This is a genomic window from Sphingomonas donggukensis (assembly GCF_023674425.1).
GTDB classification, from domain to species: domain Bacteria; phylum Pseudomonadota; class Alphaproteobacteria; order Sphingomonadales; family Sphingomonadaceae; genus Sphingomonas; species Sphingomonas donggukensis.
Genome location: NZ_CP098401.1, coordinates 57672 through 113425, shown reverse-complemented (window position 1 = coordinate 113425; position 55754 = coordinate 57672). Strand labels below are relative to the sequence as shown.

Below are 55754 nucleotides of genomic sequence, written 5' to 3'. Positions count from 1 at the left end.
GACGGGGGTATCGATCTGGTCGTCGGTGAAGCCGTGATATTCGGTCTTCAGATCCTCGGGCAGCTCGCGCTTCATCAGGCCGAGCGGATCGAGATTGGCGGCGAGGTGCCCGCGCACACGATAGGTGCGGATGAGAGTCATCGCGCGGATCGAGGCGTCGGCGGCCTTGCGGATGGCGTCGGTGGAGGCCGCCGCGGATGGCGCGGCGGCGGGCGTTGCACCCGGCTTGGCGGGCTTGGGCGCCGGCTCCATTTGTGTAGGGTCGAGGCCTGCGGTCAGCGCGTCGGTGTCCTTTGGCGGCCAGGTCGGGTTCGCCCAAGACGGGCCGGACGTCGACCCCTCGAGCCCCTCGAAGAACGCGCGCCAGCCCGCCTCGACGCTGTCGGGCGCCGCCTTGAACTTCGCGTAGAGCGTGTCCACGAACGCCGGCGAAACGCCGCCGGCGATGTCCGAGAAATCCTGGCCTTCGTAGCCCATCTACCAACTCCTCCCCTCTCCCGTCGGGAGAGGGTTGCGCAGACTTAGGCCTGAAAGGCCTTAGTCGGAGCTGGGTGAGGGGATCACCCTGTCGAGAGCGGCTCCCCTCATCCAACTTCCGCTAGGCAGCATGCTGCCAAGCCTAGTATCCTTCTCCCTCCGGAGAAGGCTTTAACCCTTCAACACTTCCAGCAGCGTCTCGCCGAGCAGCGACGGGCTCTGGGACACCTTGATTCCCGCCGCTTCCATCGCCGCGATCTTCGATTCCGCATCGCCCTTGCCGCCCGACACGATCGCGCCGGCGTGGCCCATGCGACGACCCGGAGGCGCCGTGCGACCAGCGATGAAACCCGCCATCGGCTTCGAGCGCCCGCGCTTCGCCTCGTCGATCAGGAACTGCGCCGCCTGCTCCTCGGCATCGCCGCCGATTTCGCCAATCATGATGATCGACTGGGTCGCCTCGTCCGCCAGAAACAGCTCGAGCACGTCGATGAAGTTGGTGCCGTTGACCGGATCGCCACCAATCCCGACCGCGGTGGTCTGGCCAAGGCCGGCGTTGGTCGTCTGGAACACCGCCTCATAGGTCAGCGTACCCGAGCGCGAGACGACGCCGACCGAGCCTTTGGAGAAGATGCTGCCGGGCATGATGCCGATCTTGCATTCGCCGGGCGTCAGCACGCCGGGGCAGTTCGGGCCGATCAGCCGCGACTTCGAGCCGCTCAGCGCCCGCTTGACCTTGACCATGTCGAGCACCGGGATGCCCTCGGTGATGCACACGATCAGCGGCACTTCGGCGTCGATCGCCTCGAGGATCGAGTCCGCAGCGAAGGGCGGCGGGACGTAAATGACGGACGCATCGGCGCCGGTCTTGGTCACGGCCTCGGCAACGGTATTGTACACCGGCAGGTCGAGGTGGGTCGTCCCACCCTTCCCCGGCGTGACACCGCCGACCATCTGCGTGCCGTAGGCCAGCGCCGCCTGCGTATGGAAGCTGCCGGTTTCGCCGGTCATCCCCTGGGTGATGACCTTGGTGTTCTTGTCGACGAGGATGCTCATTCGATCTCAATCCTTACCACCCCGGCGAAGGCCGGGGTCCAGTCGGGAACACGGTCATGGCTGCACGATACGATCGTAAAGGTCATCCCAATCGGGTTTGAGCCCTTCGATCTCTCGCAGCTTCCACGCGCGCTTCCACTCCTTCATCTGCAGCTCGCGCTGCCGTGCGGCTTCCCAGCTACCGACAACCTCGTACCAGACGAGGAGCTTGCAGCCGTGTGTCTTCGTGAACCCATCAACGACCCCGTTGCGGTGCTCCCACACCCGTCGGGCCAGGTTCACTGTCGAGCCGAGATACAGCGTTCCGTTTCTCGCGCTCGCCATGACGTAGACGCAGGCCTGATCTTCCATCGCTCGGCCCCGCTACTGGACCCCGGCCTTCGCCGGGGAGGGAAATTATTTAAGGCTCTCGTCAATCCCCTTGCAGGCAACCAGCAGTTCCTTGACCGCGTCGACCGACACGGCGAGGTTGCCCTTGGCTTCGTCGTCCAGCGCGATCTCAACGACCTGCTCGACGCCGCCGGCACCGATCACCACCGGCACGCCGACATACAGGTCGTCGATGCCGTACTGGCCGGTCAGGTGCGCCGCCGCAGGCAGGACGCGCTTCTGGTCGTAGAGGTACGCTTCGGCCATCGCGATGCCGCTGGTCGCGGGGGCGTAGTAGGCGGAGCCCGTCTTCAGCAGCGCGACGATTTCGCCGCCGCCGCCGCGAGTGCGCTTGACGATCGCGTCGATCTTCTCCTGGCTCGACCGGCCCATCTTGATGAGGTCGGGAACCGGGATGCCGCTGACGGTCGAATACTGGATGACCGGTACCATCGTGTCGCCGTGGCCGCCGAGCACGAAGCTGGTCACGTCCTTCACCGAAACCTTGAATTCCTCGGCGAGAAAGTGGCTGAAGCGCGCCGAGTCCAGCACGCCGGCCATGCCGACGACCTTGTGATGCGGGAGGCCCGAGAATTCGCGCAGCGCCCACACCATCGCGTCCAATGGGTTGGTGATGCAGATGACGAACGCGTCGGGGGCATGCTCGGCAATGCCCTCGCCGACCGCCTTCATCACCTTCAGGTTGATGCCGAGCAGGTCGTCCCGGCTCATGCCCGGCTTGCGGGCGACGCCGGCGGTGACGATGATGACGTCGGCACCGGCGATGTCGTTGTAATCATTGGTGCCGGTGATCGTGGCGTCGAAGCCCTCGACCGGTCCGCACTGGCTGAGGTCGAGCGCCTTGCCCTGCGGCACGCCCTCCACCACGTCGAACAGGACGATGTCGCCCAGCCCCTTCAGGGCGGCGAGGTGCGCCAGCGTGCCGCCGATGTTGCCGGCGCCGATCAGCGCGATCTTCTTGCGAGCCAAAATCGTCTCTCCGTTCAGTTGATCGTCGGGCGCGCCCCGAAAACCGTTCAACAGACGCGCGAAGTCGGGAGGGGCCATAGGCGCAACCCGGCGTGAGGGCAACCACGTAACGCGAGGGCATTAAGGATTTTACTGCAACTTGTTCGCAGTAGCGATAAGCTCAATCGACCCCGTGCCCCAGCGCCAGATAGTCGACCGACCGCATCTCCATCAGACGGCTGGCGGTGCGTTCGAATTCGAAGGCGCCGTCGCCGGCGACGTAGAGGTCTTGCGGGGAGGCATCGGCGCTGGCGATCAGCTTGACCTTGTGTTCGTACAGCGCGTCGATCAGCGTCACGAACCGCGCCGCCTCGTTGCGGTTCTCCGGTCCCATGCGCGGGATGCCGACGATGATGACGGTGTGGAAATGCCGCGCGATGGCGAGGTAGTCGGGTACGCCGCGCGGTTCGCCGCACAGGCGCTTGAACGAAAAAACCCCGACGCCCTTCAGGCTCTTGGGCACGTGCAGCGTCCGCCCGCCGCCGACGTCCAGGTCTTCGCTCGGCACATGCGCGCGGTCGGCGGGGTCGAAGTCGGTCAGGCGAAAGAAGGTGGCGGACACCGCCGCGGTCGCCTCCTCCCCGTTCGGGACGTGCCACGTCTCCCCGTCACCCAGCCGGTCGAGCCGGTAATCGGTCGGCCCGTTCAGCGGCATCACGTCGAGCTTTTCGCCGAGCAGGTCGATGAAGGGCAGGAACAGGTGGCGGTTGAGCCCGTCCTTGTAGAGATCGGCAGGCGCACGGTTCGACGTCGCGACCACGGTCACGCCGGCGGCGAAGAATTCGGCGAACAGCCGCGACAGGATCGCCGCGTCGGCCATGTTGGTCACGACCAGTTCGTCGAACGCCAGCAGCCGCGCGTCCGCCGCCATCACCGCCGCGACCGGCGGGATCGGGTCGCCGGCTTCCTTGCGCCGCTCGACGTGCAGGCGCGCGTGCACCTCGGCCATGAATTCGTGGAAGTGGACACGGCGTTTGCGGCGGATATCGAGGCAGCCGAAGAACAGGTCCATCAGCATCGACTTGCCGCGCCCCACCCCGCCCCAGAGGTACAGCCCGCGCGGTGCCTCGGGCGCACGACCAAGCGCCCGCCACAGGATGCTGCCGCGCTTGGGCGTTGCCTCGAGTTGGTCGGCGAGTTGCTGCAGCCGCGCGGCGGCGGCGGCCTGCGCGGGGTCGGGGCGGAGTTCGCCCGACGCGACGAGGGCTTCGTAGCGGGCGAGGACGCGGTTCATATCATCAAAACTCCCCTCCCTGGAAGGGAGGGGTCGGGGGTGGGTAGGTATGGAGCGATCGATCCGCGTCCACGCGGGCCGACCCACCCCCAGCCCCTCCCTTCCGGGGAGGGGAGCATCAGACGATTCCCTTGGGCGGCGTGCTCTTGCGCAGCGTGCCGGAAAACGCGGCGACCTTGGTATCGTCCTGCACCACCAGCCCGCGGACGAACAGCATCCGCCCGGTCTCGCGCAGCAGCTCGACCTGCGCCTCGATCGGGCGCCCGATCTCCGCCCCGCCGATGAACTGGGTGGAGAGGTCCAGCGTCACCGCCGCGCCCGCGGTCAGCACGCCGAACCCGCGGCAGGCGGCGAACATCGCGACGTCGATGAAGCCCAGCAGAGCGCCGCCGTGGACATGGTCGCGCAGGTTCGAATGGCGATGCTCGGGCGTCATCCGCACCCGTGCGATGCCGCCATCGACGCGCACCGACAGCGCGCCCAGCATCGTGTTGAACCGCGTCGGATCGGTCGCCTGCCACAGCTTCCACCCCGGATTGTCGGGGTCGTCGACGTAGGTGAACAGGGGGGCGGTGGTGGTCAAGACATCCATTCCGTTCGTTTCGAGCGAAGTCGAGAAACGCTGGTCAGGCGCGCGAACCCGTTTCTCGACTTCGCTCGAAACGAACGGTCAGGTTGGGATCAAACGATCCGCTCGACTTCCATCTTCTTGATTTCCGCGATCGCCTTCGCCGGATTGAGGCCCTTCGGGCACGCATTGGCGCAGTTCATGATCGTATGGCAGCGATACAGGCGGAACGGATCCTCGAGCTCGTCGAGGCGCTCGCCGGTCATCTCGTCGCGGCTGTCGGCGAGCCAGCGATAGGCCTGGAGCAGGATCGCCGGCCCCAGGAACTTGTCGCTGTTCCACCAGTAGCTGGGGCACGATGTCGAGCAGCAGGCGCACAGGATGCATTCGTACAGCCCGTCGAGTTTCGCGCGGTCCTCGGGCGACTGGAGCCGTTCCTTGCCCGAGGGCGGCGGCGTCACCGTCTGCAGCCACGGCTTGATCGAGGCATATTGCGCGTAGAAATGGGTGAAGTCGGGGACGAGATCCTTGATGACGTCCATCGCCGGCAGCGGTGTGATCTTCACCTCGCCCTTGATATCCTCGATCGCGGTGGTGCAGGCGAGGCCGTTCTTGCCGTCCATGTTCATCGAACACGATCCGCAGATGCCCTCGCGGCACGAGCGGCGGAAGGTCAGCGACGGATCGACGTCGCCCTTGATCTTGATGAGCGCGTCGAGGACCATCGGCCCGCAATCGTCCAGGTCGATCGCGAATTCGTCGTAGCGCGGGTTTTCGCCGGTGTCGGGATCGTAGCGGTAGATCTTGAAATTCTTGACCCGCTTGGCGCCCACCGGCGCGGCGTGCTTGCGGGCCTTGCCGGTGATCTTGCTGTTCTTCGGCAGGGTGAACTCGGCCATCACAACGTCCTTCGCGCTCATTCGCAGGTGTTGGCCATCCGAAAGCAGGGCAGCGCGCCCGCGTCAACCGCGCGTGAGGGTAGCGCGCCCGCGTCAACCGCGCGTGAGGGTAAAGCACGGGGCTTTCAGCAAACCTCGGCGGTGTTCACCGGTGGCGGTCCTGGCGGCACGCGGGCGGGCGATCGGTGGAAGGGGTCGCCCGCCAGCCGGTGGCTGGAGCCGTACGCGCGCTGCAACGTCGCGTAGAGCGCGGGATCATACGCCTTCAGGTCGTCTTGGCTCAGGATGCGGCGCCCGTCGAACGCCGCCAGCCGGTTCGACTCGAACCAAAATTGCGTCCCCTCCGCCCAATATTCGCCGACGTTGGTGGCGGCATATTCGTCCTTCCACCGTCCACTCGCGCGCGCCGCTTCGAAGGCGGCGGCGACCGCGGCGTATAGCGGGCGGTCGACCGCATAGGCCGCGAACAAGATATCGTGGGCGAATTCGTGGACCAGGATCGTCTCCCCCCAATAGCGCGAGGAGCGCAGGCCCAGCACATCCTCGACCGCGCCGCTGGTGAGCCGGCCCGACATGCCGCGCGCGCGGGCATTCCAGTAGGCGCGATCGGTCATCGCGCCGATGCGGGCGTCGTAATGCTTGCGCTCGCAGCGGGTGAGACGCGGGTCGTCGCGGGTGGGGCGCGTCCAGTGGCGCTGTTCGGGCAGGTCGGTCGTCGCCTCATCGGACGCCATGATCGCAACGCGGTAGCCGCTCTTCGCCAGATAGCGCGCGAAGTCCCGGCGGTGCGCGGTCATGCCCCGCACGATCGATCGCGCCGCCAGCAGTGCGGCATCGGGTACCCGCGCCGACGACAGGATCGGGATGCCGCCGGCGTCGACATGCCGGGTGTAGAACGGGTCGGCCTTCAGCGCCGGGGGGGGCGCGGTGACCGGTCCGGCGGCGGCCAGCAGCAGGGCGAGGATCGACATGATCCGGGCATAGTCACGGGGCGACGCGCACGCTACACTCTCCGGCGTCATGGACTTCTTCGACGCGCTGAACGATGACCACCGCGCCTTCATCGCGCGCCAGCCGGTGTTCTTCGTCGCGACCGCAGCGGAGGGCGCGCGGATCAACCTCAGCCCCAAGGGCTATGACGCCTTTCGCATCATCGACGATCGCACTGTCGCGTGGCTCGATCTCGGCGGGTCGGGCAATGAGACTCACGCGCACCTCGCCGCCGACGGGCGCATCACGATGATGTTCTGCGCGTTCGACAACCCGGCGCTGATCCTGCGGATTTACGGACGGGGCGTCGCGGTGCTGCCGCAGGACGACGGCTTCGACACGCTCGCCGCGCGGTTCCCGCGGCTGCCGGGGGTACGGCAGGTGTTCGTGATCGCGGTGGATGCGGTGCAGACGAGTTGCGGCTGGGGCGTGCCGCGGATGACGCTGGAGAAGGAGCGCCAGACGCTCGTCAAATACCACGCCCAGCAGGATCCGGCGGAGCGGCTCGCGAAGATCGCGACGCGGGACCGCAGCATCGACGGCCTGCCGACCCGCGTCCAGACGATCATGCCGGCGCACGATTGATGGCGCTGGTGGAAGTCGCGCGGGTCGATCGAAACCTCGCCAATATCCTGGTCGGGCGGCTCGAGAGCGAGGGCATCCCGGCGGTCGCGTTCGATGGCGGGGCGAGCATTGCCGACGGCAGCTGGCTGTTCATTCCGGTTCGCGTGATGGTCGACGACGGGGACGTGGCGGCGGCCAGCGCGATCATCGCATCTGCCTGATTTTCGGGCATCCGTTCGCAGCTGCACAAAAAATGACAAGGCGTAACGATCGACGGCTCGCGCCAAGCCGTTGAAATTGCGCTGTCCACACGACTGGCACGCCGCTTGCGAAGCTGGTTCCGGACATCCGGGGGGCGCGCATGAAACTTGTCATCGCCATCATCAAACCGTTCAAACTGGACGAGGTCCGCGAGGCGCTGACCGATATCGGAGTCGCGGGCATGACCGTGACCGAGGTCAAGGGCTTCGGTCGCCAGAAGGGCCAGACCGAAATCTACCGCGGCGCCGAATACAGCACGAACATGGTGCCCAAGATCAAGATCGAGGTCGTCTGCGCCAGCGACGTCGCCCCCCGCGTGGTCGAGGCGGTGCAGGCGTCGGCCAACACCGGCGCGATCGGCGACGGCAAGATCTTCGTGCTCGACGTGGGGCAAGCGGTGCGCATCCGCACCGGCGAAACCGACCAGACCGCCCTGTGATGCGGACCGTGAGGGGGAAACAGATGAAGCAGCTTATCACAATCGGCGCAGGGGTGGCGGGCGCGGCGCTGCTGTCGCACCCGGCGCTGGCGGCCCCCGCGGCGCCGGTAGTCGCGACCGTCGACAAGGGCGACACCGCCTGGATGATGACATCTACCATCCTGGTGCTGATGATGATCCTGCCCGGCCTCGCGCTGTTCTACGGCGGATTGGCGCGGACCAAGAACATGCTGTCGGTGATGACGCAGATCGGCGCGGTCGCGGCGCTCGCGATGCTGATCTGGGTGATGTACGGCTACACCCTCGCCTTCGGCCCCGATGCGTCGGACGGGCTGAAGCCGTTCATTTCGGGCTTCGGCAAGGCGTTCCTGGCCGGCATCACCCCCGCCTCGCAGGCCGCCACCTTCACCAAGGGGGTCGAGATCCCCGAATATGTCTTCGTCAGTTTCCAGATGACCTTTGCCGCGATCACGGTCGCGCTGGTGCTCGGGTCGGTGATCGAGCGGATCAAGTTCAGCGCGGTGATGCTGTTCGCCGCCGTGTGGCTGACCATCGTCTATTTCCCCGTAGCGCACATGGTGTGGGCGGCGGGCGGGCTGTTCTTCGAAATGGGCGCGCTCGATTTCGCGGGCGGCACCGTCGTCCACATCAATGCCGGCGTCTCGGCGCTGGTCGCCGCGGTGCTCCTCGGCAAGCGGCTGGGCTTCCCCGCCGAGCGAATGGCCCCGCATTCGCTGACGCTGACGATGGTCGGCACCGGGCTGCTGTGGGTCGGCTGGTTCGGGTTCAACGCCGGCTCCGCGCTGGAGGCGAACGGATCGGCGGCGCTGGCGATGATCAACACCTTCGTCGCGACGGCCAGCGCCGGGCTGTTCTGGATGCTGGCGGAGAAGGTGTCGGGCCACAAGGGATCGGCGCTCGGCTTCTGCTCGGGCATCATTGCCGGGCTGGTCGCGGTGACGCCGGCGGCGGGCAATTCGGGGCCGTTCGGCGCGATCGTGCTGGGCGCGGTCGCCGCGATCATCTGCTTCGTCGCGGTCACGATCATCAAGCCGCGGCTCGGCTATGACGACAGCCTGGACGCGTTCGGCATCCACGGTGTCGGCGGCATCGTCGGCGCGCTCGGCACCGCGATCGTCTATGCCCCCGCGCTCGGCGGGCCAGGACCGGAGGACTACGCGATCGGCGCGAAGCTGATCGTCCAGCTCGCCGCGGTCGGCACCACCATCGTCTGGGCCGCGATCGGCACCACCATCGCCTTCTACATCGCCCGCGCCGTCACCGGTGGCCGCGTATCGAAGGACGTCGAGATGGAAGGCCTCGACCTCGGCGAACACGGCGAGCGCGCCTATAATTATTAAAGAGGTTCCTCCTGCGGACGACTGGGCCGGTAGCGATAAGCTGCCGGCCCTTTTTTGGTGAGGTGCAGCTAATGCGCGCATGCGCCCGCACGAAAGCTCAATTGGACGCTGGGATTCAGCTCCGCCTAGCGAGAATACCCATGCCGGACCATTTTGTGAGAAGTCGTCTTGCCCGTCATTGATTTTCCAGTAACTTTGGCATCGAGAGGGGTTACCGACATGGATTTCGCGACACGCTTGGCCGAGCTCCAAAAGCGCACCATCGAGCACCGAGAGGTGTTGCTGACCGAGGAAGCCGCCAAGACCGCACTTGTCATGCCATTTTTACAGGCGCTCGGATATGACGTCTTCAATCCGAAAGAGGTGGTGCCGGAATTTACCGCCGACGTCGGCATAAAAAAAGGCGAGAAGGTGGATTACGCAATCTGCCAAGACGGTAGAGTCAACATTTTAATCGAATGTAAGCCGTCAACTTCAGAGTTGAATGTAAAACACGCCTCACAGTTATTTCGCTATTTCAGTGTGACTGACGGCAGACTCGCAATTTTGACAAATGGGGTAAACTATCAATTTTACTCAGATGTCGAGAATGCGAACAAAATGGACGAGAGGCCATTTTTTACGTTCAGCATGGACGCAATCAAACCTTCCGATGTCCGAACACTAGAAAAATTTGCCAAGGCGGGTTTTGACATAAATCAGATTATTTTAGAAGCAGGGAATTTGAAGCTGCAGTCTTTGCTTAGAAAAACAATCGAACATGAATTTTCTGAACCCAGCGACGATTTGATTCGAATTTTTGCGGCAAAGGTCGTCGAGGGGCGCCTGACCCCAGCTGTTAAAGATACCATATCGCGAATGGTCCCAAATACCATAGCGGCTATCATTCGTGACGGTGTAAACGATCGACTTGCATCTGCGCTTAATGCAACCACACCTGCGATGGCAGAACCTGATGAATCGAATCCAACGCTTCCCGAAGAAGCAATCATCACCACTCAAGAGGAATTGAGTGGCTTTCATATCGTCCAGGCCATCGCTTCGCGGCTCGTCGAACCTAAGCGAATAGTCATTCGTGACAGCAAATCATATTGCGCCATCCTGTTGGATGACAATAATCGCAAAACTGTCGCAAGGATGTGGTTTAATTCACCTACGACCCGCTATTTTGGCACTTTCGCGGGCAAAGAAGAAACGCGCCATCTCATGCCGGAGTTGACGGGCATCTATCAACTTACGCCGCAGATCGAGGCTCGCTTGCGGGAACTGGACGATACTATCGCTTCGTAATGTCGGCGGAGGTGCATTTATTGAACAGCAGCAAATCAGACCAGTAGTTCTCGCCACTCCGGGTGCTTCGCCACATACGCAGCCACGAACGCGCACCGCGGCACCACCTTCAGCCCGCGTTGCCGCACATTCGCCAGCGCCGCTGCCACCAGCCGGCTGCCGACGCCGCGGCCGCCGATCGCCTCCGGTACGATGGTGTGAGTAAAGGTGATCGTGTCGCCCGCCAGTTCGTACGCCGCGAAGGCCATCTCGCTGTCCTCGACCAGTTCGTAGCGGTGCTCCGCGCGGTTGTCGTTTACCTCAGACATCGAGGTTGGCGACGGTCAGTGCGTTCTCCTGGATGAATTCGCGGCGTGGCTCGACCACGTCGCCCATCAGCTGGGTGAAGATCGCGTCGGCGACGTCGGCCTGGTCGACCGCGACGACCAGCATCGAACGGGCGGCGGGGTCGAGCGTGGTTTCCCACAATTGCTCGGCATTCATCTCGCCCAGTCCCTTGTAGCGCTGGATCGACAGGCCCTTGCGCCCGACCGCCAGGATCGCGTCGAGCAGCTGGCTCGGGCGCGCGATCAGAGTCTCGCCCTTGGCGACCGGCGCGGGCTTCTCCTCGCCCTCGCCGTCCGTCTCGACCGGCTCCTCGGCGGCGGCGGCCGCAGCCTTCGACGACACCAGCTTGCCGATGCCCGAATAGCTGGCGATATTCTCCTGCGTCAGCGTGTGGAGGCGGCGCGCCTCCGCCGAGCCGAGGAACGTCGCCTCGATGATGTGGTGGTCGGTGACGCCGCGCCACAGCCGCTCGAAATGATAGCCACCGCTCTCGGTCACGCGCGCGGTCCAGCGCGCGTCGCTGTCGGTCTGGTCCATCCGTGCCGCGACGACGCTGAGGCGCTCTGCCCGCACGTCGCGCGTTGCCTCGGGATCGAGCGCACCGCCCATCGCCAGCGCCTCGATGATCGAGGCGTCGTAGCGGCGCGGCACGTAGCGCATCAGCGTGCGCATCCGCCGCGCATGGTCGACCAGGTCGCGCAGGTCCTCGCCCGATCGCGTGCCCGACGGCGATTCGAGGATCGTGCCCGCCACTCCCGCCTCGACCAGATAGGTGTCGAGCGCGGCATCGTCCTTCAGATACACTTCCGACCGCCCCTTGGTCGCTTTGTAGAGCGGCGGCTGGGCGATGTAGAGGTGCCCGGCCTCGATGATCTCGGGCATCTGGCGGTAGAAGAACGTCAGCAGCAGCGTGCGGATGTGCGCGCCGTCGACGTCAGCGTCGGTCATGATGACGATCTTGTGGTAGCGCAGCTTTTCCAGGTTGAAGTCGTCGCGGCCGATGCCGGTGCCCATCGCCTGGATCAGCGTGCCGATCTCGCGGCTCGAGAGCATCCGGTCGAAGCGCGCACGCTCGACGTTCAGGATCTTGCCGCGCAGGGGCAGGATCGCCTGGTAATGGCGGTCGCGGCCCTGCTTGGCCGATCCGCCGGCCGAGTCACCCTCGACCAGGAACAGTTCGGATTTGGCGGGATCGCGCTCCTGACAGTCGGCGAGCTTGCCGGGGAGCGAGGCGATGTCCATCGCGCCTTTCCGCCGCGTCAGCTCGCGCGCCTTCTTCGCGGCCTCGCGAGCCGCAGCGGCGTCGATCACCTTCTGGATGATCGCCTTGGCGGTCGCGGGGTTTTCCTCCAGCCACTCGGCCATCTTGTCGGCCATCAGGCTTTCGAGCGGCTGGCGGACCTCGGACGAGACCAGCTTGTCCTTCGTCTGCGACGAGAATTTGGGGTCGGGCAGCTTCACGCTCACGATCGCGGTCAGCCCCTCGCGCATGTCGTCGCCGGTCAGCGTCACCTTCTCCTTCTTCAACATGCCCGACTTGTCGGCATAGTTGTTGATGGTCCGGGTCAGCGCCGCGCGGAACGCCGCGATATGCGTGCCGCCGTCACGCTGGGGGATGTTGTTGGTGAAGGCGAGGACGTTCTCGTAATAGCTGTCGTTCCACTCGAGCGCGACGTCGATGGTCACGTCGTCGCGGGTGCCCGCGATCGCGACCGGATCGGGCATCAGCGGGGTCTTGTTGCGGTCGAGATACTTCACGAACGCGGCGATGCCGCCCTCGTAATAGAGCTCGACTTCCTTCACCTCCTCATGCCGCGCGTCGCGCAGGAACAGGCGGACACCCGAGTTCAGGAACGCGAGCTCGCGGTAGCGGTGCTCGAGCTTCTCGAAGTCGTATTCGGTGATCTTGAACGTAGAGGGAGAGGCGAGGAAGGTGACGCGCGTCCCCTTCTTGCCCTCCGCCGGGCCCACGACCTTCAGCGGGGCGACCGCATCGCCATAGGCGAAGCGCATGTAATGCTCCTCGCCATCGCGCCAGATCGTCAGGTCGAGCCATTCGCTGAGCGCGTTGACTACCGACACGCCGACGCCGTGCAGGCCGCCCGACACCTTATAGGCATTGTCGTCAGACGTATTCTCGAACTTACCGCCGGCGTGGAGCTGGGTCATGATGACCTCCGCCGCCGACACGCCTTCCTCCGGGTGGATGCCGGTCGGGATGCCGCGGCCATTGTCCTCGACACTGACGGAGCCGTCGGCGTTCAGCTGGATGACGATGCGGTCGCAGTGGCCGGCCAGCGCCTCGTCGATGGCGTTGTCGCTCACCTCGAATACCATATGGTGGAGGCCCGACCCGTCGTCGGTGTCGCCGATGTACATGCCGGGGCGTTTGCGCACCGCGTCCAGGCCCTTCAGGACCTTGATCGAGGATGCGCCGTAATCGTTGCTGTTGGGGGTGGTTGCGGGTGTCTCGTCCATGCCCAGCATATAGGCAGCGACGGGCGCGAACGGAAGCGAAATGGCCCGTCGCCCGAAACGCTCGCCCCGTCCCGCCACCTGTCGCACAGGTTGATGACGTTTACTTTTCGTTAACCATTTTCCGTGACGGTTAGTTCACACCCCGAGTGCTGGACCAAACACCCCATGCGACACGTCATCTGCGCATCCCTGCTGCTGTGCCCGCTCACCGCGTGCATGATGCAGCCGGCCGCGCCAAAGCGCGCCATCGTCGCGGTCGAGCCGGGCGAGCCGTGGCGCGAGACCGCCTCTGCCGAGGACGCGCTGCGCATCGACGGCCTGCCCGCTACCTGGACGCGCGTCCTCGCACGGTTGCCGGCGCGGTCGCGCAAGGAGGCGACCGCAGAGGGGCCGCTGCTTACCGCCGACGCCGCGCTCGACCATCCCGAACTGCCGCCGGGGTCTTATTCGTGCCGCGTCCTGCGGCTGGGCGACGGGGCGGGGCCGCTGCGCCTGCGCGCGTTCAAGCCCAATTTCTGCTACGTCGGTGCCGCCGGCGATCGCACGCTGACGCTGAGCAAACAGACCGGCAGCGACCTGCCCGCCGGACGCCTGCACCCTTACGGCGACAAACGCTACGTGTTCCTGGGCGCTAACCAAAGGAAAGCCGGCGACACCTCGCTGGCCTATGCCACCGACCGCACCCGCGACGTCGGCGGCGTGATCGAGCGCGTCGCCCCGTTCCGCTGGCGGCTGGTGGTCCCCAGCCGCGACGAGCGCACACTCGACGTCTATGAGCTGACCCCGGTGCCGGTCGAGCGGCAGCCTGGGTAGCTTTCCGCCAACCCCAAAACCGTTCGCTCCGAGTAGGGATCGAGCCTGTCGAGAGTCCGTATCGAGAAGTCCCCTCCTGGGGCACGCCCTCTCGATAAATCGTCTCGACAAGCTCGACGCCTACTCGAGGCGAACGGATTGGATCAGGCGGTTACCGCGCGAAGCTATCCGCGCGCTGGCCCAGCAACGTCACCTCGACCCGCCGGTTCTGGCGCATTCCCTGCGGCGTCGCGTTGGTCGCGACCGGGCGGCTTTCACCGTAACCCTGCACCGAGAAGCGCGCGCGGACGACGCCCATCTGGTCGAACGCGGCACGCACGCTGTCGGCGCGGCGCAGCGACAGCGCCTGATTGTGCGCGTCGGTGCCGCGCGAATCGGTATGGCCGTCGATGGCGACGCGCACCCCCGGGTTGGCGCGCAGGTAGCCGGCAAGCGGACGCAGCTTCTCGATCGCGCCGGGGCGCAGCACCGCGCTGTCGGTGGCGAACAGCACGTCTTCCTGCATCGTCATCGTCGCGCCGCGCTGGGTCTGGCGGAAGCCATAGCCGCGCATCGCGCCGCGGTCCCAGCCGCCGCCGCGCTGCTCGACGATCACCACGTCGCGCGCGTCCCAGTCGAACCGGTCGCGACGCGGACCGGCGACGTTGGCAAAGGCGCGGTTGGCCATCTCGGCCTCGCGCGGGCCGATGTAGCCGTCGCGATTGCGGTCGAAGTTCAGCATTACCCAGGCGCGGCCACGGCGCGTCTGGCGCAATTCGGGGAACAGCAGGCGCACGCCGGGCCCGGCCAGGCGATAGTCACGCCCGTCGGCGCGCCCGCCGGTCCAGTTCCAGTTCGACTGGGCGGTCGCGGGGGCCGCCGACAACAGGGTAGCGACGCCGAGCGACGCGATGGCGAGAAAACGGGTCATAGTCCTTACTCCGATACACGCCCCCCGGCGCTGCGCCGGTCCCTGCATGGGCCGGGTTGAACGCGGCGTGGACGCGGGGGACAGCTGGGGTTCACGCACGGGAATGCGGCGGCACCGCTCCCCACAAATGCGGGAAGCGGCGCACGCGCGCGATCAGTTGGGGCGGGTGGTGACCGTGGTCGTCGTCCGCTCGGTCACGCTCGGCGCGCGGCGGGTGACGGTGGTGGTGCGAACCGGCTTCTTCGCCGTGCGGCGCACGACCTTGCGCGTGGCGGTGCGCACCGGCGCCTTGGCGACCGGCGCGGTCGCCTTCACCGTCTCGGTGGTGACGGTGGTCACTGCGGCGGGCGCCGGTGCGGCACGCGCGGCGGCGGCATCCGCCTGTGCGGAGGCGGCAGCGGCCTGCGCGTCGGCGGCGGCGCGCTCGGCGGCTTCGGCACGGGCGTTGGCCTGCGCGGCATCGGCCTGCGCATTGACCGCGACGTCGGCCTGAACCTGCGTGCTCACCGCACGGTTGCGCTGCGACAGGGCGATGGCAGTGTCGGCCAGGCGCGAGGCCTCGTTCGCGCTGGCGATGGCCTTGTCCTTGCTCATGCCCGCCAGATCTTCCTCGGCGGTCCGCAGCATCGCCTGGGCGTTGGCCTGGATACGCGGCATCTCGCCGTCGCCGGTCAGCTTGGCCGCAGCCTCGACCTTCGCGCGCGCCTCGGCGACGGCGATGCGGGCACGGTCGGCCTTCCCCTGGGCGAAAGCGGGGCCGCTGGTGGCGAGCAGGATCGCCGACAGGGCGATGAATCCGGTGGTACGCATGACATTACACTCCTGAAATGACACTGGGCGGCATAACGTGTGCGCGGCGCGCGAAGTTCCTGACGGCTTGCATCCCACGCCGGTGCGCGCCAATGACGCAGCGCACACGCACGAAGGAATTCCCTTGGCCACCGCGCACACGTCTTCCCGCCCGAGATCGCCGCATCTCCAGGTCTATAAATGGGGCCCGCACATGCTGGTCTCGATCCTCCACCGGGCGACCGGATCGGGGATGGCCACGGTCGGCACGATCCTGCTGGTCTGGTGGCTCGCCGCCGCCGCCGCGGGGCCGGAGAGCTATGCGTATTTCCTGTCGTGGTTCACCGGGCCGCTTGCTCCGGTCGGCTATCTGCTCGGCGTTGGCCTCACCTGGGCATTCTTCCAGCATCTGGCCAACGGCGTGCGCCACCTGTTCATGGACCTCGGCGCGAATTTCGAGCTGAAGGGCAATCGCGCCTCGTCGATCGCGACCATCGCCTTCTCGGTCGTCGCCACCATCGCCTTCTGGGCCTATATCGTGGGAGCGCGCTGAGATGGGGTCGGGCACATCGATCGGCCGCGTCCGCGGTCTGGGCAGCGCCAAGGAAGGCGCGCATCACTGGTGGCACCAGCGGCTGACTGCGGGCGCCAACATCCTCCTCATGCTGTGGTTCATCATCAGCATCGCGCGGATGCCCGCCTATGACTACGCCGGCGTCACCCACTGGCTGGCGAGCCCGTGGGCGGCGGTGCCGATGCTGCTCCTGATCCTCTCGGTCTTCTACCATTTCCGCCTGGGGCTGCAGGTGGTGATCGAGGATTACCAGCACGACGCCAGCCGCGTCGCGATGCTGATCGCGCTCAACCTCTTCACGATCGGCGCGGGGGCGGTGGCCGTCTTCGCGATCCTCAAGATCGCCTTCACCGGGATGCCCAAGTAATGGCTGCTGACAACACGACTGGCGCCTACAAGATCATCGACCACACCTATGACGCGGTGGTGGTCGGCGCCGGCGGATCGGGCCTGCGCGCGGCGATGGGCATCGCCGAAAGCGGGCTGAAGACCGCGTGCATCACCAAGGTGTTCCCGACCCGCAGCCACACGGTCGCGGCGCAGGGCGGCATCGCCGCGTCGCTCGGCAACATGGGGCCGGACCATTGGACCTGGCACATGTACGACACCGTCAAGGGGTCGGACTGGCTGGGCGACCAGGACGCGATCGAATATCTGTGCCGCGAGGCGCCGCAGGCGGTGTACGAGCTGGAGCACGCCGGTGTCCCGTTCAGCCGCACCGAAGAGGGCAAGATCTATCAGCGCCCGTTCGGCGGCATGATGCAGAACATGGGTGAAGGCCCGCCCGCGCAGCGCACCTGCGCCGCCGCCGACCGCACCGGCCATGCGATGCTCCACGCGCTGTACCAGCAGAGCCTGAAGTACGACACCGACTTCTACATCGAATATTTCGCGCTCGACCTGATCATGGAGGATACGCCCGACGGCCCGGTGTGCCGCGGTGTCATCGCCTTGTGCATGGACGACGGCAGCATCCACCGCTTCCGCAGCCACCACGTCGTGCTGGCGACCGGCGGCTACGGGCGCTGCTATTTCTCGGCGACGTCCGCCCACACCTGCACCGGCGACGGCGGCGGGATGGTGCTGCGCGCCGGCCTGCCGATGCAGGACATGGAATTCGTCCAGTTTCACCCGACCGGCATCTACGGCGCCGGTGTGCTCATCACCGAGGGCGCGCGCGGCGAAGGCGGCTACCTGACCAACTCGGAGGGCGAGCGGTTCATGGAACGCTATGCCCCCTCGGCCAAGGACCTGGCCTCGCGCGACGTCGTCTCACGCTCGATGGCAGCGGAAATCCGCGAGGGGCGCGGCGTCGGCCCGAACAAGGACCACATCTACCTCCACCTCGACCACATCGATCCCGCGGTGCTCGCCGAGCGGCTGCCCGGCATCACCGAGACGGGCAAGATCTTCGCCGGCGTCGACCTGACGCGCCAGCCGCTGCCGGTGACGCCGACCGTCCACTACAACATGGGCGGCATCCCGTGTAACTATCACGGCGAGGTCGTGACGCTGAAGGACGGCAACCCCGACCACGTCGTCCCCGGCCTGTTCGCGGTCGGCGAAGCGGCCTGCGTCAGCGTCCACGGTGCCAATCGCCTCGGCTCCAATTCGCTGATCGACCTGGTGGTGTTCGGCCGCGCGACCGGCAAGCGCATCGCCGAGATCACGCCCCGCGATGGCGCGCAGAAACCGCTGGCGGAGGACTCGGCGGACAAGGCGCTCGCTCGCCTCGACCGCTTCCGCAACGCCGACGGCGCCGCGCCGACCGCGGAGATCCGCGCCGACATGCAACACACCATGCAGAAGCACGCCGCGGTGTTCCGCGACACCGCGCTGCTGCGCGAGGGCATGGAAAAGATCGACAAGGTCGCCGCGCGCCTGGCCGACGTGAAGGTCACCGACCGCTCGCTGATCTGGAACACCGACCTGATCGAGACACTCGAACTCGACAACATGCTGCCCCAGGCCCAGGTGACGATGCATGCGGCCGCCAACCGCCACGAAAGCCGCGGCGCACATATGCACGAAGATTACCCCGAGCGGCACGACGAAGAATGGATGAAGCACACGCTGCTGTGGAACCATAATGGCGGCGTGAAGATCGATTACCGCCCGGTGCACGACTACACGCTCACCGACGACATCGACTACATCAAGCCGAAGAAGCGGGTGTACTGAGCGCCTAGCAAGGTCGAGCAAAGCTGTAACCGCGCAAAAAGCGGCGCTACGGCCGGCGCGGCCAAAGCCGCGACCGACGAGTTTCAGGTGCGCAATGCCCCGCATTGCGCAGGTCATGCCGGGGGCATGACCGACCTGAAACTGGCTTTGCCCACGCCACCCGCGGCAATTTGACCTCTGATTACAATGCGCATAACTTGTGCGCATGGAACATCGTCCGATCGCGTCCGGCAAGCGCAAGCCGGTGAATCTGTCGCTCGACACCGGCATCGTCGAGGCGGCGCGCGAAGCCGGTCTCAACCTGTCTCAGATCAGTGAGGCCGGCATCGCCGCCGCGATCAAGCAGGAGCGCGAACGACGCTGGCGTGAGGAAACCCGCGCTCAGGCGGCAGGTTGGGCCAAATGGGTCGAGGAGAACGGGTTACCGCTCGATCGGTATCGCCTGTTCTGATGGCGCAGTTCGATGTGCACCGCCTGCGAGACGGAGCGATGGTCGTGGACGTGCAGTCCGACCTGCTGTCCACGCTCACCTCACGGCTCGTGATCCCCTTGGTGCCGCCCGGTGAGGATGCTCAAGCGATGGATCGGCTGCATCCCGTCGTCGAGGTGCTGGGCAAACCCTATCTGGTAGCGACCCACCTTGCCGGGGCGGTTGCCCGTCGCGACCTCGGCCCGCTTCAGGCGTCGCTCTCGGACGAGGATTTTGCGATCAAGTCCGCCCTCGATTTCCTGATTTCCGGCTTCTAACCCCTCACGCCGTCCCGCCGACCGTCAGCCCCGCGACCAGCAGCGTCGGCTGGCCGACGCCTGCGGGCACGCTCTGTCCACCCTTGCCGCACATGCCGATGCCCTCGTCCAGCGCGAAGTCGTTGCCGATGCCGGTCACCTTGGTCAGCACGCTGGGGCCGTCGCCGATCAGCGTCGCGCCCTTGATCGGCGCGCCGATGCGGCCGTTCTCGATGCGATAGGCCTCGGTGCACGAGAACACGAACTTGCCCGACACGATATCGACCTGCCCGCCGCCGAAGGACTTGGCGAAGATGCCATTCTTCACGCGCAACAGCAGCTCGGCGGGATCGTCCCTGCCGCCGCGCATGAAGGTGTTGGTCATCCGCGGCATCGGCGCGTGGGCGAAACTTTCGCGCCGGCCATTGCCGGTCGGCTCCACCCCCATCAGCCGCGCATTCAGCCGGTCGTGGATATAGCCTTTCAGGATGCCGTCCTCGATCAGGATGTTCTCCTGCGTCGGCGTGCCTTCGTCGTCGATGCTGAGCGACCCGCGGCGGTCGTGGATCGAGCCGTCGTCGACCACGGTCACCCCAGGCGCCGCGACCCGCTCGCCGATCCGCCCGGAGAAGGCCGACGTGCCCTTGCGGTTGAAATCGCCCTCCAGCCCGTGGCCGATCGCCTCGTGCAGGATGATCCCCGGCCACCCTGCGCCCAGCAGCACCTCGAACTCTCCCGCCGGCGCGTCGACCGATTCGAGGTTGACGAGCGCCTGCGCCAGCGCCTCGTCGATCGCGCGGTTCCACGTCGCGGGTTGGAGCAGCCGGTCATAGGTCGTGCGCCCGCCGGTGCCGTAGCTGCCGGTCTCGCGCCGCCCGTTCGCTTCGACCACGATCGACACGTTCAGGCGGACGAGCGGGCGCACGTCGGTCGCGACGAAGCCGTCGGGGCGCACGATCTCGACCACGCTCCACGACCCCATCAGCGCGACCGACACTTGGCGGACGCGCGGATCGCGGGCGCGGGCGGCGGCGTCGATCGTCTGGCACAGGTTCACCTTGTCGGCGAACGGCACCAGGTCGAGCGGATCGGCGTCGGTGTAGAGGTGGCGGTTGGTGGCGCGCGGCGGTGCCGCCTTCGGACCCGTCGCCGGATCGATCAGCGCCATCGTCTCCCCCGCGCGCCGGATCGCCGCCTGCGACAGCTCGTTGGCGTGGGCGAAGGCGGTCATCTCGCCCGACACCGCGCGCAGCCCGAAGCCGGCGTGGGTGTCATAGCTCGCGGTCTTCAACCGCCCGTCGTCGAAGCCGAACGCCTCCGACTTGCGATACTGAAGGTAGAGTTCGCCATCGTCGGCGCGTGCCAGTGCGTCGGCGGTCAGCCGTTGCGCGGCATCGGGGTCGAGCCCGTCGCGGTAGAGGAACGAGCGAGGATCGGGGAGCGTGGCCATCGCGCCTAGATAGGGGGCCGCCGCGTCATGGCAAAGCGCCCGATTGCGTCAGCGCCCGGCGCCGTCCCCGTGATCGGACAATGTGCTCTGGTCCGCGCCATCAGCCGGCCCGCCGATCAAGATGAAGCGCCGATCGCAATAGCCGCAGTCGACGTAGCCGGTCTCGTCGATCTCCAGCCACACCCGCGGATGCCCGAGCGCCGCGGGCAGGCCGTCGTGCGCGCCATCGCAGGCGACACGGGTATGTGAGACGCGGGTGGTTTCGGGCGGAGCGATCATGGGGTGCGATTAGCGTGCGCCGTCGAGCGAAACAATCCTCCCCGCTCGGCGGGGAGGGGGACCGTGCGCAGCATGGTGGAGGGGGCCGCCACGGGCCCTGCGTCCAGAGGCCCGCCCCCTCCGTCACGCAGGCGCATGCCACCTCCCCGCGTGCGGGGAGGATTGGAATCGCCATCGCGCCGGCCTACACGCGCCCCATGACCGACGCCGCCATCGCCATCTCCGGCCTCTCCAAGACCTACGCCGGGGGCAAGCGCGCGCTCGACGATGTGTCGTTCGACGTGCCACGTGGGCAGATCTTCGGGCTGCTCGGCCCCAATGGCGCGGGGAAATCGACGCTCATCAACATCCTCGCCGGGTTGGTGAACAAGACCAGCGGCACCGCGTCGATCTGGGGGTTCGACATCGACGCGCATCCCCGCAACGCGAAGGCGGCGATAGGAATCGTCAACCAGGAAATCCTGTTCGATCCGTTCTTTACCCCCATCGAGACGCTGGAAATCCAGGCCGGACTGTACGGCGTTCCAAAGGCGAAGCGCCGCTCGCTCGAGCTGCTGCGCGCGGTGCATCTGGAGGACAAGGCGAACGCCTATGCCCGCACGCTGTCGGGCGGCATGAAGCGCCGGCTGATGGTCGCCAAGGCGTTGGTCCACACGCCGCCCGTCCTCGTTCTCGACGAGCCGACCGCGGGCGTCGATATCGAACTGCGCCAGCAGCTGTGGGCCTATGTCCGCGAACTGAATGCCGGCGGTGTGACGGTGGTGCTGACGACCCATTACCTCGAGGAAGCCGAGCAGCTCTGCGACCGCATCGCCATCATCAACCACGGTCGGCTGGTCGCCAACGAGCCGACCCGGGAGCTGGTCGGGCGCGCGCAGGAAAAGGTGGTCGAGGTGACCGTCGACCGCGACCTGTCCACCGCCCCCGCGGCCAGCTGTTTCGAAAAGGTCGAGGCTGCGGGCCGGGTACTGACCATCACGTATCGCAAGGACGTCGCCAACGCCGGCGAAGTCCTGGCCGCGGTGACGCGCGACGGCTACGGCATCGTCGACGTATCGACCAAGGAGCCGGACCTGGAGGACGTGTTCCTGAGCCTCACGCGGGCGTCGAACGGGTAGCAATGGGCGGGATGGGCTGAGGATCTGCCTCGGGCGGACGCAACTTTAGGCCGACCTCTACCCCTCACCCGTTCGCCTCGAGTAGCCGTCGAGCTTGTCGAGACGGCGTATCGAGAGGTGGGTACCCCAAGAGAAGGCTTCTCGATACGGGCTCTCGACAAGCTCGATCCCTACTCGAAGCGAACGGCATGGGGTGCGGTGGGAACCGCATAAGCCTAGCCCACGAAGCCCCACCCACGAAAAGGGCGTCCGAGTCACCTCGAACGCCCCTCCAACGCGAGCCGTGCTTGGGAGCGGCTCGGCTGTCTCGGTAAACGCGCGGGTGCGCGAATTACATTCCGTTCGCCAGGTTGGTGTCGGGATCGTTGGTGCGCATGTCCTCGGCCTGGTTCTGGCCGGTCGCGCGGACCGCGTCCGCCTGGTTCTCGAGGTTGTTCTCCGCAGCCGTCGTGGTGGCGTCGTCGGCCATGTCCTCGAGGTTGTCGGCGACCGCTTCGGTGTTCGCCTCGATATTGTCGGCGGCCTGCTCGCGCGGGGTGTTGTTGCACGCTGCGAGCGACACCAGGCCGGCCGCGAGGCCAAGAGCTAAAATCTTCTTCATGTGGGATATCCCTGTTCTGAAAGGCCGGAAAGCCAAGGGACACAAACCCTCGCCGCCCGAATTGTTCCGTAGGCGATATGTGTCGCACCCCCCCTGTCCCCGGCGCGGCGACCGTGGCAGACCGCGGGGCATGACCGATCCCAACAACACCGACGTCCTCGTCATCGGCTCCGGCGCCGCCGGGCTCACCGCCGCGCTCAACCTTGCCGAAAGCCACCGCGTCACGGTGCTGGCAAAGGGCGGGTTCGACGAAGGATCTACCGCCTGGGCGCAGGGGGGAATCGCCGCGGTGCTGGAGCCGGGCGACACGTTCGAAAGCCATATCGAGGACACGATGGTCGCCGGCGCCGGTCTGAACGACCGCGCGATCGTCGAATTCGTGGTGGAGGGCGCCCCCGCCGCGATCGCGCGGTTGCAGGCATTGGGCGTGCCCTTCGCGCAGGAGGAAGGCACGCTGCATCTGACGCGAGAGGGCGGGCATTCGCACCGCCGCATCGTCCATGTCGCCGATGCGACCGGCTGGGCGGTGCAGGAGGCCCTGCTGAAGGCGGCGAAGGCGCATCCCAACATCACGATGGTGCCCGACATGGTCGCGATCGACCTGGCGACCAGCCGGCATGAGGAACGCTATTCGGGCGCGGGCAACGTCTGGGGCGTGTACGCCTTCAACCGCCGGACCGGGCGGGTCGAGACCTATACCGCCCGCGCCACCATCCTCGCGACGGGGGGAGCGGGCCGCACCTACCAATTCTCCACCGCGCCGCGGGGCGCGACCGGGGACGGGATCGCGATGGCGTGGCGGGCGGGCGCGCGCATCTCGAACATGGAATTCATGCAGTTCCACCCGACCTGCCTCTACAATCTGGAGGTCAAGAACTTCCTGATTACCGAGGCTGTGCGCGGCGAGGGCGGGCAGTTGAAGAACCCGAATACCGGCCACCGCTTCATGACCGACGTCGATCCCCGTGCCGAACTCGCCCCGCGCGACGTCGTCGCCCGCGCGATCGATGCGGAGATCAAGCGGTACGGCCTCGACTATGTCCACCTCGACATCAGCCACATGCCCGCCGAGTTTGTGAAGGGGCATTTCCCCAACATCCACGAAAAGCTGCTCGGCCTCGGCATCGACATGACGACGCAGCCGATCCCCGTCGTCCCCGCCCAGCACTATACCTGCGGCGGCATCGTCATCGACCGCGACGGGCGCACCGACCTGCCCGGCCTCTATGCCGCGGGCGAATGCACCCAGTCGGGCTTGCACGGCGCCAACCGCCTCGCCTCCAATTCGCTGCTCGAATGCTTCGTGTTCGGCGACAGCGCGGCCAAGGCGATCACGGCGCGCTTCGACGAACTGCCGCCCGCCCCGCCGGTGCGCGCGTGGGACGAAAGCCGCGTCACCGATTCGGACGAGGAAGTCGTCATCAAGCAGAACTGGACCGAAATCCGCCGGTTCATGTGGAATTACGTCGGCATCGTCCGCACCACCAAGCGGCTGGAGCGCGCCGCCCACCGCATCAAGATGCTGAACGAGGAGGTCGCCGACTATTACGGCCATTTCCGCGTCACCCCCGACCTGATCGAGCTGCGCAACCTGCTGCAGGCGGCCGACCTGATCGTGCGATCGGCGCTGCACCGGCACGAGTCGCGCGGACTGCATTACACGCTCGACTATCCCGAAACGCTGGCGGAGCCCGTCGATACCGTGCTCGTTCCGTAGCCGTTCACCTTTCCACCGCTACCATGAGTCGTTTCGTCGCAATGGGTTGCGGCAACGGGTTGCCCGGTGGCGGGCGGCGCGGCCACATCACACCACGGGGCAAGGGCATTTCGAACCAGTGAGTTTCCTTTCGAGTTTCTCCACCCGCCAACGCAGCATCACGCTGGCCGGGCTCGCCCCGCTCGCGCTGATCGGCGCGGGCGTGCACACGTCGGTAGCGCAGCAGAACCTGTTGCCGCAGCCGACCTACCAGTCGCTGCTGCCGGTGCCGCAGGCGGCGCCGCGCACGCCGGCACCCGCGGCACTCCAGGCCGGGATCAACGCGCTGCGCGACCAGTTCGACGGGCTCGCCGGCGTCGCGGTGCGCTCGATCGACGACGGCTGGGCGATCGACAGCGTCGATGCCGACCGGCGCATGCCGCAGCAGAGCGTGTCGAAGCTGTGGGTGGCGATGACGGTCCTCGACCAGATCGACAGCGGGCGCCTGACGCTCGATTCGCCGGTGACGATCCGCCCGACCGACCTGACGTTGTTCCACCAGCCGGTCGCCTCGCTGGTCGCGAAGGACGGGGTGTATAACACGACCGTCCGCGACCTGCTCAATCGCGCGATGACGCAGAGCGACAACACCGCCAACGACAGCCTGCTGCGCACCGTCGGCGGGCCGACCGCGGTGCGCGCATTCATCACGAAGAAGAGCCTGGGCAACATCCGCTTCGGCCCGGGCGAGCGCCTGCTCCAGTCGAAGACCGCCGGGCTCACCTGGCGCCAGGACATGGCGATGGGTCGCGCCTTCGAGGCGGCACGCGCCCGCCTGCCCGCCGAGGTGCGCCAGACCGCCTACCAGAGCTATGTCAGCGATCCGCCCGACGGCGCCTCGCCGTCCGCGATCGCCTCGGCATTGGCGCGGCTGAAGAAGGGGATGATCCTGTCCCCGACCTCGACCGACTATCTGATGCGCACGATGGAATCGTCGAAAACCGGCAAGTACCGGATGCGCGGCGCCGTGCCCCCGGGGTGGAGCTTCGGGCACAAGACCGGCACCGGCCAGGATTTGCTCGGCCGCACCGCCGGCTACAACGACGTCGGCTTCCTGATCGCGCCCGATGGCCGCAGCTACGCGCTCGCCATCATGATCGGCGACACCCGCCGCCCGATCCAGCAACGACAGTTGCTGATGCAGGGCGTGGTGGCGCAGGTCGTCGCCAACCACCGCAGCACGGCGAGCTACGCCGACCGTTAGGCGCGGGCGACGTCGAACATCCCTGCCGGCGACGGCTGCAACAGGCTTTCGGGGGTTGGCGTGGCAGGATCGAGCCACGCCCCCCAGTCGCGCCGCTCGATCACCACCACCTGACGGCTGTGGTATGGCGCGACATCGGGTCCGGGCTCGCAGGTCAGCATGGTGTACGCCTCCCCGACCTCGGCATGCGCACGCCAGATGCCGGCGATCGCGAACCACGCTTCCCCCGCCTTGGTGAACGCCCACTTGTCCTTGCGCCGCCCCTTCTTCGGAAGCGCCGGATCGGCGGGCGGATCGGTGAATTCATAGAAGGCGTCGGCGACGATCAGGCAGCGGTGGCTGGCGAACCGCCGCCCCTCCGAGCGGAAATTATACACCGGCTTGCCGTGCGCACCCGGCCAGCTCCACCGCCGCACGACCAGTTCCGCGCCGCCCTCACCCGCGGCGCGCAGGATGGCGTTGCGATCGGTGATGCGGATGCTGGCGCGCGGTTCCAGGTTCGGCATGCCGTCGGGGAAATGCAGCGGGATGCGCAGATCGTGGAGGTCGTCGCGGATCAGCCCGGCGGCGACGCGGTTCGCCTGTTCGTTGCACATCGCTGTCGTCTCCCGTTCCGCCCATACCCGCACGGGGTTTGAGCCTGCCCCGCCCCCTGCTATCGCGGGCGGCATGCCCCACCTCTACCTCGTCGACGGCTCCGGCTATATCTTCCGCGCCTATCACCGCCTGCCGCCGCTCACCAACAAGCATGGCGAGCCGGTGGGTGCCGTCTATGGCTATACGACGATGTTGTGGAAGCTGGTGGACGAGCTCCACACCGCCGATGGCCCTACGCACATGGCGGTTGTGCTCGACAAATCGTCGAAGTCGTTCCGCAACGAGATGTACGACCAGTACAAGGCGCACCGCCCGCCGCCGCCCGAGGACCTCGTCCCCCAGTTCCCGATGATCCGCGACGCCACTCGCGCCTTTTCGCTGCCGTGCATCGACGAGGAAGGGTGGGAGGCCGACGATCTGATCGCCAGCTACGCCAAGGCGGCGCTGGCGCAGGGGTGGCAGGTGACGATCGTCAGTTCGGACAAGGATCTGATGCAACTGGTCGAGGACGGTAGCCTCGACCTGTACGACACGATGAACAACCGCCGCCTCGGGCGCGAGGCGGTGATCGAGAAATTCGGGGTCGAGCCCGCGAAACTGGGCGAGGTGCTGGCCTTGATGGGCGACAGCGTGGACAATGTCCCCGGCGTGCCCGGCGTCGGCCCCAAGACGGCGGCCAAGCTGATCCTTGAGCATGGCGACGTCGAGGGCGTGCTCGCCGCTGCGCCCGACATGAAGAAGGGCAAGCTGCGCGACAATCTGATCGAACATGCCGACATGGCGCGGCTGTCGCGCAAGCTGGTGACGCTCGCCTGCGACGTGCCGCTGCCCCATGCGCTGGAGGAGATGGAGCTGCAGGGGATACCCGACGCCCCCTTGCGCGCCTTCCTCGAACATCACGGGTTCAAGTCGCTGCTGGCAAAACTGTCCGCGGTCGCCGACGCACCGGTCGCGACCCCCGCCGTTCCGGGCGCACCGGAGGCGGAGGCCGATCCGCCCTGCGACCACGACGCCTATGAGACGGTGACGGACGCCGCGCGGCTCGATCACTGGATCCAGATCGCCCGCCACCAGGGCTTCGTCGCGATCGATACCGAGACGACCGGCCTCGATGCCACCCGCGCCGATCTCGTCGGAGTCAGCTTGGCGCTGCACCCCAATCTCGCCTGCTACATTCCCGTCGGCCATGGCGGGTCGGACATGTTCGCCGAACGGCCCGAGCAGATCGACCGAGCCGTCGTCGTCGCGAAGCTGAAGGAGCTGTTCGAAGACCCCAGCGTCCTAAAGATCGGGCACAATCTGAAATACGACATGATCGTGCTCGGGCGTTTAGGCATCGCGGTCGCCCCCTATGACGACACGATCGTGATGAGCTTCGATCTCGACGCCGGGCTGCACGGCCACGGCATGGACGAACTCGCCGCCACCCACCTCGCGCACAGCTGCATCGCGTACAAGGACGTCGTCGGCACCGGCAAGAAACAGCTCGGCTTCGGCGAGATCGACCTGAAATCGGCGACCCGTTACGCTGCCGAGGATGCCGACGTGACGCTGCGCCTGTGGCGACGGCTGAAACCGCGGCTGACGTTCGAGGGCGGGACGCGCGTGTACGAGATGGTCGACCGCCCGCTCCCCGCGGTCATCGCCGGCATGGAGTCGGCGGGGGTCAAGGTCGATCCCGATCTGCTCGCCCGCCTGTCGACCGACTTCGCCCACCAGATCGCCGCGCTGGAGGAACAGGTCCACGCTATCGCCGGGTTCAAGTTCACCATCGGCAGCCCCAAGCAGCTGGGCGACGTGCTGTTCGACAAGATGGGGATCAAGGGCGGGCGCAAGGGCAAGTCGGGGGTCTATTCGACCGACGTCAACGAGCTGGAGCGGATCGCCGCCGACAAGGATTCTCCGGGCCGCGAGATGGTGGCGAAGGTGCTGGAATGGCGCCAGCTGTCGAAGCTGAAATCGACCTATACCGACGCGCTCCAGGCGCAGATCAACCCGGCTACCGGCCGCGTCCACACAAGCTACAGCCTGACCGGCGCGCAGACCGGGCGGCTGTCCTCCACCGACCCCAACCTCCAGAACATCCCGATCCGCACCGAGATCGGGCGCCAGATCCGTGACGCCTTCGTCGCCGAGCCCGGCAACGTCATCCTCGCCGCCGACTATTCGCAGATCGAATTGCGCCTGGCCGCGCACATCGCCGACGTGCCGCAGCTGCGCGACGCATTCGCGCGCGGCGACGACATCCACAACATGACCGCGCAGGAATTGTTCGGGGAGGTCAATCGCGACACCCGCGGGCGTGCCAAGACGATCAACTTCGCAATCCTCTACGGAATCAGCCGCTGGGGCCTCGCCGGGCGGCTGGACGTCAGCGCCGACGAGGCGCAGGGCATGATCGACCGCTATTTCGAGCGGTTCCCCGGCATCAACCGCTACATCGCCGACACGCTGACCGAGGCGAAGGCGCGCGGCTATACCGAGACCCTGTTCGGGCGGAAGACGCATTTCCCGCGGCTCAAGTCCCCCAATCCCAACGAACGCGCCGGCAGCGAACGCGCCGCGATCAACGCCCCGATCCAGGGCACGTCCGCCGACATTATCAAACGCGCGATGGCGCGGATGGGCCCGGCGCTCGCCGCGGCCGGCCTGCCCGATACACGCATGCTGATGCAGGTTCACGACGAACTGGTGTTCGAACTGCCAGAGGGCGACGTGACCCGGGCGACCGAGGTCATCCGCCACGTGATGGCGACCGCCGCAGAACCCGCCGTCACGCTTTCCGTACCCCTGGGTGTCGACGTCGGCACCGGCAAGAGCTGGGGCGCCGCGCATTGACCCGTATTGCCGCATGACCCTCGAATCATTGTATATCCCCGCGCTGCTGGGTGGCGGCGCGCTGATCCTGCTCGTCGCCTGGTTGCCGCTCGTCATCCGCAAGCTGCCGCTGTCGCTGCCGATCGTGTGCGTCGCCATCGGTGCGGCAGTCGCGCTGTGGCCGCCTGTCGGGGCGCTGATCCCCAACCCGGTCGAGGCACCGACCGCGGTCGAGAAGCTGGCCGAACTCGTCGTCATCGTCTCGCTGATGGGGGCGGGTCTGAAGATCAGCCGCCCGTTCGGCTTCCGATGCTGGCAGATGACGTGGCGGCTGCTCGGCATCGCCATGCCGCTGACGATCGTCGTCTTTGCGCTGCTCGGCCACACCCTGCTCGGCTTCGGCTGGGCGACCGCGTTGCTGCTCGCCGCCGCGCTCGCGCCGACGGACCCGGTGCTGGCGAGTGACGTGCAGATCGAGGATCCGACCACCGACCAGGACGACGAGGCCCGCTTCGCGCTGACGTCGGAGGCGGGGCTGAACGATTCGGCTGCCTTCCCCTTCATCCACCTCGCCATCGCCCTCGCGACCGCGGGCGCGACCGGTGCGGCGCTCACCGAATGGGCGATCGACGCGGTTGCGATCCGCATCACCGTCGGGCTGGTCGCGGGCGTCGCCTGCGGGCGGCTGCTCGGCTGGGTGATCTACCACGTCCCCGGCAAGACCGACCTTGCCCGCACCGGCGACGGCTTCGTCGCGCTCGGCGGCACGCTTGCCACCTATGGCGCGACCGAATTGCTCCACGGCTACGGTTTCGTCGCGGTGTTCGTCGCCGGGCTCACCCTGCGCCGCATGGCCGAGGGGCATGATTTCAACCAGAAGCTCCACGATTTCGCCGACGAATTCGAACGCCTGCTGATGATGGTGCTGCTGGTCGGGTTCGGCGCGATGCTGACCGCCGCGGGGCTGCTTGGCGCGATCGGGTGGCGCGACGTCGTGTTCGCCGTCGTCGCGCTACTGCTGGTGCGCCCGGTCGTCGGCTGGCTCGCGCTGATCGGCAGCGGTCGTCCGGCGGGCGAGCGGGCGGTCGTCGCGATCTTCGGGATTCGCGGGCTGGGATCGATCTATTACCTGGCCTATGCCCTGAACCACGCCGGGTTCGAGACGCCGGCGCGCCTGTGGGGGATCGTAGCGTTGGTGGTATTGCTGTCGATCCTGGTCCACGGCGTCACGGTGACGCCGGCGATGCGCCGCCTCGACCGCGCGTTCGGGCGCCCGGCCAAATGACCGATACCGCCGCACAGCCGGCCCAGCAGGACATTGCCGCGCTGGCGAAGGGGGGCCGGACCAACATCCTCGGCTTCTTCCTGCGCCTCGCCGCGCGCCTCCCCTTCCTGTTCATCGCCGGGCGGCTGTACGGGCCGGAGATCGTCGGGCGGTTCGCGCTCGCGGTCGTCGTCGTCGAATTCGCCGCGCTGGTCGCGACGCTGGGGCTGAAGCGCGGCCTCGCGCAGGCGCTGACCTCGACCGACCGCCCCCATGTCCATGTCGTGTGGGACGCGATGGTCGTCGCCTTCGTCGCGTCGATGGTGGCGAGCGCACTGCTGTTCGTGTTCCCGCAGGCGATGTTCCCGAACAGCCGGGTCTCGGGCCTGGAATGGCTGTTGCCGACGATCGTGTTCGCGATCGCCTGGTCCGACGTCAGCCTAGCCGCGCTCGCGTACCGCCTGAACGTCAAGGCGACGGTGACCGCGCGCGCGGTGGTCGAGCCGTGGACGATCAGCATCGCCGCCTGGGCGCTGTATTACGTGTCGTCGCGCGACGGGCTCATCATCGCCTATGTCCTGTCGATGGCGGCGGCGCTCACCGCGTCGCTCATTCCCTTCATCCGCAGCTACGGCCTGCCGCGCGGATGGCGGCCACAGGTCCGCCCGCTGTTCGCACTCGCCCGCCGCAACGCGCCGCTCGCCGGGGCCGACACGCTCGAATGGGCGACGCGCAACGTCGATCGCTTCATCCTGGGCATCCTGTTCACGCCCGCGATCGTCGGCATCTACTACATGGCGCAGCAGGTGGCGTCGCTGCCGCAGAAGCTGAAGACCAGCTTCGATCCCGTCCTCGGGCCGGTCATCACCCAGAGCCTGAAGGACGGCGACCGCGCCGCCGTCGCGCATCAGGTCGCGCAGGTCGGCTTCTGGATCGTCGCCGCGCAAGGCGGCCTCGCGCTGATGGGCTCGGTGCCGGGCGAAGCGGTGATGGGCGTCGTCGGGCCGCAGTTCGTGGCGGGCACCGCGGCGCTCGCCTTCCTGCTGGTGGCGGAGGTGTTCGCCTCGCCCGGCGCGGTCAGCGAATCGGCGCTGGTCTATGTCGCGCGGCACCGCAACCTGATGATCTCGGTCGGCGTGCTGCTGTTCCAGATTGCCTTGAGCTTCGCGCTGATCCTCGCGATGCGCTGGGCGGGGTGGCCGGTCAATTTCCAGGCCGCGGGCGTCGCGGTCGCGCTGATGCTCGCGCTGCTCGGCGGATCGCTTGCCAAGACGTGGCTGGCGAAGCGGCTGCTGGGGGCGAGCGTGAACCCCCTGCGCTGGCCGCTCGTCTGGGCCGCGCTGGCGGCGGGACTGGTCGGTTGGGGATTCACTACCCTGCCCAAGCGGCTGGAGTGGGCCGAACTCATCATCGGCTGCCCGGCGATCGCCGGCACCTATTGCCTGATCCTGTGGAAATGGGCGTTCCGCGACGACGACCGCGCGCTGTTCCGCAAGATGCCAAAAGCGGACGATGCGGTGCCGGGCGAGGGGTTGCTGGAGCGAGCGTGACGACCCGTCCCCAGAGCTGTTCCCCGGCAAAGGCCGGGGCCCAGTTGGGGGGACGATCATGGCGACGGGTAGCGCGAAGTAACACGCGTGCCGCAACTGGACCCCGGCCTTCGCCGGGGAACAGGATGCTCAATGCCGGAAGTGGCGCATTCCCGTGAACACCATCGCCAGGCCCGCTGCATCCGCCGCGGCGATAACCTCGTCGTCGCGGATCGATCCGCCCGGCTGGATCACCGCGGTTGCCCCGGCCTCTACCGCCGCCATCAATCCGTCGGCGAATGGGAAGAACGCGTCAGACGCCACCGCCGAACCGATCGTGCGCGGCTCAGGCCACCCGGCGCGTTCCGCTGCATCCTTCGCCTTCCACGCCGCGATGCGCGCGCTTTCCAGCCGGTTCATCTGCCCCGCGCCGACGCCCGCGGTCGCACCATCACGCGCATAGACGATCGCGTTCGACTTGACGTGCTTGGCGACGGTCCAGGCGAAGCGGCAGTCGGCCATCTCGCGGTCGCTTGGCGCACGCTTCGTCACGACCTTCAGCTCGCCCAGCCGGCCATTGTCGCGCGCCTGCAACAGCGCGCCGCCGGCAATCGTCTTCAGCATCATGCCGCCGCGCGCCGGATCGGGCAGCGGCCCGGTCAGGATCAGCCGCAGGTTCTTTTTGCGCGCGAACACCGCCAGCGCCGCCTCGTCGGCATCGGGCGCCGCCACGACCTCGGTAAATATCCCGCTGATTGCCTCCGCGGTCGGCCCGTCGAGGGGCCGATTGACCGCGATGATCCCGCCGAACGCCGACACGCTGTCGCACGCCAGCGCCGCCTCATACGCCTCTACCAGAGTCGCTCCGGTCGCGACGCCGCACGGATTGGCGTGCTTGACGATCACCACGGTCGGCGGCCCGTCGCGGAATTCGCTGACCAGCTCCAGCGCGGCATCGGCATCGTTGAGGTTGTTGTAGCTCAACTCCTTGCCCTGGATCTGGCGGTGGTCGGCGAGCGATCCCTGCGGCGCAAACGCGGGCAGGTACAGCGCCGCCGACTGGTGCGGATTTTCGCCATAGCGCAATTCCTGCCCCAGCTTCAGCGGCACGCTGAGGCTCGGCGGGAACATCGTGCCCTGATCGGCGAATGCGAACCACGACGCGATCATCGCGTCATATTCTGCGGTCGCGGCATAGGCCTTCGCCGCCAGCCGCCGCCGCGTCGCGAGCGTGGTTGCGCCGCCCCCCGCGTCCATCTCCGCGACGACCGCGGCATAATCCGCCGGGTCGGTCAGGATCGCGACGCTCGCGTGATTCTTGGCCGACGATCGCACCATGCTCGGCCCGCCGATGTCGATGTTTTCGATGATGGTGTCGCGGTCGGCGCCCTTCGCGACCGTCGCGGCGAAGGGATAGAGGTTGACGACCACCAGATCGATCATGCCGATCCCGTGCGCGTCCGCCGCCGCCATATGCTCCGGCGCGTCGCGCCGCGCGAGCAGCCCGCCGTGGACGACCGGGTGCAGCGTCTTCACGCGCCCGTCCATCATTTCCGGGAAACCGGTCAGGTCGGCGACGTCGCGCACGTCGAGCCCGGCATCGCGCAGCGCCGCGGCGGTACCTCCGGTCGACACCAGCTCGACCCCGTGCCGCGCCAGCGCCTGCGCCAGTTCGACCACACCGGTCTTGTCCGACACCGACAGCAGCGCGCGGGCGACCTTCACCTGATCCATGTCCATTCCCTTATTTCGATCGGTGGAACCACCAGCTGACGCTCGTCCCGCCGGGCGTCGCCTCGCCGGAGACGACGATCTGTTCGGTCGGGTGCGGGCGCCCGTCGCCGTCGATCCACAGGCTTTCCTCGAGCGCCAGCACCGCGCCCTTGCAGCGGAACTGCCACAGGATGTTGCCGGGCAGCCTCAGCACCGCGCCCTGCCCGTCCGCGGTCGCCGCGACCTCGACCGTGGGGGCTAGGTGAAAGCGGATCGCGAAACCCTTCGCCTTGGGTCGCGTACGCCCGGACGGGATCAGCGAATCCTCGCCGCGCACGTCGCGCCCGTCCGATCCCAGCGCGATCGTGCGGCGGTGGAGGAACCCCATGCGCCGGACATAGCCGTCGTGGCTCGCCTCGATCCGGCTGGCGGCGTCGGTCTCACCCCGCGCCAATTCGACCTCGCCGACCCCGCGACCCAGCGACCCGTCGGCCTGGAGCGCCGTCGAATTGGCGTCGCCCAGCACCAGGGTCGAATGCGCCGCGGTCGTGCGCAATCCCTCGCACAGCGCCGCGGGCAGAGTCGCGTTCGCCATCCGCGCGCCGCCGCAATTGACGACGATGCGGTTCGGCCCGTCCGACAGCTCGAACGCCAGCGTGGAGGCGCATCCGCCATCGACCGCGCGCGCGACCGGCGGCGGGGCGGCGTCCATCACCAGCAACGTGCCCATCGCCGACAGCCGCTGATACCCCCATTCGCGCGCCTGGCGCAGCGGGCGGGTGCGCACGCCACTGGCCGTCACCACCGCGTCGATGGTGTCGCCCGAAATCGGCCCGCCGCCCTGCCAGCTGCTCAGGCCGCGGTCGCCGTGGGCGAGGCCCAGCAACGGCGGGACCAACCGGTTCACCGCCATCTCGGCGGCGTCGGGCATGTCCATCCGCCGGGCGGCATAGACCGCGCGCAGAGCCACGAGCAGCATCAGCGCATCGAGTTGCCCCGCGCCGGAACGTCCGACGATGCCGCCGTCCGACGTGATTGATGCATCCAGCGCCCGCGCCAGCCCGGCCTCGCCCAGCGCACGCCGCGTGTCGCCGCCGGGGATCAGCAGCCCCGCCGCGACCACGCCCGACCAGGCCGCGATCCGCCCCGGACCCGCCGGCGCGCGGTCGGCAGTGCGCTCCAGATGCCGCGCCCCGCGCGCGAGCGTCGTCAGCAGCTTCGATCGATAGATCAGGTCGGTCGACGACAGGATCAGCGGCGCGTGCGCCACCCACGCCAGGATGCGCCGTCCCCACAGATCGGGGCGCCACGCCGGGTCGGCGACGGCATCGCCGTGCGCCGCCAGCCAAGCACGGGTCAGATGCTCCGCGACCGGCGCGGCATCGGCGCGGGTCGCGACGGTCGACAGGTCGCGCAGCCACGCAAAGCTGTGGAGGTGATCGCCAAACGCGCGCGACCAGTCGGCAGCCTTCAGGTCGAGCCCGACGACCGCCCGCCGCTCGCCCCGAAACACCAGCGTCCCGTCGAGCAGCGCGCGCCCCCGCGCGACATCGCCCGCAAACGGATCGTCGGCAACCGTCAGCAGCTTCAGCGGATACCGCCCGCCGAGCCTCAGCCCGTGAAACGGCGTCCGCCACGCCAGCAAATGCAGCCGTTCGGCCAGCCGCTCGGCCAGCGAGCGCCCGCTGTCCCCGCCGACACGGATCAGCCGCTTGCCCTCGTCGATGCCGTCGGCGCCGGGCTCGTCGGCGAGTGGGTCGATCCCCGGTCGCGCGGTCATTCGCCGCGCAGCGCCCGGATATTCGCCGCGTAGTGCTCCGCCCCGCCGCGGAAGGTGGCGGTGCCCGCGACCAGCACGTCGGCACCCGCATCGACGCAGGCGCGCGCGGTCGCGACGTCGATGCCGCCGTCGACCTGCAGGTCGATCGATCGCCCGCTCATCTCGATCATCTTGCGGATCGCGGCGATCTTCTTCAGCTGGCTGTCGATGAAGCTCTGCCCGCCGAAACCGGGATTGACGCTCATCACCAGCACCAGGTCGACCATGTCGATCAGGTAATCGAGCATCTTGGCGGGCGTGCCTGGGTTCAGCACCACGCCCGCGCGCTTGCCCAGCCCCTTGATGCGCTGGACCGTCCGGTGGATGTGCGGCCCGGCCTCCGGGTGCACCGTGATGATGTCGGCCCCCGCCTCGGCAAAGGCGTCCAGGAACGGATCGACCGGCGCGATCATCAGGTGGACGTCGAACGGCTTCGTCGTGTGCGGGCGCAGCGCCTTCACCACCGCCGGCCCGATCGTGATATTGGGCACGAAATGCCCGTCCATCACATCGACATGCACCCAGTCCGCCCCCGCCGCATCGATCGCGCGGACCTCCTCGCCCAGGCGCGCGAAGTCGGCGGACAGGATCGAAGGCGCGATGCGGATAGCCATGCGCGCGGCCTTAGCATGGCCGGGCGGCGGGGCAAGCGCGCGGAGCCGTCCCCCGCCAAACTAGCCGCCGTGCTCCCGCGCAGGCTCACCCCGTCCGCATCATCCGGCAGATGAAGAACCCGTCGAGTCCGCCCACGTCCGCCAGCATCCCCGGCAGCACCCGCACCCAGCCGCGCGAGGCGGCGGGCAGGCCGTCCGGCAATTCGTCGGGCAGCGCCGGGTCGATCGCAAAGTCACCGCGCGCGGTTAGGAACGCCTCGACCTGCGCCTCGCCTTCCGCAGGTTCAAGCGAACAGGTGGCATAGACCAGCAGCCCGCCCGGCCGCACCCAATCGGCGGCGCGCGCCAGGATACGCGCCTGCAACTCCGCCATTTCGGCGATCAAGCGCGGGCCCGAACGATGGAGCACGTCGGGATGGCGGCGGAAAATCCCGGTCGCGCTGCACGGCGCATCCAGCAGCACCGCGTCATACGGCGCCTCCGCCTCCCACTTCAGCGCGTCGGCGGTCACCACTTCGGCCTCCAGCCCGGTGCGCGCCAAATTCTCGTTCAGCCGCCCCATCCGGCTTTGCGCGATATCGAGCGCGGTCACCTGCCACCCCGCCGCCGCCAGCTGGAGCGTCTTGCCCCCAGGCGCCGCGCACAGGTCGAGCACGCGGCCGGTGCCCGCCCCGATCAGCCGCGCGGGGATCGATGCCGCCAGATCCTGCACCCACCAGCCACCCTCGGCAAAGCCCTCCGCCGCCACCACCGGCGCACCCGCGGGCAGGCGGATGTGGCGCGGCAACAGCGCGGTGCCGTCGGGATGCGCAACATCGTCGGCCTTCAGCGACAGGTCGAGCGGCGGCGGCGCGGCGATCGACCGGCGCGCCGCCTCGGCCACGCCCGCGCCCCATTGCGTGGTCCACCGCTCGACGATCGGCGCGGGCAACGTCGGCAGCTCGGGCAGCGTCGCGCCCTGACGCATCAGCGTGCCGAACACGCCGTGGACCAGCTTGCGCGGCCCTCCGTCGACCAGCGGCAGCACGGTCGCGATCGCCGCATGCGGGGGCGTGCCGAGCACCAGCGCCTGCGCCAGCGCGATGCGCAGCACCGCCCGCGCCTTCGCATCCTCCGCCAGCACCAGCCGCGTCGCCGAATCGATCAGCGCATCGAGATCGGGCAGCCGCCGCAGCACCTCCGCCGCAAGCGCATGCGCAAGCGCGCGGTCGGGCGGATGGTTCAGCCCCTGCGTCGCGTTGTGCAGCGCCGTCTCCAGCGGCTGGCCGCGCCGCTGCACCGCATCGAGCAGCTTCAGCGCCGCCCGCCGCGCGGGGACTCCGGGCGCATCTTGGGTGGTTTCGTCGCGTCGGGTCTTGTCGGGGGCTGCCATCGCGCCGATGTGGCCGCTATCGTGCCGCGTAGCAATCAGGAGATGGTGATGGGTCAGCGCCCCGCCCATGTGAAACCGCCCGCAGACATGCCGCCGAGTCCGCCGGTGCCGCAGCCCGAACCCCTGGTCCGCCCCGACCACGACCCGATGGGGCTCGATCCGGTCCGCTACGGCGATTGGGAGAGCAAGGGCATCGCCATCGACTTCTAGGAACCAAAACGCTTCCGAAACGTCCCGCCGCGATGGCATTTCTTCGCGCGCGGTGGTTCCGCATTACCCTGATCGTTCTGGCTCTGCTCGTCGCAGCCGCGCTGCTGTTCGTCGCGGCCTTCCCGGTGGGATCGCTGAAGGGGGTGGCCGAGGACCGGCTGTCGGCGCGGTTCGGGCGGCCCGTGACGATCCGGTCGATCGAGCGACAGGAGGCGTTTTCCTTCCACCCGACCATCATCGTCCGCAACGTCCGCGTGCCGCAGGCCGCCTGGGCGGGCACCGGCGATCTCGCCAACATCGGCGAGATTCGGACCACGCTGCGCGCGCTGTCGCTGTTGCGCGGGAGCTTCAGTCCCTCGACCATCCTTGCCCGCGATGTCCGCCTCGACCTCGTCCGCGACGCGAACGGGCGGCGCAACTGGGACAAGGCCGACAGCGCCAACACCGCCGGCGGCGACGCGCCTCAGCTGGACGGCCTGCGCGTCGAGAACGCCGTCGTCCGCTACCGTGACGCGAAACGCGGGCGCAGCTTCACCGTCACCGTCGCCGCCGACCAGGCACAGGGCATCCGCGTCGCCGGCACCGGCCTCGTCCGCGGCGCGCCCGTGAAGGTCGCCGCCTCCGGCCCCGGCATCGGCGACGCCTACAAGCCGTGGCCGTTCCGGGTCGCGATCGACGGCGCGGCGCTGACCCTCCACGCGCAGGGCACGATGGACAGCCCGCTGAACGCCGACCACATGGCGCTTACCGTCACCGCCAAAGCCGACGACCTGAAGCTGATCGACGCGATCATCGAGGCGGGGCTGTTCGGGACGCAGCCCGTCACCCTGTCGGCAAAGGTGCGCCACGACGATCCCAAATGGGTCATCACCGAGCTGAAGGGCACGATCGGCAGCTCGCCGCTGTCGGGCCGGCTCGACGTGACGAAGGAGGATGGACGTACGAAACTCGACGGCGACGTGCGCTTCGCCCGGCTCGACTTCGCCGACCTCGCCGACGATCGCGGGCAGGCGGCCGCCGCCGCCCGGCTGCGCGCGGAGGGGCCGAAGATCGTGCCGCCGACGCGCATCAACATCCGCAAGATCGACAGGACCGACGGGCGCATCGCCTTTCGCATCGACCGCATCGCCAGCGCGCGGGGGCCCACCTCGCTGACCGGCATCCGCGGCGTGATGACGCTCGATCACCAGTTGCTGACGGTGGCGCCGCTGGCCGTCGGACTGACGCGCGGCGCGATCACCGGGCGGGTGGTGGTGGACCAGCGCGGCGAGCGGCGCGTGCCGACGGTGACGCTGGCGCTCGACATGACGGGCAGCAGCATCTCAGCACTCGCCGGCAGCGGGGACGTCAGCGGGCGGCTGGACGCCCGCGTGCGCCTCGCCGGCATCGGCAGCACGCTGCGCGAAGCGGTCGGCGCGTCGGACGGCAGCATAGGCATCGTCGCGCGCGACGGCGCGCTGCCGGCGAAGATGGCGGCGATGCTCGGCTTCGACGCCGGCCGCGCGCTCACCACCGACGACGACAAGCGCGCGGTTCTGCGCTGCGCCGTCGTGCGCCTCGCGGTGGCGAACGGCCGTGGCACCTTCGCGCCGCTGATCGTCGACACCAGCGCCAGCCAGACCCGCGGGACAGGCGGCGTCAGCTTCCCGTCCGAAGCGATCGCAGCAACGCTGACCGGCGCGCCCAAGCGCGATTCGGTGCTCCGCATCCCCGGATCGGTCACCGCTACCGGCACGATCCGCGACCCGCAGGTGGTGGTGCCGAAGGAGGTGAAGTCGGTCGGCAACATCCTGAAGGGCATCGGTCGCGCGATCACCGGCAAACAGGGCCCGACCGCCACGGACGCCGACTGCGCGGGCTTGAGCCGGCGCGCGATCGGGCGGTGAGGGACAGTAAGCGCCCCGCTCCTCCGCCCCCACCCGTTCGCCTCGCGGAGTCGTCGAGCTTGTCGAGACGACGTATCGAGAGGTCGATGCCACAAGATAGCCCTCTCGATGCGGGCTCTCGACTTCGCTCGATCCCTACTCGAGGCGAACGGATTTCTGGAGCGGGCCGGGCGTGAAAAGTCCCGTTCGTGCTGAGCGAAGTCGAAGCACCTGATCCGAATGTCGCAACGTACGCCCCCCCAAAAAAACCGTTCGCTTCGAATAGGGATCGAGCTTGTCGAGAGCCCGTATCGAGAAGTCTCCTCTTGAGGCATCCACCTCCCGATACGCCGGCTCGACGGCTACTCGAGGCGAACGGGCTGTGGCGGGAGGTGCCCCTACCCCTTCACTATCGCGAGCAGCTTCCCGACCGTATTCCAGTTCCGCGCGGTGTTGAGCTTCGGAAACTTCGCCCGCGCCATCGCCTGTGGCAGCGTCGAAGTCCCGATCCCCTCGGCATAATCGACGTACAGTTCGCGCCCGTGGGCGAACAGCGTCTCCGGCCCGTCATGCGCGGCGGTCATGGCCGCGACCAGATCCTGCGGCACCGGATCGCGGTGGAAATGCACCAGCAAGTGGCTCGGTCGCACCCTCGCCTGTTCGGCAAACGGATTGGCGGCGATCACCGCGCGCAAGTCATCGGCACTGCGCACCAGGAAATCGGTCGTCAGCCCCAACCGCTTCGCCGCCTCGCGCTCCAGCCGCGCCTCCAGCGCGGCGCCGTCCGTCTCCGGCGTATCGAATACGACATTGCCCGACGCCAGCAACGTCCGCACCTCGCCATACCCCAGCGCTGCGACGAACCCGCGCAGGTCGGCCATCGGCAGCTTGCGGTTGCCGCCGACGTTGACGCCCTTCAGCAGCGCCGCCCAACGCTTCATACTTCGGCCCGGAGCGGCCTCGCCAGCAGCCGCTCGACGATCGCGCGCACGTCGGCCCCCTCCAGCAGGTCGCAGACCGCAGCGACGACCGGCATGTCGACGCCCGCCTCCGCCGCTGCCTCGCGCAGCACCGGCGCGGTATGCGCGCCCTCCGCCACCGTCCGCCGGTCGGCGAGCAGCTCCGCCGCCGCGCGTCCCTGACCCAGCCCGACGCCCAGAGAGAAATTGCGCGAGTTGGTCGACGAACACGTCAGCACCAGGTCGCCCAGCCCCGACAGTCCGGCGAGCGTTTCGCTCCGCGCGCCCTTCGCCAGCCCGAACCGCGTCATCTCGGCAAAGCCGCGCGCGATCAGCGCGGCGCGCGCGTTCAGCCCCAGCCCCGCGCCCTCGACCACGCCGCACGCGATCGCCAGCACGTTCTTCACCGCCCCGCCGATCTCGGCGCCGACCACGTCGCCGCTGGCATAGGGGCGGAACGCCGGGCTCGCGAGCCGATCGGCCAGCCGCGTGCGCAGGTCGGCATCCTCGCACGCCAGCGTCACCGCGGTCGGCTGCCCCGCGGCCACTTCATGCGCGAAGGTCGGGCCGGACAGCACCGCGATCGGCGCGCCCGGCGCGGCGGCGCGCGCGACTTCGCCGACCAGCATCCGCGTCCCCGCCTCGATCCCCTTGGCGCACAGGACCAGTGGCGTCGCGCCGACCGGCGTCGCCATCAGCACGCTGCGGACATGCTGCGCCGGCGCCACCACCAGCAGCGCGTCGTGTCCGGCCAGATCGTCCAGCCGACCGGTCGCGCGGATGCTGTCGGACAGCGCCACGCCTTTCAGGAACACCGCGTTCTCATGTGCGTCGTTGATCGACGCGACCACCTCGCTCTCGCGCGCCCACAGCGTCACCGGCTGCCCACCGCGCGCCGCCACCTGCGCCAGCGCGGTGCCCCAGGCGCCGCCCCCGATCACGCCAATCCTCATGCCTTCACTCCTGCCCCGCGCACCGCTTCCGCCTCAGGATCGAGCGGCCAGCGCGGCCGCGCCATCGTGTCGAGCGGATCGGTCAGCCCGGCGGCGAACCGCTCAGCCCCCGCCCAGGCGATCATCGCGGCATTGTCGGTACACAGCCACAGCGGCGGCGCGACGAAGCGCAGGTCGTGCTGCGACGCCAGTGCCTCCAGCGCGCCGCGCACCGCTGCATTCGCGGCGACCCCGCCCGCCACGACCAGCGCGGTCGCCTGCGGTGCACGGCTGAGCGCCAGCCGCGTACGATCGACCAGGCAATCGACCACCGCCTGCTGGAACGACGCGGCAAGATCCTCAGGGGTTGCGCTGCCCACCGCGCGCGCCACCGCCGCCTTCAGCCCGGCGAACGAGAAATGCGGCTCGCCCGATCGCAGCAAGGGCCGCGGCAACGGCACGCTGTACGGGTCGCCCTCCAGTGCCGCGCGCTCGACCGCCGGCCCGCCGGGAAAGCCCAGCCCCAGCAGCTTCGCGGTCTTGTCGAACGCCTCGCCCGCGGCATCGTCGATCGTGGTGGCGAGCCGCCGATACCGCCCGACGCCCTCGACCAGCAGCAGCTGGCAATGCCCGCCCGAGACGAGCAGCAGCAGGTACGGAAATTCCAGCGTCGGATCGGCCAGCCGCGGCGACAGCGCATGTCCCTCCAGATGGTTGACCGCGACCAGCGGCTTTCCCGCCGCATGCGCCAGCGCCTTGCCCATCACCAGCCCGACCATCACCCCGCCGATCAGCCCCGGCCCCGCCGTCGCCGCGACCGCATCGACCTCGCTAAGCGTCACACCCGCCTCGTCCAGCGCTGCGGTCACCAGCGGCCCCAGCGCCTCGACATGCGCGCGCGCCGCGATTTCGGGCACTACCCCGCCATATGGGCGATGCGCGGCTTCCTGCCCCAGCAGCCGGTGCGCCAGCACCCGCCGGTCGCCGGTCACCAGCGCCGCCGCCGTCTCGTCGCAACTCGATTCAAGGCCCAGGATCAGCATGGCGGCATCCCTAGCCACTCGCCTGCCGCTTGTCGAAGGGCGGTACTTCGGCCTAGGGGCGCGCGATGCAGACCCTCCGTCTCGGCACGCGCGGCTCGCCGCTGGCGCTCACCCAGGCCGGCCTTGTGCGCGACGCGCTCGTCGCGGCGCACCCCGGCCTGTCGGTCGAGATCGTCGTCATCCGCACCACCGGGGACCGCGTTCAGGATCGCCCGCTCGCCGAGATCGGCGGCAAGGCGCTGTGGACCAAGGAGCTCGACCGCGCGCTGCTGGCCGGCGAGATCGACTGCGCGGTCCATTCGATGAAGGATGTCGAGACGGTCCGCCCCGCCGAAATCGCCATTGTGGCGATGCTGCCCCGCGCCGACGTCCGCGACCGGCTGGTCGGGGCGGTGTCGATCGAGGCGCTGCCGCCCGGTGCCCGCATCGGCACCAGCTCCCCACGTCGCGCCGCGCAGGTCCGCTCGCTCCGCCCCGACCTGTCGCCCGTCCTGTTCCGCGGCAATGTCGACACACGGCTCGCGCGGCTGGCGGCCGGGGAAGCGGAGGCCACGCTGCTTGCCGCCGCGGGGCTCGAGCGGCTCGGCCGTGACGATGTCGGCGTCGCGATCCCGACGACCGTCATGCTCCCCGCCCCGGCGCAGGGCGCAGTCGGCATCGAATGTCGCGCCGCCGATGAGGATGCGACGCGACTTCTCGCGGCGATCGACGATCCGCAGACGCATGCCTGCGTCCGCGCCGAACGCGCGCTGCTCGCCGCGCTGGTCGCCGACTGCCACTCGCCGGTCGCCGCCCTCGCCCGGATCGAAGGCGGCGTGCTGACCATCGACGCGACGCTGTACGCAGAGGACGGCAGCGAAAGCGTGTCCGCGCAACAGGCCGGCGCCCCCGAAGACGTGGGCGTATCGCAGGCACTCGCCGCCAAGCTGCTCGAACTGGCGCCGCCCGCGATCCGCCAGCTGTTCGCCGGGTGACGCGCGTCGGCGTCCTCCGGCCCGAACCCGGCAACGCCGCCACCGCCGCGCGGCTGATCGCCGCCGGCCTCACGCCCGTCCGCCTCCCGCTATTCGAAGTCCGCGCGTGCGACTGGACACCGCCTGACCCCGCGCAGTTCGACGCTTTGCTCGTCACCAGCGCCAACGCCATCCGCCACGGCGGCGCCGGCCTCGCCGCGCTCCACTCACTGCCGGTGCGCGCCGTCGGCGAAGCCACCGCGACCGCCGCCCGCGCCGCCGGCTTCCGCGTCGAATCGGTCGGCACCGGCGGCGTCGCCGACGTGCCGCGTCACGGTCGCCTGCTCCACCTCGCCGGGCGCGAGCACCACGCGCTGCCGGGCGTCGAAACGGTCGTCGTCTACGCCAGCGATCCGCTGACGCCCGATCTCGCCCCGCTCGCCGGCGCGATCGCCCTCGTCCACTCCCCCCGCGCCGCCGCCCGCCTAGCCGCGCTCGTCACCGCGCGCGCGACCATCACCCTCGCCGCGATCAGCCCCGCCGCCGCCGCCGCCGCCGGCACCGGGTGGCGCCACGTCGCCGTCGCCGCGCGCCCGAGCGACGCTGCACTCGTCGCGCTTGCCGCCGTGCTCCATGATTGACGCGCCGGGCGCGCGCGCGGATAACGCGGGGATGACAGGCGACACCCCGCCCCCCGCGTCCGATTTCCCGGCCAGCGCCCCCGCCGCTCAGGCGCCGACGCGCATTTCGTGGGTGGCGATCGTCGTCGCCTTCCTGCTCGGCATCGCGACCGTCGCCGCGCTGCTGCCCGTCGTGCAGAAATGGCGCGACCGCCAGGCGACGCCCGCCGCCCAGCCGACGCCCGCGCCCGCCGCGGTGGTCGCGCAGCCGACGATCACCGCCGCCGCGCCGCAGACATTGGACGCGCTCGCCATCCGCGCCGCCGCGCTCGACGCACAGCTCCGCGGGGTCGAGGGGCGGATGGCCGCGACCGACGCCGCATCGCGCACCGCCGCCGGCTATGCGACCCGCGCGGAGGGGCTGATGATCGCCTTCGCCGCCCGCCGCGCGCTCGATCGCGGCCTCGCGCTCGGCTATGTCGAGGGTCAGTTGCGCAGCCGCTTCGACGCCGACGAGCCGCAGGCCGTCGCCACCGTCATCGCCGCCGCCCATGCCCCGGTAACGCGCGAGGATCTGCGCCTCGCGCTCGACACCATCGCGCCGACGCTCAGCGGCAGCAGCCTGCGCGACGGATTCTTCCGCTCGGTCGGGCGTGAGCTGTCGAACCTCGTCGTGCTGCGCCGCGAATCGACGCCGTCGCCCCGCCCCGCCGATCGGCTGGAACGCGCCCGCCGCCTGATCGACGCCGGCAATGTCGAGGCTGCGCTGGCCGAGGTCGCGCGGATGCCCGGCGCGACGTCGGCGACCAGCTGGATCGAGGCGGCGAAACGCTACAACGCCGCCCGCCGCGCGCTCAATACCATAGAACTTGCCGCGATCAGCGGACGCACCACCCCCGTCGCGCCGACCGCGGGACCGATCATGGCAGCCCCGCCGACCGTCGGCCCGATCATGGACGCAGGCCCCGCGCCCGCGCAGAACCCCGCCGGCCAGCTGCCCGGCAATTGAAGGACTGACAATGGCACAGATGGGCCGGTTCGACTGGCAGGATCCGTTCGCGCTCGACGCGCAGCTGACCGACGAGGAGCGGATGGTCCGCGACGCCGCCCGCGATTACGCGCAGGGCGAGCTGCTCCCGCGCGTCACCCGCGCCTATCTCGACGAGCATTTCGACCGCGAGATCATGAGCGAGATGGGCGCGCTTGGCCTGCTCGGCGCGACCATCCCCGAGGAATACGGCGGCGCCGGCCTCGGCTACGTCGCTTACGGGCTGGTGGCGCGCGAAGTGGAGGCTGTCGACTCCGGCTACCGCAGCGCGATGAGCGTGCAGTCCAGCCTCGTGATGTACCCGATCCACGCTTACGGCTCGGAGGAGCAGAAGCGCAAATACCTCCCCGGCCTCGCCTCGGGCGAACTCGTCGGCTGCTTCGGCCTGACCGAACCCGATGCCGGCTCCGACCCCGGCGGCATGCGCACCCGCGCCGAAAAGACCGCCGACGGCTATCGCATTACCGGCTCCAAGATGTGGATCACCAATTCGCCGATCGCCGACGTCTTCGTCGTGTGGGCGAAATCGGACGCCCACGGCGGCGGGATCAAGGGCTTCGTGCTCGAAAAGGGCATGGCCGGGCTTTCGGCGCCGAAGATCGAGGGCAAGCTCTCGCTGCGCGCCTCGATCACCGGCGAAATCGTGATGGACGGGGTCGAGGTCGGCGAGGACGCACTGCTGCCCGAGACGCAAGGGCTCAAAGGCCCGTTCGGCTGCCTGAACCGCGCGCGCTACGGCATCGCCTGGGGCACGATGGGTGCGGCGGAGGCGTGCATGAACGCCGCTCGCCAATACACGCTCGACCGCCAGCAATTCGGCGTGCCGCTCGCGTCCAAGCAGCTCGTCCAGCTGAAGCTCGCCAACATGGAAACCGAAATCGCATTGGGCCTCCAGGCGGCGCTCCGCTGCGGGCGCATGTTCGACGAAGGCACGCTGGCGCCCGAGGCGATCAGCATCATCAAGCGCAACAATTGCGGCAAGGCCCTCGATATCGCCCGCGTCGCGCGCGACATGCACGGCGGCAACGGCATCTCCGCCGACTTCCACGTCCTGCGCCACGCGATCAACCTGGAAACGGTCAACACCTACGAAGGCACGCACGACGTCCACGGCCTGATCCTAGGCCGCGCGATCACGGGCATCGCGGCGTTCTGAGCGGCTTATCCCCACCCTCCGTTCGCTTCGAGCGCAGTCGAGAAGCCTTTTCCCGACACATGTTTCTCGACTTCGCTCGAAACGAACGGATTTAAGGAATGACCCCACACGACCGCCAACCGACCCTCACCGGCCCCACTGTCGTCCTTCGTCCCACCACCCCCGACGACTGGCCCGCGCTCTACGCCGTCGCCAGCGACCCGCTGATCTGGGAGGTCCACCCCGCCCATGACCGCTGGCGCGAGGACGTCTTCCGCGCCTATTTCGACGCCGGCCTCGCGAGCGGCGGCGCGCTCACGATCCTCGACCGCGCGACCGGCGCGGTGATCGGGTCCAGCCGCTACGATCACTGGAAGCCTGACGCCGACGAGATCGAGATCGGCTGGACCTACCTCGCCCGCAGCCATTGGGGCGGCGCCTACAATGCCGAGATCAAGGCGCTGATGCTCGCCCACATCCACGCTCATGTCGAAACCGTCGTCTTCACGGTCGGCGAGAGCAACCACCGCTCGCGCCGCGCGATGGAGAAGATCGGCGGACGCCTGCGCCCCGGCACCGAACTGCGGCTGATGGCCGGCGAGCAGAAGCCTCACGTCATCTACGAGATCCGCCGCCCCGGAAAGCAACCGGCGTGAAGCCGCTCGCCGGCATCCGCGTCGTCGAGCTTGCCCGCATCCTCGCCGGCCCGTGGTGCGGCCAGTTGCTCGCCGATCTCGGCGCAGAGGTGACGAAGGTCGAACGCCCCGGCGCCGGCGACGACACGCGCAGCTGGGGCCCGCCGTTCCTCCACGACGCGGGCGGCACGAACCGCGACGCCGCCTATTTCCACTCGACCAACCGCGGCAAGACCAGCGTCGCTATCGACATTGCCACGCCAGAGGGCCAGGCCGCCGTTCGCGCACTGGTCGCCGACGCCGACGTCGTGATCGAGAATTACAAGGTCGGCGGCCTCGCCCGCTACGGCCTCGACCACGCGCGCCTCGCCGCGATCAACCCGCGGCTCGTCACCTGCTCGATCACCGGCTTCGGCCAGACCGGCCCCTATGCCCACCGCGCCGGTTACGACTTCATCATTCAGGGCATGGGCGGCGCGATGTCTCTGACCGGGGAGCCGGACGGGCACCCCCAGAAATCCGGCATCGCCTACGCCGACGTCTTCACCGGCGTCTATGCCGCGGTCGCGATCCTGGCCGCGCTGCGCCGCCGCGACGCGACCGGCGCCGGCGCGCATATCGACATGGCGTTGCTCGACACCCAGGTCGCGGTGATCGCCAATCAGGCGCTCAACTGGATGGCGAGCGGCGTGGTGCCGCACCGCATGGGCAACGGCCACGCCAACCTCGCGCCCTATCAGGCGTTCGCCTGTGCGGACGGGGAGTTGATCGTCGCTGTCGGCAACGACGGCCAGTTCGCCAAGCTGTGCGACGTGCTCGCTTTGCCGCTCGCCACCGACCCACGGTTCGCCACCAATCCGGGCCGTGTCGCCAATCGCGACGCGCTGATCCCGCCACTCGCCCGCGCGATCCTCGACTGGCCCAAGGCGAAGCTTGCCGCCGCACTGGAGGTGGTGGGCGTCCCCGCCGGCCCGATCAACAGTGTGGACGAGGTGTTCGCCGATCCCCAGGTCATGGCCCGCGGCATGGCGGTGATGCTCGACGGCCTGCCCGGCGTCGCCAGCCCGATCGTGATCGATGGGGAGCGCATGGTCGCCGACCGCGCCAGTCCGGTACGCCCCTGATTCTTCCACCCCTGTCCTACACGCGAAGCATCGGTTAGGCTCGCGCCCATGACGGCTTCCTCGCTCGCGTTCGCACGCCCCGCACCCTCCCCGCGCCTTGAGACCCCCAATCGGGCGTCAACTTTGTCAACATTCGCGAGTGTGCAGGCGGTCCGGGCATGAGCACCGCCCCCGCCCCCCACCTGCGCGAACTGACGCTGCGCGGCATCGTCCTCGGCGCGATCATCACCGTGCTGTTCACCGCCGCGAACGTGTATCTGGGGCTGAAGGTCGGGCTGACCTTCGCCACCTCGATCCCCGCCGCGGTCATCTCGATGGCGATCCTGCGGCTGTTCAAGACCGGCACGATCCTGGAAAACAACATCGTCCAGACGATCGCGAGCGCCGCGGGCACGCTGGCGGCGATCATCTTCGTGTTGCCGGGGCTGGTGCTGGTCGGCTGGTGGACCGGTTTCCCTTATTGGATCACCGCGGCGGTCTGCGCGGTCGGCGGCATCCTGGGCGTCATGTTCTCGGTGCCCTTGCGCCGCGCGCTCGTGACCGGGTCGGACCTCCCCTATCCCGAAGGCGTCGCCGCCGCCGAAGTGCTGAAGGTGGGCGCGGAATCGCGAGAGGGCGGTGAAGAAAACATGCGCGGCCTGCGCGTGATCCTGATCGGCAGCCTCGTCTCGGCGGGCTTCGCGCTGCTCACCCAGCTCCGCCTCGTCGCGGCGGAGGCGGCGAAGAACTTCAAGATCGGTACCGGCGCCGCTTCGGGCGTCTCGACCAGTTTCTCGATGGCGCTGATCGGCGTCGGTCACCTTGTCGGCCTGACCGTCGGCGTCGCGATGGCGATCGGCATGGTGATCGCGTGGGGGGTGCTGATGCCGATCCTCACCAGCTATCAGCCGACGCTCGACCCGGTCGATACCGTGGTCGGCACCGTCTTCCGTTCCGAAGTGCGCTTCATCGGCGCCGGCACGATCGGCGTCGCGGCGATCTGGACGCTCCTGAAAATCCTCGGGCCGATCATCGGCGGCATCCGCTCGGCGATGGTCGCGGCGCGCGCGCGTCAGGGCGGCGCGGTGCTCGAACTCACCGAACGCGACCTGCCGATCGGCATCGTCGGCGGCACCGTCCTCTTCTCGCTGATCCCGATCGCCTGGCTGCTCTGGGACTTCGCCGGCGGCGGGCCCGTCGCCGAGCATCCGTGGCTCGTGATCGGCGGAACGCTCGCCTATGTCCTCGTCATCGGCGTCGTCATAGCCGCGGTCTGCGGCTACATGGCCGGGCTGATCGGTGCGTCCAATTCGCCCGTCTCGGGGGTCGGCATCCTCGCCGTCATCGGCGCATCTCTGCTGCTGGCGATGGTCTTCGGCCACGGCGGCGATCCGGCGCGGGTCGATGCGCTCGTCGCCTATGCGCTGTTCACCACCGCCATCGTCTTCTCGATCGCGACCATTTCCAACGACAACCTCCAGGATCTGAAGACCGGCCAGCTGGTCGGGGCGACGCCGTGGAAGCAGCAGTTCGCGCTGATCCTGGGCGTCATCTTCGGCAGCCTCATCATCCCGCCCGTCCTCGACCTGCTGAACGTCGCCTTCGGTTTCCAGGGCGCGCCGAACGCCGGGCCGAACGCGCTCGCCGCCCCACAGGCGTCGCTGATTTCGGCGCTGGCAAAGGGCGTGCTTGGCGGCGACATCGACTGGGGGCTGATCGGGATCGGCGCTGGCATCGGTGTCGCGGTGGTCGTCATCGACGAACTGCTCGGCAAATCGACCCGCCACCGCCTGCCCCCGCTCGCGGTCGGCATGGGCATCTACCTGCCGATGGCGCTCACCCTGCTCATCCCGGTCGGTGCGCTGATCGGCCATTGGTACGAGAAACAGGCCGCGAAGAGCCGCAATCCCGAATTCGTCAGCCGCATGGGCGTGCTGGCCGCGACCGGGCTGATCGTCGGGGAAAGCCTGTTCGGCGTCACCTTCGCCGGCATCGTCGCCGCCACCGGCAGCGACGCCCCGCTGGCGATCGCGGAACTGGGCGAGGGGCTGACGATCCCGCTGGCGATCGTCGCCTTCGCGGGTGGTGTCGCACTGCTCTACCGTACGACGTTGCGCTCAGGGCAGCAGGCAGCGGCGGTATCGAGTCCGGAGACACCGGCGGAGGATGTGGCGACGTATCGGTAAGCGTCACATCAATTTGAGCAGTTTTTCGATCTCGACAAAAGCAAACCCAATCGAACTGTCCGCAATCCCGTAGGGAATAAACAACCGCTCGCCATGCTTCACCGCGCCGCACGTATAGACGACGTTCGGCACATAGCCCTCGCGATCCTGGTCGGCGGCGGCCAGGATCGGCTCCTTGGTCCGTCCGATCACCTTGGTCGGATCGTCCTTGTCGAGCAGCGCGGCGCCGATCGAATATTTCCGCATCGCGCCCACGCCGTGGGTCAGCAATATCCAGCCCGCGTCGGTCTCGATCGGCGGGCCGCAATTGCCCATCTGGACCAGTTCCCACGGGTATTCGGGCTGCAACAGCAACTGCCCCTCGTCCCAGTGATCGATCCGGTCGCTGGCGATGACGAAGATATTCTCGCCGTCCTGCCGCCCGATCATCATGTACTTGCCGCCGATCTTGCGGGGAAACAGCGCCATGCCCTTGTTCCGGCTCGCGCTGCCCGACATCGGCACCAGGTCGAACGCGCGGAAGTCCCTGGTCCGCATCAGTTCGGACTGGATCGCCGACCCGTTATAGGCCGTGTAGGTGCCGATCCACTCCTTCTCGCCGTCGTCGTGCGTGAACTGGACCAGACGCAGGTCCTCCAGCCCCTTCGACTGCTGCGCCGTGATCGGGAAGATGACCGTGCCCGACAGCGTCGAATCGCGGTGGCGATAGACGGTCACCGGCCCCTCGGGCATCTCGGTCTCGTCGCCGACCGCGTCCGCCGCGGTCGCGAACGGCGGCTCGGGCGCCAGCTTCAATTCGTTGCGATCGGTGATGATACCCTCGCGGAAGGCGACCGAGCTAATGTGCCCCTCCCCCACCGCGCGCATCGACATCAGGATGCGCTGCGAGCCCCGCGGCATGCCCGACTGGTCGAAATGCGGCACGACGCTGGGGTTCATCAGCGCGGCGGCAGCATAGCTGTATTCGTGGCAGAAATACGCGCCGATCAGCTGCCGCTTTTCATCCCCGATGTCGCGCCCGTCGAGGCCGAGCATCGCCTCGATCTCGTCATAGCGGGTCATGAACACGCGCCGCGTCTGCCAGTGGCGCGCCTCGAAATCCTTCAGCACCGCCTCCAGCTGGACGTGCGCCTCTCCCGGATTCATCTCCAGCACTTCGCGGACCAGCCGCTCGGTCCGGCTGGGGGCACCACCGTTGGCGCCGGCCCAGGCGATGTGGAACGGGCGCACCACGACGCGGGACGGATCGGCATGCAGCCGCAGCGCGTGGACGTGAAGATCGAGCATGCGTTCCCCCCGGAACGTGGGTTGTCGGGCATGCGCCCGAAGGGATCAGGCGGCTACGTCCGCCCGCCCTGCCACGGTTTCCGCCCGTTTTGAAAGGGCCGAAATCGCACAGGACGCCAGCTGAAGCGCCAGAATCGACTCGGCGCCCTGATTGCGATTGAGCCCGGTCGGCTGCAATCCGTCGAAACAGCCGCCATCAGCAATCGTCGCCAGCGGCAGGTCGAGGTCGTTGGCGCCCAGATACCAGCGGTACGCACGATCCGCCTCCGTCAGCCAGCGTCGGTCGCCGGTCGCGTCGAACGCCGCCGCACATGCATCGATCTGCGCCTGCGCCTCCAGCGGCTGCTGGTCGAAGGGCAACGGCGCCGCATATTCCCGACCGAAGCTGTCCGACCCGATCGCGCGAAACCGCCCATCGGGTGCAGACTGCTGCGCCGAAATCCATTCGAGTGTCTCGACGCCGACCTGAACAAAATCGGGGCGGTCGAGCGCCATGCCGGCGCGGATCAGCGCCTCGGGCAGGCGCGCATTGTCATAGGCCAGCACGATCTCGAACCAGCTCCACTCGGGCCGGCGCGCGGCGGCCAGTAGCGTCACGAGCTCGTCGCCGAACCGCGACAGGATCTGGCGCGACAGGCTGTGCTGGGGATGCGCCTCCAGCATCGCGGCGGCGCCCAGCATTGCAAAGGCATGCGCACGCGGGCTGCCGAGTTCGAACGACAGGCTCGCGGTTTCGTCGAACAGCCGCCCCGCCCAGTCGCGGTGCTTGTGGATGCGGGCATCGCGGGCTGTGACGCCCAGCGCCCAGAGCGCGCGTCCGTTCGAATCCTCCGACCCCACGTCCTCGCACCATGTCCGGTCGAAGTTCATGAAGTTGCGGAACCGCCTTTTGTCCGGATTCCATGCGTGCTGGACGAACGCGCCGTACACCGTCGTCCATTTGTCGCGCAGGTCGGCGTCGAGCGGATCGACCTGCGTCATCAGCAGCAGCGCGCGGGCGTTGTCGTCGATGCAATAGCCGTGGCGGCGATCGGGCACCGAGAAGATCGAATGCTGGAGCATGCCGGTCGAATCGCTCATCCGCTCGACCGCGGTGATGTCTGGCACCAGCGGCGACAGCGCTGTGGCGGGCGACGGAAGGCGGCGCGGACGCTCGGCGAGCGCCGCGCTCATAACCTCACCGGTGCGTTCGGCATAGCGCGACCAGATCATCGTGCGGCCACGGGCATAGGCGCGTGCCGCCAGGCGCTGGCGATTGCGATCGCTCGACAGCAGCGCATCGATCTCGCGCGCGAACGCCGCCGCATCGCCGAAGTCGACCAGCACGCCGTGCCCGTCGGCCAGTATTTCGGTGGCATGGACGTAGGGCGTGGATACCACCGGCTTGCCGACGCCGACCGCGTAGCTGAGCGTCCCGCTCGTGATCTGCCACGGGTTCGAATAGGGCGTCGCGTAGATGTCCGCCGCCTGGAGATAGTCGAGCAGGTCGTCATGTTCGACGAAGGCGTCGATGAAGCACACCGCGTCGCCGACGCCCAGTTCCTCGGCCTGCGCCTTCAGCCGGTCGCGATACGCCTCGCCCTCATGCGCGACGAGATTGGGATGGGTTGCGCCGAGCACGACATACAGCGCGGTCGGATGCTTCGCGACAACCGCGGGCATCGCCGCGATCATCGTTTCGATCCCCTTGTTCGGAGCGAGCAGCCCGAACGTCAGCACGACTTTGCGCCCCACCCAGCCGAACGCGCCCTTCAACGTGTCGGGGTCGATCAGCGGGCGGTCGGGCACGCCGTGCGGGATGACGGCGATCGTGCGCGGGTTGGCACCATAAACGCGCGTCAGGATCTCGCGGCCCAATTCGGCCATGACGATCACCCGTGATGCCCGACGCAGGATCGCCTCGAGCACCCGGCGCTCATCGGCGCTCGGCTTTTCCAGAATGGTGTGCAGCGTGACGACGATCGGCATCGACACCCGGTCCATCAGCGCCAGAATATGATCGCCGGCCGCGCCGCCGAAAATGCCGTATTCATGCTGGATCCACAGCACCTGCGCACCACTCGCCTCGATCGCGCGGGCGGCGTCGAGATAGGCGCCGCGATCGTTCTGTGGGATCGCCGCGGTGACGGCTTCCGGATAATCGTAGCGACCGGGATGGTCGTCCATCGCATAAACATCGACCCGGATGCCGGAAAGCCGATCGACCAAGGCGTTGCGCGTGTCGGTGGTATAGGTCGCAATCCCGCATTTGCGCGGCAGATAATTACCGATCAATGCGACATGCTCGATCCCGGTCGAACGAGCGGGCGTGGCGGTCTGCGACTGCTCCATGACGTTCCTTCGCGATGCAACATAGATCAAGCCACGAGGCGGCTTACTCTTTGACAACGCCAGATGAACAACATGGTTGCGGTCGTGCTGCGCCGCAACATGATATTTGCGGTCAGCCGCGACCGCGGTAGGATGGAACGCCCTGTTCGGGAATCCAGACGTCGGCGGGCGGCACGCCGGTCTGCCAGAACACGTCGATCGGGATGCCGCCGCGCGGGTACCAATAGCCGCCGATGCGCAACCAGACCGGCGCCATCTCGTCCGCCAGCCGCTGGCCGATGCCGACCGTGCAATCCTCGTGGAAGGCGGCGTGATTGCGGAATGCGCCGAGGAACAGCTTCAGCGATTTGGACTCGACGATGCTGTCGCCGGGCACATAGTCGATGACGAGATGCGCGAAATCGGGCTGGCCGGTGACCGGGCACAGCGACGTGAACTCGGGCACCGCGAACCGCACCAGATAGCGGGTGCCAGCGCGGGGATTGGTGACATAATCGAGCACCGCCGCCTCGGGCGATGCCGGCAGGCTGCTCGCCTGGCCAAGATGGATCGGGGTCATGCCCCGCCACATAGGCGCGTCGTTCCCGGATTGCACGTGTCGGCACGCCCGCTAGGGTGCGTCGCCATGCGCCACGCCTTGCTGCTACTCGCCCTCATCGCCGCCCCCGCCATTGCGCAGGACCCGCCACCCGCGCCCAAGGTCGCGGCCAAAGCGGACGATATTCCGCCGCCCAACGTCTCGGTCACCCGCCACACCGGCGTGTTCGGTGGCCAACGCGTCGCCTACACCGCGACCGCGGGCGAGACGTATCTGAAGGCCGACGACGGCACGCCGCGCGCGGCAATCTTCTCGGTCGCCTATGTGAAGGATGGTCGCGATCCCAATCGCCCGGTCACCTTCCTGTTCAACGGCGGTCCCGGATCGGGTTCGGTCTGGCTGCACATGGGCGCGTTCGGGCCGAAGCGCGTGGCGATCCCCAGCGACGCGCGCGACGACGGCGCGCCGCCCTATCCGATCGTCGCCAACCCCGACAGTTTGCTCGACGTTACCGATCTGGTGTTCATCGACCCCGTCGGCACCGGGTTCAGCCATGTGCTGGGCAAGACAGACGCCAAGGACTTCTACGGCGTCACCCAGGATGCGAAGTCGGTCGCGCAGTTCATCCGACTCTGGCTGAACGAGAACGGCCGCTGGAACGCGCCGAAATATCTGGGCGGCGAAAGCTATGGCACCACCCGGTCCGCCGCGGTGCTCAACCAGCTGGAGGGCACGTACAACGACGTCTCGCTGAACGGCGTCATCCTGATTTCCACCGTCCTCGATTTCGCCGCCGGCGCCGACACGCCCGGCAACGAGATGACGTACATCCTCAACCTGCCGTCGATGGCGGCGACCGCGGCGTTTCACGGCAAGGGCGGCTTCGCGGGCCAGCCCGCCGCCAGCGTCGTTGCGCAGGCACGGACCTGGGCGACCGGCCCCTATGCCGCCGCGCTGCTGAAGGGCAACGCGCTGCCCGCCACCGAGCGCACGGCCATCCGCCGCGACCTGTCGCGCTACACCGGCATATCGGAAGGCTATCTGGAGCAGGCCGACCTGCGCGTCACGCCGGGGCGCTTCTACAAGGAGCTGCTGCGCGACCGCGGGCTGACGGTTGGGCGCCTCGACAGCCGCTATACGGGCAAGGATTTCGATGCAGCCGGCGAGACGCCTGACAACGACCCCAGCTTCTATGGCATCGACGGCGGCTATACGGCCGCGATCAACGCCTATGCCCGCGGCGACCTGAACTATCGCACTGACCGCAGCTATGTGACGATCGGCAGCCTGGGCGGTAGCTGGGACTGGCGGCTGGGCGGCGGGCGCGACAACGACGTGTACATGAACGTCGCGCCCTATATCGGGAAGGCGCTGCGCGAGAACGCGGGCCTGCGCATCTTCGTCGGGCAGGGCTGGTATGATTTCGCCACCCCGTTCTTCG

The 55754-nt window shown here is 68.2% G+C and carries 53 protein-coding genes (2 of these 53 cut by a window edge); 27 read left to right on the top strand and 26 right to left on the bottom strand.

Going from position 1 to position 55754, the window contains the following annotated elements; translation table 11 throughout:
• From M9980_RS00535 to M9980_RS00500, 8 genes are all read right to left on the bottom strand, one after another.
• Positions 1 to 477: the start of a 2-oxoglutarate dehydrogenase E1 component gene (locus M9980_RS00535; RefSeq protein ID WP_250752311.1), read on the bottom strand. It extends 2490 nt beyond the left edge of the window; 477 of the gene's 2967 nt are visible here — the first part of the coding sequence; its start codon is at positions 475 to 477; the stop codon falls past the left edge of the window.
• A 171-nt stretch (positions 478 to 648) separates the two neighbouring features.
• Positions 649 to 1533 carry a succinate--CoA ligase subunit alpha gene (gene sucD / locus M9980_RS00530; protein WP_250752309.1) on the bottom strand — a complete coding sequence of 295 codons (885 nt, stop codon included), beginning with the start codon at positions 1531 to 1533 and terminating at the stop codon, positions 649 to 651.
• Between the two features lie 54 nt (positions 1534 to 1587).
• Positions 1588 to 1884 (bottom strand): GIY-YIG nuclease family protein, encoded by a 297-nt coding sequence (locus tag M9980_RS00525; RefSeq protein ID WP_250752307.1) that lies wholly within the window; start codon positions 1882 to 1884, stop codon positions 1588 to 1590.
• Between the two features lie 45 nt (positions 1885 to 1929).
• The gene (gene mdh / locus M9980_RS00520; protein WP_250755005.1) at positions 1930 to 2892 is read right to left on the bottom strand and encodes a malate dehydrogenase; all 963 of its coding nucleotides are present in this window, start codon (positions 2890 to 2892) and stop codon (positions 1930 to 1932) included.
• Between the two features lie 160 nt (positions 2893 to 3052).
• On the bottom strand, positions 3053 to 4165 hold the full coding sequence (zapE, locus tag M9980_RS00515; RefSeq protein ID WP_250752305.1) for a cell division protein ZapE: 1113 nt from the start codon (positions 4163 to 4165) through the stop codon (positions 3053 to 3055).
• Between the two features lie 118 nt (positions 4166 to 4283).
• A complete protein-coding gene (locus M9980_RS00510) occupies positions 4284 to 4748 on the bottom strand; it encodes a PaaI family thioesterase (protein WP_250752303.1) in 465 nt (154 codons plus the stop codon).
• A 98-nt stretch (positions 4749 to 4846) separates the two neighbouring features.
• Positions 4847 to 5632: a succinate dehydrogenase iron-sulfur subunit gene (locus tag M9980_RS00505; protein ID WP_250752301.1), complete on the bottom strand. Its 786-nt coding sequence runs from the start codon at positions 5630 to 5632 to the stop codon at positions 4847 to 4849.
• A 125-nt stretch (positions 5633 to 5757) separates the two neighbouring features.
• Positions 5758 to 6603: a glycoside hydrolase gene (locus M9980_RS00500; RefSeq protein ID WP_250752299.1), complete on the bottom strand. Its 846-nt coding sequence runs from the start codon at positions 6601 to 6603 to the stop codon at positions 5758 to 5760.
• A 49-nt stretch (positions 6604 to 6652) separates the two neighbouring features.
• Between M9980_RS00500 and M9980_RS00495 the strand changes: the two genes are divergently transcribed.
• From M9980_RS00495 to M9980_RS00475, 5 genes are all read left to right on the top strand, one after another.
• A complete protein-coding gene (locus M9980_RS00495) occupies positions 6653 to 7207 on the top strand; it encodes a pyridoxamine 5'-phosphate oxidase family protein (protein WP_250752297.1) in 555 nt (184 codons plus the stop codon).
• Positions 7207 to 7407, top strand: a complete 201-nt coding sequence (locus M9980_RS00490) for a putative signal transducing protein (protein WP_250752295.1) — start codon at positions 7207 to 7209, stop codon at positions 7405 to 7407. The genes M9980_RS00495 and M9980_RS00490 overlap by 1 nt, the downstream gene beginning before the upstream one ends.
• A 140-nt stretch (positions 7408 to 7547) precedes the next feature.
• Positions 7548 to 7886, top strand: a complete 339-nt coding sequence (locus tag M9980_RS00485) for a P-II family nitrogen regulator (RefSeq protein ID WP_250752293.1) — start codon at positions 7548 to 7550, stop codon at positions 7884 to 7886.
• Between the two features lie 23 nt (positions 7887 to 7909).
• Positions 7910 to 9247 carry an ammonium transporter gene (locus tag M9980_RS00480; RefSeq protein WP_250752291.1) on the top strand — a complete coding sequence of 446 codons (1338 nt, stop codon included), beginning with the start codon at positions 7910 to 7912 and terminating at the stop codon, positions 9245 to 9247.
• Positions 9248 to 9466: 219 nt separating this feature from the next.
• Entirely contained in the window at positions 9467 to 10537 is a 1071-nt protein-coding gene (locus M9980_RS00475) for a type I restriction endonuclease (RefSeq protein ID WP_250752289.1), read from the top strand.
• A gap of 35 nt (positions 10538 to 10572) precedes the next feature.
• On the opposite strand, the gene M9980_RS00470 is transcribed toward M9980_RS00475, so the two are convergent.
• Both M9980_RS00470 and gyrB read right to left on the bottom strand, forming a co-directional pair.
• Entirely contained in the window at positions 10573 to 10845 is a 273-nt protein-coding gene (locus M9980_RS00470; protein WP_250752286.1) for a GNAT family N-acetyltransferase, read from the bottom strand.
• On the bottom strand, positions 10838 to 13342 hold the full coding sequence (gyrB, locus tag M9980_RS00465) for a DNA topoisomerase (ATP-hydrolyzing) subunit B (RefSeq protein WP_422921373.1): 2505 nt from the start codon (positions 13340 to 13342) through the stop codon (positions 10838 to 10840). The genes M9980_RS00470 and gyrB overlap by 8 nt, the downstream gene beginning before the upstream one ends.
• A 165-nt stretch (positions 13343 to 13507) precedes the next feature.
• Between gyrB and M9980_RS00460 the strand changes: the two genes are divergently transcribed.
• Positions 13508 to 14155 (top strand): DUF4893 domain-containing protein, encoded by a 648-nt coding sequence (locus M9980_RS00460; RefSeq protein ID WP_250752281.1) that lies wholly within the window; start codon positions 13508 to 13510, stop codon positions 14153 to 14155.
• Between the two features lie 151 nt (positions 14156 to 14306).
• Here M9980_RS00460 and M9980_RS00455 read toward each other — a convergent pair whose 3' ends face one another.
• Both M9980_RS00455 and M9980_RS00450 read right to left on the bottom strand, forming a co-directional pair.
• Entirely contained in the window at positions 14307 to 15065 is a 759-nt protein-coding gene (locus tag M9980_RS00455) for an OmpA family protein (RefSeq protein ID WP_250752279.1), read from the bottom strand.
• Positions 15066 to 15218: 153 nt separating this feature from the next.
• Positions 15219 to 15875: a hypothetical protein gene (locus M9980_RS00450; protein WP_250752277.1), complete on the bottom strand. Its 657-nt coding sequence runs from the start codon at positions 15873 to 15875 to the stop codon at positions 15219 to 15221.
• 193 nt (positions 15876 to 16068) lie between these two features.
• Between M9980_RS00450 and sdhC the strand changes: the two genes are divergently transcribed.
• From sdhC to M9980_RS00425, 5 genes are all read left to right on the top strand, one after another.
• Complete coding sequence (gene sdhC, locus M9980_RS00445) at positions 16069 to 16407, top strand: succinate dehydrogenase, cytochrome b556 subunit (RefSeq protein ID WP_250752276.1); 339 nt, start codon at positions 16069 to 16071, stop codon at positions 16405 to 16407.
• A 1-nt stretch (position 16408) separates the two neighbouring features.
• Entirely contained in the window at positions 16409 to 16795 is a 387-nt protein-coding gene (gene sdhD / locus M9980_RS00440; RefSeq protein WP_250752274.1) for a succinate dehydrogenase, hydrophobic membrane anchor protein, read from the top strand.
• Positions 16795 to 18609, top strand: a complete 1815-nt coding sequence (gene sdhA / locus M9980_RS00435) for a succinate dehydrogenase flavoprotein subunit (protein ID WP_250752272.1) — start codon at positions 16795 to 16797, stop codon at positions 18607 to 18609. Before sdhD ends, sdhA begins: the two co-directional genes overlap by 1 nt.
• Before the next feature lie 205 nt (positions 18610 to 18814).
• Positions 18815 to 19060 carry a type II toxin-antitoxin system CcdA family antitoxin gene (locus M9980_RS00430; protein WP_250752270.1) on the top strand — a complete coding sequence of 82 codons (246 nt, stop codon included), beginning with the start codon at positions 18815 to 18817 and terminating at the stop codon, positions 19058 to 19060.
• Complete coding sequence (locus M9980_RS00425; RefSeq protein ID WP_250752268.1) at positions 19060 to 19356, top strand: CcdB family protein; 297 nt, start codon at positions 19060 to 19062, stop codon at positions 19354 to 19356. The genes M9980_RS00430 and M9980_RS00425 overlap by 1 nt, the downstream gene beginning before the upstream one ends.
• 4 nt (positions 19357 to 19360) lie before the next feature.
• On the opposite strand, the gene tldD is transcribed toward M9980_RS00425, so the two are convergent.
• Together tldD and M9980_RS00415 are read right to left on the bottom strand one after the other, a co-directional pair.
• A complete protein-coding gene (gene tldD / locus M9980_RS00420) occupies positions 19361 to 20785 on the bottom strand; it encodes a metalloprotease TldD (protein ID WP_250752265.1) in 1425 nt (474 codons plus the stop codon).
• Between the two features lie 48 nt (positions 20786 to 20833).
• A complete protein-coding gene (locus tag M9980_RS00415; protein WP_250752263.1) occupies positions 20834 to 21064 on the bottom strand; it encodes a zinc-finger domain-containing protein in 231 nt (76 codons plus the stop codon).
• 197 nt (positions 21065 to 21261) lie between these two features.
• Here M9980_RS00415 and M9980_RS00410 point away from each other — a divergent pair, with 197 nt between their 5' ends.
• Positions 21262 to 22182 (top strand): ABC transporter ATP-binding protein, encoded by a 921-nt coding sequence (locus tag M9980_RS00410; protein ID WP_250752261.1) that lies wholly within the window; start codon positions 21262 to 21264, stop codon positions 22180 to 22182.
• 331 nt (positions 22183 to 22513) lie between these two features.
• On the opposite strand, the gene M9980_RS00405 is transcribed toward M9980_RS00410, so the two are convergent.
• Positions 22514 to 22783 (bottom strand): hypothetical protein, encoded by a 270-nt coding sequence (locus M9980_RS00405; RefSeq protein ID WP_250752259.1) that lies wholly within the window; start codon positions 22781 to 22783, stop codon positions 22514 to 22516.
• A gap of 130 nt (positions 22784 to 22913) precedes the next feature.
• Here M9980_RS00405 and nadB point away from each other — a divergent pair, with 130 nt between their 5' ends.
• Both nadB and M9980_RS00395 read left to right on the top strand, forming a co-directional pair.
• Positions 22914 to 24500 (top strand): L-aspartate oxidase, encoded by a 1587-nt coding sequence (nadB, locus tag M9980_RS00400; protein WP_250752257.1) that lies wholly within the window; start codon positions 22914 to 22916, stop codon positions 24498 to 24500.
• Positions 24501 to 24618: 118 nt separating this feature from the next.
• Complete coding sequence (locus M9980_RS00395) at positions 24619 to 25743, top strand: serine hydrolase (protein WP_250752254.1); 1125 nt, start codon at positions 24619 to 24621, stop codon at positions 25741 to 25743.
• Here the strand turns inward: M9980_RS00395 and M9980_RS00390 are convergent.
• Positions 25740 to 26339, bottom strand: coding sequence for an SOS response-associated peptidase family protein (locus M9980_RS00390; RefSeq protein WP_250752251.1), 600 nt, complete (start codon positions 26337 to 26339; stop codon positions 25740 to 25742). The two genes, M9980_RS00395 and M9980_RS00390, sit on opposite strands and share 4 nt — an antisense overlap.
• A gap of 73 nt (positions 26340 to 26412) precedes the next feature.
• On the opposite strand from M9980_RS00390, the gene polA reads away from it, so the two are divergent.
• From polA to M9980_RS00375, 3 genes are read left to right on the top strand one after another with little or no spacing between them, the layout of a single operon-like run.
• Positions 26413 to 29178 carry a DNA polymerase I gene (gene polA, locus M9980_RS00385; protein WP_250752250.1) on the top strand — a complete coding sequence of 922 codons (2766 nt, stop codon included), beginning with the start codon at positions 26413 to 26415 and terminating at the stop codon, positions 29176 to 29178.
• Between the two features lie 13 nt (positions 29179 to 29191).
• Positions 29192 to 30442, top strand: a complete 1251-nt coding sequence (locus tag M9980_RS00380; RefSeq protein ID WP_250752248.1) for a cation:proton antiporter — start codon at positions 29192 to 29194, stop codon at positions 30440 to 30442.
• The gene (locus M9980_RS00375) at positions 30439 to 31971 is read left to right on the top strand and encodes a lipopolysaccharide biosynthesis protein (RefSeq protein ID WP_250752246.1); all 1533 of its coding nucleotides are present in this window, start codon (positions 30439 to 30441) and stop codon (positions 31969 to 31971) included. The genes M9980_RS00380 and M9980_RS00375 overlap by 4 nt, the downstream gene beginning before the upstream one ends.
• Positions 31972 to 32100: 129 nt before the next feature.
• Here M9980_RS00375 and purH read toward each other — a convergent pair whose 3' ends face one another.
• The 4 genes from purH to M9980_RS00355 form a co-directional block, all read right to left on the bottom strand.
• Entirely contained in the window at positions 32101 to 33684 is a 1584-nt protein-coding gene (purH, locus tag M9980_RS00370) for a bifunctional phosphoribosylaminoimidazolecarboxamide formyltransferase/IMP cyclohydrolase (RefSeq protein WP_250752244.1), read from the bottom strand.
• A 10-nt stretch (positions 33685 to 33694) separates the two neighbouring features.
• Positions 33695 to 35443 carry a heparinase II/III family protein gene (locus M9980_RS00365; protein WP_250752242.1) on the bottom strand — a complete coding sequence of 583 codons (1749 nt, stop codon included), beginning with the start codon at positions 35441 to 35443 and terminating at the stop codon, positions 33695 to 33697.
• On the bottom strand, positions 35440 to 36096 hold the full coding sequence (gene rpe, locus M9980_RS00360; RefSeq protein WP_250752240.1) for a ribulose-phosphate 3-epimerase: 657 nt from the start codon (positions 36094 to 36096) through the stop codon (positions 35440 to 35442). The genes M9980_RS00365 and rpe overlap by 4 nt, the downstream gene beginning before the upstream one ends.
• 85 nt (positions 36097 to 36181) lie before the next feature.
• Complete coding sequence (locus tag M9980_RS00355; RefSeq protein ID WP_250752236.1) at positions 36182 to 37468, bottom strand: RsmB/NOP family class I SAM-dependent RNA methyltransferase; 1287 nt, start codon at positions 37466 to 37468, stop codon at positions 36182 to 36184.
• A 48-nt stretch (positions 37469 to 37516) separates the two neighbouring features.
• Between M9980_RS00355 and M9980_RS00350 the strand changes: the two genes are divergently transcribed.
• Together M9980_RS00350 and M9980_RS00345 are read left to right on the top strand one after the other, a co-directional pair.
• The gene (locus M9980_RS00350; protein WP_250755003.1) at positions 37517 to 37678 is read left to right on the top strand and encodes a DUF1674 domain-containing protein; all 162 of its coding nucleotides are present in this window, start codon (positions 37517 to 37519) and stop codon (positions 37676 to 37678) included.
• A 32-nt stretch (positions 37679 to 37710) separates the two neighbouring features.
• Entirely contained in the window at positions 37711 to 39564 is a 1854-nt protein-coding gene (locus M9980_RS00345) for an AsmA family protein (RefSeq protein ID WP_250752233.1), read from the top strand.
• A 377-nt stretch (positions 39565 to 39941) separates the two neighbouring features.
• On the opposite strand, the gene M9980_RS00340 is transcribed toward M9980_RS00345, so the two are convergent.
• Genes M9980_RS00340 through tsaD form a run of 3 tightly spaced genes read right to left on the bottom strand, consistent with a single transcriptional unit; the run spans position 39942 to position 42477 of the window.
• Positions 39942 to 40484, bottom strand: a complete 543-nt coding sequence (locus tag M9980_RS00340; RefSeq protein WP_250752230.1) for a DUF1697 domain-containing protein — start codon at positions 40482 to 40484, stop codon at positions 39942 to 39944.
• Positions 40481 to 41455, bottom strand: coding sequence for an NAD(P)H-dependent glycerol-3-phosphate dehydrogenase (locus M9980_RS00335; protein WP_250752227.1), 975 nt, complete (start codon positions 41453 to 41455; stop codon positions 40481 to 40483). Before M9980_RS00335 ends, M9980_RS00340 begins: the two co-directional genes overlap by 4 nt.
• Positions 41452 to 42477 (bottom strand): tRNA (adenosine(37)-N6)-threonylcarbamoyltransferase complex transferase subunit TsaD, encoded by a 1026-nt coding sequence (tsaD, locus tag M9980_RS00330; RefSeq protein ID WP_250752225.1) that lies wholly within the window; start codon positions 42475 to 42477, stop codon positions 41452 to 41454. The genes M9980_RS00335 and tsaD overlap by 4 nt, the downstream gene beginning before the upstream one ends.
• A gap of 65 nt (positions 42478 to 42542) precedes the next feature.
• Here tsaD and hemC point away from each other — a divergent pair, with 65 nt between their 5' ends.
• The 7 genes from hemC to M9980_RS00295 all read left to right on the top strand — a co-directional run bounded on the left by hemC (position 42543) and on the right by M9980_RS00295 (position 50157).
• Positions 42543 to 43451 (top strand): hydroxymethylbilane synthase, encoded by a 909-nt coding sequence (hemC, locus tag M9980_RS00325; protein WP_250752223.1) that lies wholly within the window; start codon positions 42543 to 42545, stop codon positions 43449 to 43451.
• Positions 43448 to 44071, top strand: coding sequence for a uroporphyrinogen-III synthase (locus M9980_RS00320; protein ID WP_250752221.1), 624 nt, complete (start codon positions 43448 to 43450; stop codon positions 44069 to 44071). Before hemC ends, M9980_RS00320 begins: the two co-directional genes overlap by 4 nt.
• Positions 44072 to 44102: 31 nt before the next feature.
• The gene (locus tag M9980_RS00315) at positions 44103 to 45059 is read left to right on the top strand and encodes a hypothetical protein (protein ID WP_250752219.1); all 957 of its coding nucleotides are present in this window, start codon (positions 44103 to 44105) and stop codon (positions 45057 to 45059) included.
• A gap of 10 nt (positions 45060 to 45069) precedes the next feature.
• The gene (locus M9980_RS00310) at positions 45070 to 46254 is read left to right on the top strand and encodes an acyl-CoA dehydrogenase (RefSeq protein WP_250752217.1); all 1185 of its coding nucleotides are present in this window, start codon (positions 45070 to 45072) and stop codon (positions 46252 to 46254) included.
• Between the two features lie 98 nt (positions 46255 to 46352).
• On the top strand, positions 46353 to 46889 hold the full coding sequence (locus tag M9980_RS00305; RefSeq protein WP_250752216.1) for a GNAT family N-acetyltransferase: 537 nt from the start codon (positions 46353 to 46355) through the stop codon (positions 46887 to 46889).
• Entirely contained in the window at positions 46886 to 47992 is a 1107-nt protein-coding gene (locus tag M9980_RS00300; protein ID WP_250752213.1) for a CaiB/BaiF CoA transferase family protein, read from the top strand. The genes M9980_RS00305 and M9980_RS00300 overlap by 4 nt, the downstream gene beginning before the upstream one ends.
• A 158-nt stretch (positions 47993 to 48150) precedes the next feature.
• Positions 48151 to 50157, top strand: coding sequence for an OPT family oligopeptide transporter (locus M9980_RS00295; protein ID WP_250752211.1), 2007 nt, complete (start codon positions 48151 to 48153; stop codon positions 50155 to 50157).
• Between the two features lie 3 nt (positions 50158 to 50160).
• On the opposite strand, the gene M9980_RS00290 is transcribed toward M9980_RS00295, so the two are convergent.
• From M9980_RS00290 to queF, 3 genes are all read right to left on the bottom strand, one after another.
• Positions 50161 to 51444 carry a glycoside hydrolase family 130 protein gene (locus tag M9980_RS00290; RefSeq protein ID WP_250752208.1) on the bottom strand — a complete coding sequence of 428 codons (1284 nt, stop codon included), beginning with the start codon at positions 51442 to 51444 and terminating at the stop codon, positions 50161 to 50163.
• A gap of 45 nt (positions 51445 to 51489) precedes the next feature.
• Entirely contained in the window at positions 51490 to 53775 is a 2286-nt protein-coding gene (locus M9980_RS00285) for a glycosyltransferase family 4 protein (protein ID WP_250752205.1), read from the bottom strand.
• A gap of 112 nt (positions 53776 to 53887) precedes the next feature.
• Positions 53888 to 54334, bottom strand: a complete 447-nt coding sequence (gene queF / locus M9980_RS00280; RefSeq protein ID WP_250752203.1) for a preQ(1) synthase — start codon at positions 54332 to 54334, stop codon at positions 53888 to 53890.
• A gap of 66 nt (positions 54335 to 54400) precedes the next feature.
• Between queF and M9980_RS00275 the strand changes: the two genes are divergently transcribed.
• Positions 54401 to 55754, top strand: partial view of a S10 family peptidase gene (locus M9980_RS00275; RefSeq protein WP_250752201.1) — the 5' portion only. The gene runs 146 nt beyond the window's last position; only the first 1354 of its 1500 coding nucleotides appear in the window; the start codon lies at positions 54401 to 54403; its stop codon lies off the right edge, out of view.

What these genes read in the sequence shown, in the direction of transcription:
- sucD (WP_250752309.1), bottom strand. Translation starts at nt 1,533, where the DNA reads ATGAGCATCCTCGTCGACAAGAACACCAAGGTCATCACCCAGGGGATG.
- M9980_RS00525 (WP_250752307.1), bottom strand. Translation starts at nt 1,884, where the DNA reads ATGGAAGATCAGGCCTGCGTCTACGTCATGGCGAGCGCGAGAAACGGA.
- zapE (WP_250752305.1), bottom strand. Translation starts at nt 4,165, where the DNA reads ATGAACCGCGTCCTCGCCCGCTACGAAGCCCTCGTCGCGTCGGGCGAA.
- M9980_RS00505 (WP_250752301.1), bottom strand. Translation starts at nt 5,632, where the DNA reads ATGGCCGAGTTCACCCTGCCGAAGAACAGCAAGATCACCGGCAAGGCC.
- M9980_RS00500 (WP_250752299.1), bottom strand. Translation starts at nt 6,603, where the DNA reads ATGTCGATCCTCGCCCTGCTGCTGGCCGCCGCCGGACCGGTCACCGCG.
- M9980_RS00495 (WP_250752297.1), top strand. Translation starts at nt 6,653, where the DNA reads ATGGACTTCTTCGACGCGCTGAACGATGACCACCGCGCCTTCATCGCG.
- M9980_RS00490 (WP_250752295.1), top strand. Translation starts at nt 7,207, where the DNA reads ATGGCGCTGGTGGAAGTCGCGCGGGTCGATCGAAACCTCGCCAATATC.
- M9980_RS00485 (WP_250752293.1), top strand. Translation starts at nt 7,548, where the DNA reads ATGAAACTTGTCATCGCCATCATCAAACCGTTCAAACTGGACGAGGTC.
- M9980_RS00480 (WP_250752291.1), top strand. Translation starts at nt 7,910, where the DNA reads ATGAAGCAGCTTATCACAATCGGCGCAGGGGTGGCGGGCGCGGCGCTG.
- M9980_RS00475 (WP_250752289.1), top strand. Translation starts at nt 9,467, where the DNA reads ATGGATTTCGCGACACGCTTGGCCGAGCTCCAAAAGCGCACCATCGAG.
- M9980_RS00470 (WP_250752286.1), bottom strand. Translation starts at nt 10,845, where the DNA reads ATGTCTGAGGTAAACGACAACCGCGCGGAGCACCGCTACGAACTGGTC.
- gyrB (WP_422921373.1), bottom strand. Translation starts at nt 13,342, where the DNA reads ATGGACGAGACACCCGCAACCACCCCCAACAGCAACGATTACGGCGCA.
- M9980_RS00460 (WP_250752281.1), top strand. Translation starts at nt 13,508, where the DNA reads ATGCGACACGTCATCTGCGCATCCCTGCTGCTGTGCCCGCTCACCGCG.
- M9980_RS00455 (WP_250752279.1), bottom strand. Translation starts at nt 15,065, where the DNA reads ATGACCCGTTTTCTCGCCATCGCGTCGCTCGGCGTCGCTACCCTGTTG.
- M9980_RS00450 (WP_250752277.1), bottom strand. Translation starts at nt 15,875, where the DNA reads ATGCGTACCACCGGATTCATCGCCCTGTCGGCGATCCTGCTCGCCACC.
- sdhC (WP_250752276.1), top strand. Translation starts at nt 16,069, where the DNA reads ATGCTGGTCTCGATCCTCCACCGGGCGACCGGATCGGGGATGGCCACG.
- sdhD (WP_250752274.1), top strand. Translation starts at nt 16,409, where the DNA reads ATGGGGTCGGGCACATCGATCGGCCGCGTCCGCGGTCTGGGCAGCGCC.
- sdhA (WP_250752272.1), top strand. Translation starts at nt 16,795, where the DNA reads ATGGCTGCTGACAACACGACTGGCGCCTACAAGATCATCGACCACACC.
- M9980_RS00430 (WP_250752270.1), top strand. Translation starts at nt 18,815, where the DNA reads ATGGAACATCGTCCGATCGCGTCCGGCAAGCGCAAGCCGGTGAATCTG.
- M9980_RS00425 (WP_250752268.1), top strand. Translation starts at nt 19,060, where the DNA reads ATGGCGCAGTTCGATGTGCACCGCCTGCGAGACGGAGCGATGGTCGTG.
- tldD (WP_250752265.1), bottom strand. Translation starts at nt 20,785, where the DNA reads ATGGCCACGCTCCCCGATCCTCGCTCGTTCCTCTACCGCGACGGGCTC.
- M9980_RS00415 (WP_250752263.1), bottom strand. Translation starts at nt 21,064, where the DNA reads ATGATCGCTCCGCCCGAAACCACCCGCGTCTCACATACCCGTGTCGCC.
- M9980_RS00410 (WP_250752261.1), top strand. Translation starts at nt 21,262, where the DNA reads ATGACCGACGCCGCCATCGCCATCTCCGGCCTCTCCAAGACCTACGCC.
- M9980_RS00405 (WP_250752259.1), bottom strand. Translation starts at nt 22,783, where the DNA reads ATGAAGAAGATTTTAGCTCTTGGCCTCGCGGCCGGCCTGGTGTCGCTC.
- nadB (WP_250752257.1), top strand. Translation starts at nt 22,914, where the DNA reads ATGACCGATCCCAACAACACCGACGTCCTCGTCATCGGCTCCGGCGCC.
- M9980_RS00390 (WP_250752251.1), bottom strand. Translation starts at nt 26,339, where the DNA reads ATGTGCAACGAACAGGCGAACCGCGTCGCCGCCGGGCTGATCCGCGAC.
- polA (WP_250752250.1), top strand. Translation starts at nt 26,413, where the DNA reads ATGCCCCACCTCTACCTCGTCGACGGCTCCGGCTATATCTTCCGCGCC.
- M9980_RS00380 (WP_250752248.1), top strand. Translation starts at nt 29,192, where the DNA reads ATGACCCTCGAATCATTGTATATCCCCGCGCTGCTGGGTGGCGGCGCG.
- M9980_RS00375 (WP_250752246.1), top strand. Translation starts at nt 30,439, where the DNA reads ATGACCGATACCGCCGCACAGCCGGCCCAGCAGGACATTGCCGCGCTG.
- purH (WP_250752244.1), bottom strand. Translation starts at nt 33,684, where the DNA reads ATGGATCAGGTGAAGGTCGCCCGCGCGCTGCTGTCGGTGTCGGACAAG.
- M9980_RS00365 (WP_250752242.1), bottom strand. Translation starts at nt 35,443, where the DNA reads ATGACCGCGCGACCGGGGATCGACCCACTCGCCGACGAGCCCGGCGCC.
- rpe (WP_250752240.1), bottom strand. Translation starts at nt 36,096, where the DNA reads ATGGCTATCCGCATCGCGCCTTCGATCCTGTCCGCCGACTTCGCGCGC.
- M9980_RS00355 (WP_250752236.1), bottom strand. Translation starts at nt 37,468, where the DNA reads ATGGCAGCCCCCGACAAGACCCGACGCGACGAAACCACCCAAGATGCG.
- M9980_RS00350 (WP_250755003.1), top strand. Translation starts at nt 37,517, where the DNA reads ATGGGTCAGCGCCCCGCCCATGTGAAACCGCCCGCAGACATGCCGCCG.
- M9980_RS00345 (WP_250752233.1), top strand. Translation starts at nt 37,711, where the DNA reads ATGGCATTTCTTCGCGCGCGGTGGTTCCGCATTACCCTGATCGTTCTG.
- M9980_RS00340 (WP_250752230.1), bottom strand. Translation starts at nt 40,484, where the DNA reads ATGAAGCGTTGGGCGGCGCTGCTGAAGGGCGTCAACGTCGGCGGCAAC.
- M9980_RS00335 (WP_250752227.1), bottom strand. Translation starts at nt 41,455, where the DNA reads ATGAGGATTGGCGTGATCGGGGGCGGCGCCTGGGGCACCGCGCTGGCG.
- tsaD (WP_250752225.1), bottom strand. Translation starts at nt 42,477, where the DNA reads ATGCTGATCCTGGGCCTTGAATCGAGTTGCGACGAGACGGCGGCGGCG.
- hemC (WP_250752223.1), top strand. Translation starts at nt 42,543, where the DNA reads ATGCAGACCCTCCGTCTCGGCACGCGCGGCTCGCCGCTGGCGCTCACC.
- M9980_RS00315 (WP_250752219.1), top strand. Translation starts at nt 44,103, where the DNA reads ATGACAGGCGACACCCCGCCCCCCGCGTCCGATTTCCCGGCCAGCGCC.
- M9980_RS00310 (WP_250752217.1), top strand. Translation starts at nt 45,070, where the DNA reads ATGGCACAGATGGGCCGGTTCGACTGGCAGGATCCGTTCGCGCTCGAC.
- M9980_RS00305 (WP_250752216.1), top strand. Translation starts at nt 46,353, where the DNA reads ATGACCCCACACGACCGCCAACCGACCCTCACCGGCCCCACTGTCGTC.
- M9980_RS00295 (WP_250752211.1), top strand. Translation starts at nt 48,151, where the DNA reads ATGAGCACCGCCCCCGCCCCCCACCTGCGCGAACTGACGCTGCGCGGC.
- M9980_RS00290 (WP_250752208.1), bottom strand. Translation starts at nt 51,444, where the DNA reads ATGCTCGATCTTCACGTCCACGCGCTGCGGCTGCATGCCGATCCGTCC.
- M9980_RS00285 (WP_250752205.1), bottom strand. Translation starts at nt 53,775, where the DNA reads ATGGAGCAGTCGCAGACCGCCACGCCCGCTCGTTCGACCGGGATCGAG.
- queF (WP_250752203.1), bottom strand. Translation starts at nt 54,334, where the DNA reads ATGACCCCGATCCATCTTGGCCAGGCGAGCAGCCTGCCGGCATCGCCC.